We start from the raw sequence: 57,671 nt of genomic DNA, 5'->3' as shown, positions 1-57,671 counted from the left end.
CTTATATTCTCCTTGTATAAAGCTTGGTAATCTTGGCAATTCACCGACAGCTGTTTCCACCTGCACATCAGAAATCTTTACCAAGTAACTATTGTACAATTGAGATTGCGTGAGTGGGAACTCTGGTAGATTGTCCTCGACCTTATTCGCACGATTTTGATCTTGACCTACACCTTTTACGACATTATTGTATATGCCAGCAATTTGTCTTTTGCTCAATGGTACACGATATATTCTAAAATCATGCAATAGTGCTTGAAGTGGAGCATCCTTTTTCAGCACGGAATTACCTATCAACAATGTTGAACCTTCAACAGAACCAGATCCCAACAGTTTTAGAAAATCAATATTTACACCTTTTTTTTGTGCTGAAAGCTTATTATCTACATATAAACTTACGGTCTTTGCGGATGCATCCAATACCACAACCAAATGACTCCATTTATTAGTAGGAAGCGAAGTGCCTTCAAGATTTATATCTGCGAAATTTACGTTCAACTTTCCTTCTTGCTGAGAGGCATAGAATAAAGACTTTTTATCCTTTACAAAATCAAAAACAGTTTGTGTCTTAGTCGCTGATTTAGAAAATAACCATGTCGAAATACTTAAAGATTCAATATTCAATAAAGCATCACTGGGCAGTGAAAGGAATGTTGAATTGTTATTTTCAAAAGATAAGACCGTGTTGAATTTAGGATCCGATACAAATTTTGGCTGTCCACCTTGATATATGCCATGCAAATTATTACGTGACCAATCTTTAAAATCACCATTGAAAATATAACGAGAAACCATTCCCGTTTCTCCAATACCATCTAAAATTTGATCCCCATTTTGTGCTTTGACCAAACTAGAGAAGCAGACGATAACAAGTATAGGAATAATAGTAGAAAACACTTTAATAGGCTTCATCATGACCTTAGTATATGTAATAAGGATTAGAAAGTTAAAATTAAGGATTATCTCAAATCACAATTGGGTTGATATTAGCTAAAAGCAATTGAATTTTAACCAAGTAATTATTCAACACAACAAAAAATGGTTGTAAAATTAATTACAACCAATCTTCAATTTGATAACTATACTATAAACATGATATACTAATTAAAAGTGACTTTTATCTCTTTAGATTTAAGCCAATCGGATTTTAAAACTATTTTTCCTTCTTGCTCACCCCTATTATTAGCATTAAAATAAATAATCATACGCCCTCTAAAAACACGATGTCTATTATCCGTATAGCTCGTCATATCTGAGTTATTTCCGCCTTCCATTCCCAATAATCTAATATTGCGTGAAGATTCAAATGTAATCTCATCCTCTGACAACAATACAGGCACACCATGCTCGTCCACAATTTGAACCTCTATTTGTCCGACTTCTCCATGCTGAGAAATAGTGATTTGCTCTTCTTTAACGGTAATTGCGTGTGGACGGTTACTTGTTTGAATAAAATGACGAGTAATTTCCTTGCCATTTGCATCCAAACCTACTGCTTCTAATTTGCCATCTGCATAGGGTATATCCCAAAAGAAAACACCAAACTTACCCTTATCCGATTTTTTTTCTCCGACTTGCTTTCCGTTCAACTCCAAATAAGCTTGACCTGCATTAGTATATGCTACTACACGGATCAATTGATTCGCTTGATAATTCCAAATCGGCCAAGCATCAGTAGATGGTTGTTCATTTCTTCTGCGCTCGTTGACTTCTAATACAGAAGTATTGTTGTCCCAATTTCCACCTGATAATGGATATGTTCCGATATAAACCATGGGCTTGTCCGACCATAACGATTGTCTGAAATATCCTCGAGGCTTGATATATCCGCCTAAATCCATCAATCCCGAATAAAAACCGCGCGAAGGCCAACGTCCTGATTCGCCCAAGTAATCAATACCCGTCCACAGAAACTGTCCGAAAATAAATTCATTATCTGCTACAGCTTTCCAAGCTTCTAGATCGTGTCTGTTTTCGCTACCGTAAATAATACGATTAGGGTATTTTTTGTGATCTTCGTGATATTTGCTTTCTGTGTAATTGTATCCTGCAATATCCAATGCACCTGGATATTCTGTTTCATTTGACATGGCTACACCTGCCAAACCTGCTGTCACAGGTCTACTCAAATCATATTTTTTAACTACCGCAACTAATTTTTTGGCAATCACACCAAGTCGCATTGCGTCTGGCGCATCCTTTTTATAACCGCCATAAATGGCTTGTGTAAAGCCTTGATTTTTATCACCATTCAAAATTGGATGCGAATAAGGATCGTTTGGATAATCCACTTCATTGCCAATACTCCATGCAAAAATCGACAAATGATTACGATCTCTACGAACAATGCTTGCTAAATCCTCTTCACCCCATTTTTCGAAGAAGTCATACATCCCTTGAAAACCAGGTGTCCCAACATTCCAACCTTCAAGCCATTTACGTTTCGGAAATTCCCATTCGTCATATGCTTCATTTAAAACTAACAACCCTAATTCATCACATAGTTCATAAACGATACTAGCTTGAGGATTATGACTTGTTCTGACTGCATTAACGCCAATTTCTTTTAGATTTAGCAATCTTCTTTTCCAAACTTCACGGTATACTTCTGCACCCAACACACCTGAATCGTGGTGGAAACAGATGCCTTTCATTTTCATCCATTTGTCATTCAAGGCAAAGCCTTTGTTTGGATCAAAAGTAAATTTGCGAAATCCTGTTTTAACTGTGGAAGTGCCTATCAGCTTGTCTTTGTCAAATATTTTAGTTTTCAACTTATACAAAACAGGAGATTCCAAAGACCAGAGTTGTGGTTTATTAACTTTCAATTGCGATTTGAATGCTAATTTGTCGTTTGCCTTCAGAGAATAAGAGTTATTATTTTTAGCTACAACTTTGCCTTGAGCGTCGATCAATTCATACTGAACTTTTACGCTTTTAGTTTGGTTCAGATCATTCACCAAATTCAATTCAATTTGTAGAGTACCTGCATCTTTATTGATTTCAGGATAACAATACACGCCCCACAAATCAATATGCAAAGGTTCGGACTTCACCAAATACACATCACGATATATTCCAGAACCGGTATACCATCTGGAATCTGCGTCCTGACTATGATCTACACGTACTGCAATTACATTGTCCTCTCCATAGTTGATATGTGGTGTCAGATCATACATGAACGAAACATAGCCATTTGGTCTGTGTCCTAGAGGTTGTCCATTGATATACACATCACTGCGATTGTATACACCCTCGAAATACACAAACATTTTTTTACCCGAATCTTCCTTTGGAATACTCACAACTTTATAATACCATCCGATTCCGCCAGGTAAATATCCCGTAGCAGAGGCTAATGAAGGATTCAACGTTTGCTTCACTGTCCAGTCATGTGGTAGATCTAATCGTTGGAATGACCTATCAAACTGTTTGATTTGTTGACCATCCTTGATATCGGATAATTTGAAATACCAGTCTTGATTTATATTCACAGGAATGCCAAAACCTGGCTTTGCAATTGAAATATTTACAAAGCCGCAAAACAAAAACAGTGTATATAATAAATTGACAATCAGCTTCATTACAAACTAGGTTTTATTGGTAAAATATTCCCCTCTGCATCGAATTGCAATGGATCAATACAAACTTCTCTGTGGAATCCTGCTGCATCACCCATTTTGATACCGTTGGGAATGCTAAAACGGTGGTAAACAATATACCATTCGTCTTTTCCTGACACTTGAATAACTGAATTATGACCTGTGCCGTAAATACCACGAGAAGGGTCTTTTTGAAGGATTTTATTATTCGGTGGAATAGTTATTGGTCCAGTAGGCGAATTTGAATAACCATATCGCACACTGTAGTTTTCACTACGTGTATCATCTTCAGACCAGAAATAATAGTATTTATTATTACGATAAATCACAAATACACCTTCGCGGAAAGTTCCATTTGGCGTGATAATTTTCATCGTATTTTTCTTGATATTTAGCATATCCTTTTCCAACTCTGCAACTGCTAAATACCCATTACCCCAATACAGATAGCTTTTCCCTGATTTTGGATCATTGAACACCGCAGGATCAATTTCTTGACCTCTATTGACACCTTCTGGTTTGAAGTCTATTAGTGGTTTCCCTGAATCTTTGAAAGGTCCAGTTGGTTCATCCGACACCGCTACACCGATTTTCTGCGCAGCTGTGAAATAGTAGAAATACTTATAATTTTTTCCAACTTTTTTCTCCGTAATCGTAGGTGCCCAAGCATGACGATCTGCCCAAGAAACATCTTTCTTTAAATCCAAAATTACACCTTCATCTTTCCAATCTCTCAAATTTTCTGACGAAAAAGTCTTGAAATAATAACCGCCCCAACCATCAAATCCATCACTCGTTGGGTACATAAAGTACTTTTTGTGCTTTTGTGAATAGATAATATCTGGATCAGCATAATAGCCTTCAAGCACTGGATTTTTAGCCGCTGGAATTTCTATTCCTTCTGGTTTACCCCATTTATTGGTCAAGGCAATTAATTCTGATCTCGAGAGTGGAATAATAGACCCATGTCTTGGATGGAAATCCATAGAAATCTTTTGATCAATCAATTGAAATCTATCTAAATCAGTACTTTCACAAAAATCATAACGTCCTTTGTGGTAGACATCATACATCAAAATATATTTGTCTGAATGATTTAACTTGAAAATACTTGAGCCTTCCACCGCATCACGCGTTTGTTGTTTGTATCCTGGTTGTTCAATCCATTTTCCAGAAGTCAAAGAATCTGTAATTGCAAGACGCAGACCATTTCCATGTCCTTCAGTTTTGTAAAACATGTAGAATAGTCCATTCTTATTAATGATATCTCCATCGATACATGATTTGCCATTTTTCGGAAGGAATAACGGTTTTGGCTCTGTTTCTAGATCTGTGAAATCAGCATTGGCATAAGAATAATAGATAATATCTGGACCGTTGCCGTGCTTCATAGACCAATAAACCATGTATTTACCCACGGACTCATCGTAAATAGTTTGTGGCGCCCATACACGTTTAAGATCTTCTTGTCCTTTAAATCTCTTTTGGATATGAATGTTGGAATGCGACCAAGTAAGTAAATCTTTTGATTTCAATAATACCATCGCACGATTAGAATCCCAACCTTTGGAAGAGGTCATATCCGTCAATACCATATAGAACGTTTTGTCATCGTGCCCACGAAGAATATGTGGATCACGTACACCTCCTGTTAAACTAATGTCAGAAGAATTGATAACAGGCTGGTTGCTATTTAGCGTTTTAAAATTATAGCCATCCGTGCTTATAGCATAACACACAACTTCATTTTCTACGGCATTACCTTTGAAATATGTGAATAAATAACCGACATAATCTTTGTCTGTCGGACCAGACTTATACCCTTGTGCAAACGTCCACACCCCTATGAACTGTATAAGCAGGATAAGTCCTATAACTTTTTGGTTTAGTTTTAAGTTGATTAACATCATAATATTAGTTCTAGCTTTTAATAAATATTCTCTTATTGAAGACCTTCGGTGGTCATAACTATCTTTTTGATTGTACCATCTTCATTATATTCCATCCGATCGATACATACCGATCTGCTGTAACTGCCCCCATCTGTATTAATGCCCCCATTGTGGTAAATAAAGTACCATTGGCCTTTGAATTCAACAATGGATTGGTGGTTTGTGTTACTATTACCTGCGATTTCATTCAAAATACCTTTGTACTCATAAGGTCCTTGGATATTGTCCGACATCGCATAAGCAATCTTTTCTGGAAATTCAGTTGCATATGTCAAGTAATATTTTCCTTTATATTTGTGAATCCAAGGTGCCTCTGTGAAAGAAAACCCATCAAAATTAACTTGCTTAATCTCTCCGTCGATTTCAATCATGTTGTCTTTGAGCTTCGCATAATAGCATTCTCTATTTCCCCAAAAAATCCAAGCTGTGCCATCATCATCAATATAGACCGCTGGATCAATACACGCCCAAGAATGCGTCGAAGCAAAACAATCCATATTCGTTAATAATGGTTTTCCCAATGCATCTTTAAATGGACCTTCAGGACGATCCGCTACGGCAACACCAATACCTGTATGATTAGTACTCACATACCAATAGTATTTGCCATTGCGCTCTGTGACATGACCCGCAAATGCAGCTTTACTTGTTGCCCATTTAAATTCATCGACATGCAAGGGAACAGGATATTCTGTAAAGGTCTTCATATCGGTCGTCGAATAAACTAACCAATCTTTCATCACGTAACCGCGCTGACCTCCTTCGAAATCATGTCCAGTGTATAACCATAATGTATCATCTTTCACTAATGCTGCAGGATCTGCCGTGAAATGATGCTGGATAATTGGATTTCCTTTGGGTTGAAATACATATCGATCTCCTTTTTGTGTAGGTTGAATCAGCTCTGGTAATACCCCCCCCCATTTACGATCCAACGCACGTGCTTCATCTTTTGTGATTGAAATAATACTGCCGTGACGTGGATCAAAATTTTTAGTGAAAGATTCTGGTTTTTCGGTAAATGTTGCTAAATCTTTGCTGCGTTGAAACTCATATCTTCCATCAGAATACACATCGTACATCAATAAATATTCATCCGAATTATTTAGTTTAAAAATACTTGAACCCTCCACTTTCGTATTAGTGCCTGCATAACTATCTAAATAACCCTCATTTTCTTTCCAAGGCCCCCATAATGATTTTGATGTAGCGACTTTAATACCGTTTTTAAACTCTTTTCCATTTTCGTCTTTCGTATTTCCTTTATAGAAGAAATGGTACGTTCCTTTGTCAAAAATTATATCGCCATCTATTCCACCAAATTTAGGGCTAAAAAGTAATTTTGGTTCTGACTCAAATCCTGTAAAATCTTTATTTGCATAAGCAGCGTAAAAATCCAATTTTTCATTGTGGTGGTAGCGAACGGTAAAATACACCAAATACTTGCCTTTTTTAGTGTCGTAAAAAGTTTGCGGTGCCCACACCCATTTTACGTTTTTGAATTTCTTAGGATACGATTGCTCTAAGTTGATGATTTTATGTTTCCATTTTGCCAAGTCATCAGAATACATCAAGATGATACCGGGATTCGTGTCCCAGCCATCTTTGAATGTTTTCATATCTGTAGCTACCATATAAAATCCTTTATCGTGTCCGCGTAGCAAATGTGGATCACGAATACCTCCAGTACTAGAAATCGTATCTGATGCTATAACAGGGAAATTATTATGCATTGCTTTCCACTTAATACCATCGGAGCTAGTCGCAAATCTTAAATATTCGCGTTTCATGGGATCCGATTTACCTTCGAAATACGCAAAAAGATAGCCTGCATATTGCGTATCCTTATTCTGGTCTTGACCAAATAAACATGTGCTGCAAAGCATTAAAAGTGGTATAATTATTTCATTAAGTCTCATATTGGTAATTGTATCGTGTTTAGGTTATTCTAGTATTTCAGCTAATAATCTAATTTCTCTAATCTTAGGTACAGTAAGATTGTCTTTTCCTTGCAGTGTCACCTTCATTTTATCGTTTGTCTGCGGAAGTAAATAGTATCGTCCATTTTCTCTTTTGTCAGCAACTTTTAAAGGTTGACCATCCAAAAGCACAGCAAAATCTTTAGTATTCCCTTCCAAGTCCGAAATCCACAAATATTTTGCACGATTATTTTTATTTGTCATTTGGTATGAAAACCAACCTGATGCATTACGCCACTGTACGCCATTATCAGATCCAATAGTCGACTGATCGTATTGGATACCGTGATCTGATTCAGATTGCTGTTGTCCACATTGAATTTGATCAACGGTAATTGCGTTCAGACGTCTCTGGTAATTATCACGTTCATATTTCACGAGTCTCTCCGCAAGTTCATTGCTAGAATCTACCTTCGGCCAATAAATAATATATCGGCTGTCATGCAGTTTGTAAAACGGCATAAGCTCCATTTGTGTCTCGGTATTCTTTACTTGCAGACTATTTAATTTGAAACGTAAATCGCGAGGCGAAACCATTTCTACTTTTTCTTCTAAGGCTGCGGAATTAGACACCAAATGCGGAATTTCCGTTAGGGAAACCTGATCTCCTTTAGCAATATGTCCTCCACGGCTATCATCAGCCAATAATCCAGTCATATTATCTGCATTTGTTTTTGCGGCTAGCACAACTGGTCCATAGCGGTAAGCATAATACGGCGACTGATCAGGAATTTGTTCTACATTTATTTCAATTGGGAATTCAATTACGATTTTATCGTTATTCTTCCACTTACGATCGATAGAAATATACCCAAACTCATCCGTCGTAGACTTAAATGTCTTGCCATTAACTTTTACAACTAATCCATCTTTCTTTACCCAGCTTGGATAACGTACTTTTAAAGCTAATTTTTGCGATTTCTTTGTTTTAAGAGACAAAGTTGTTTTACCTTCTTGAGGAAAAATAGTTTGCTGAATTAATTGTATACCTTTTTCTTTCCAATCTAATTCTGAACCAACAAAAAGATTCACAAACAATTCATTATCGCGGTGGGCATAAATTAACTCCCCGTATTTGGAATGGTTTTCTATACCTGAGCCTACACAACACCAAAAACTTGTGTGCGGCTGCGAATACACACGATAATGTGAAGGACGCATCGATGTGAAATAAACCAAACCGCCATGTTCCGGATGTTGCGATGATAAAATATGATTATACATCGCACGTTCGTAATAATCTACAAACTTACTTTGTCCATCCGATTGGAAAAACTGCGTGCTCAACTTCATCATATTGTAGGTATTGCAGGTCTCAGGCCCCTCAATGTTGGTCATCATGTTGGAAAAGTCCGTTGAGGGGTGAAAATGTTCACTAGCACTATTACCACCAATCGCAACAGAACGTTTGTTTACAACAGTTTCCCAGAAGAATCGTGCACCTTCATCCCAATCTTTTCTGCCTTCAAGATCAGCAATACGTTTAGCACCTATTATTTTGGGAATTTGGGTGTTAGCATGTTTTCCTGTTAACTCATCTTTTTGCGCGATAAGTGGATTTAAAATCTGAAGATGGGTAAATTTCTCCGCTAATTTCATGAAGCGCGGATCGTTAGCAATTACTGCAGCATCTGCAAAAACCTCATTCAAACCACCATGCTCACTACGTAGCATATCCTGAATCTCCGCGTCTGTCAGCCCACTGATTAAATCAACTCCCCAATTTGTAAGTTTAATCAGCATATCCTTGGCATCTTCACGTCCTGCTAGTGTGTACGCGTCACGAAGTCCAGCGTATATTTTGTGAATATTGTATAAAGGAACCCAACGACCATTGAGGTCAAAGCCTCCCGCTCTAATTTTCCCTTGCTTCACATCTGTCCAGAATTCTTGACTTCTTGGCACACCACCAATATATCCAGTACCCAAGTTATCTTGACATCTCTTAAGCTCTTTGAGTACATAATCTAATTTGTCGTAAGCTGCCTGATCGCCTGAAGCTGCATACAATAACGCCAACGCGGAAACATAATGACCTCCTATATGACCATCAAGCCCAGAATTTTCCCAGTTTGTATAGTTCGGTTTTTTGGGCGTTAGACCTGCCTCTTTTAAATACGGAGCCAATAGTCGGTCCGCATCCAATTCAAGAACATAACGCTTATTTAGATTCTGCGCGTGCAGAAATAAGTCATCCTTGAGTCTTACATCTGATAAGCTAAACAAAGAAATTCCTTGGTTATTATCCTGCGCTTTACTATTTGAAGAAATCAATACAGCAATCGCAACAGCAATGATTTTATTTCTGCACACAAATCTTTTCATACTTATAATTTTATTTTGATTAGGTTGACTGATTTACTTTTCAAAGTATAGGCTAACTTTTTGCCTTTGAAATTCACTTCTGATGTTACAGGAGAAACAGAAGGTGCTTTTCCTACTTCATTATGCGCTAAAGGATCGTCATGTTGTAAAACAGTAACTTCCGCTTTGCCTTGTGATTTTTTAATTCCTTTCAAATCAATATTTAGCTGCTGTGTAGATTCACCCACATTTATGATTTTTAGAACTAGCTCATTTGTATTTTTATCGACCACAGCAGAACCATATATATTATCCTGACCAGTTATATTATTTCCATCGCGTAAGAATGGTACTACATCAGTTCCTTTGTTGGTGCTATACATTTTCTGCACGTGGTAGCTAGGCGTCACAAACACATTAAGATTATCCACCCAAATTAAATCTGGTGTCCATTGCCAACCGTCAATATGAGCAAACAATGGTGCATAAGATGCTAATTGAACGACATCTGCATTACGCTCTACACCAGTCAAAAATGCGGCTTCGGATAATGCGGCTTCCCAGTTATTACGATACTCTGGTTTTTTATTGTTTTTACTATGTGAAGCGTATTCGCCAGCGAAAATTTTCGGTCCGTTGCTGTCATAGTTATCATATCGTGTCACATTCGACAAGAACCACTCTGGACTTCTGTAAAAATGCTCATCGATGATATCGATTTTCATCGCACGCAATTCTTTGTCCAAATATTCAAAACGTTCGCCTTCTGGATCTGTACCAGAGCTTGCTATGATTTCAATTTCTGGATGATACTTTTTCAATGCATCTTGAAATACTTTTAACCTTTCTACATATTGCGGACCCCAGTTTTCATTACCTACACCTAACATCTTCAAATTAAATGGTGCAGGATGTCCCATGTCGGCACGTAACTTACCCCATTGTGTATTCACTGAACCATTTGCAAATTCTATAAGATCTAATGCATCTTGTACATATTCATCCAACTGATCCAAAGGAACTACCTCACCCGTATTGAATTGACAAGCCATACCACAATTCAAAATTGGTAAAGGCTCTGCGCCCAAGTCTTCAGCTAACAAGAAATACTCATAAAAACCAAGTCCGAAAGTTTGGAAATAATCTGGTGTCAAACGATGCGCAAATTCAGTATTCCAACGATTTACGATTAGTTGTCTGCTCTCGATAGGACCTACAGTTTTTTTCCATTGAAAGCGTTGCGAAAGATCAAACCCTTCTACGATACATCCTCCAGGAAAACGAATAAATCCAGGCTTCAAGTCAGCTAATGTTTGAACCATATCGGCACGAAGACCTTTTTTACGACCTTTCCACGTATCTGTTGGGAACAATGAAATCATATCCACATCGATTGTTCCTTCGCCATCAAACCAAATTTGAAGGTTGGCTTTTGGATCTGTTTTACTAGACGTAAAGCTAACTTCCTGATATTGCCATTGATTATTTGCTTGAGAAGGCTTCAATGAAGTTTTACCAATTACTTCCCCATTGCTATCGACTAATTCTACTCGAATTGAAATCCCTGGAGCCGGTTGACGATACCACAAAGAAAATTCATATGTGTTATTTTGTTTCACGCCCATTCCGCGAAAACCTTCATTTCGCAAGCCAATAGGACTATTATTTGAACTATTTTTTGCTACGCGTAAATAACGTGGATTCGCTTCGCTATTCATTTGGCGATTCAGAATAAGGTAGTTACCCTCTTTTACAGTACCCAAATTTTTCCAGCCCATCATCGGTCTGAAGAATTCAAATGATCTATTTTTAATTAATTCAGCATAGATCCCGCCATCGGCGCCCATATTGATATCTTCAAAAAATACACCCCACATATTTGGGTTGATTTTAGCTGTCGATTTATTGATATCTACAACTAACGATTTCTGTTGCGCATTACTAAATTCCAAACTCTGGATTGCCAGAGCTGCTAATACTATATATTGTTTAAGTTTCATTTGTTTACTAATTGGTAGAAAAGCTTTTTATAACTTTCCCTTTTAAATACATATTATTTCAAATTAAGAACCAATACAGAATAGGCTGGTAATTCGACTTTTAATTGATTATTTGACACTTTAGCACCATTGAAAACCGTAGGTTTAATTTTATCTGGCACTTGGAAAGTATTGTGGTCTGTCAACGATTTGGAAGTCAATATTCTTCCTTTCACATCCTTATAATTTTTATCTAAGTCAATGACAATTTCATGTTTTGTTGTTGGATCAATATTTACTAATGAAATATGTGTCTCCCCGTCTTTAGTCGATGCAGAAGCATGAATTGCTGGAATTTTTTCGTTTCCAAAAGTGTAGTCTTTGCTTTGCAGTGAAAGTGGAATCAGAGTTGCATCTTGATGAACTTTGTACATTTCCATTACGTGGTACGTAGGTGTCAAAATCATTTTGTCACCTTCGGTCAAGATAACAGCTTGCAACACATTCACTGTTTGTGCTAAGTTTGCCATACGAACACGCTCAGCATGATTGTTAAATACATTTAATGTTACGCCTGCAATCATCGCATCACGCATCGTATTTTGTTGATACAAGAAGCCTGGATTCGTACCGGGTTCTACTTCATACCAACCACCCCATTCGTCAACGACTAATGCCACTCTTTTTCTCGGATCGTACTTGTCCATGATAGCTGAGTGTTTTGTAACCAACTCTTCCATTTGCCAAGCAGACTTCATTGTTTTGAAATATTGCTCGTCTGTAAAACCCGTTGCAGGACCTTTTTTATTCCATTCTACATTTGAATAATGGTGCAAAGCCAATCCATCAACCATATTATGCGGGATTTTTTTCATCAGCACTTCCGTCCAATTATAATCCCCACCATTTGCGCCCGAAGCGATGCGGTACAATCCGCCTGTATTCGTCCAGTCCGACATAAATGTGGAATACTTGCGGTATATATCCGAATAATATTCAGGTGTCATATTACCGCCGCATCCCCATGCTTCGTTACCTACACCCCAATATTTTACTTTCCAAGGATTCTCTCTTCCATTTTTACGGCGTAGATCAGCCATTGGGCTTGTACCACTGTGATTGACATATTGCACCCAATCGGCTAATTCTTGTACTTCACCGCTACCTACATTGCCTGCTAGATATGGCTCTGTTTCCAACAGCTCACACATATTTAAGAAATCATGTGTGCCAAAACTGTTATTTTCGGTTACTCCTCCCCACCATGTATTGACGATTGTAGGTCGCTTATCTTTAGGACCAATCCCATCTTTCCAGTGGTAAGTATCCGCAAAACATCCTCCCGGCCAACGTAAATTTGGAATTTTTAATTTCTTTAGTGCTTCAACAATATCGTTACGAACACCAGCTGTATGTGGAATAGTTTTGTTTTCTTCGCCAACATAAAACCCGCCATAAATACAGCGACCTAAATGCTCGGCAAAATGTCCGTAAATGTGTTTGTTAATGGTTATCTTTTTGTCCGATGTATTTAATTTTACAGTATTCGAAGCAACCTGGGCTTGACTGGTCTGTAACATAAATAGCATGCTGAGCACTGCACCCGATTGCAGTGCTTTGCTTAAAAAGTTCTTTTTCATAATAGATGTTTATAATTAGGCTATTGTATCATTAGCACAAAACCACCATTAGGTTGAAGTGGAATTGTTAATTTTTTATTTGATAGATTATCCTCTATAAGGAATGAATCCTGTTCCTTTCCATCCGCTATTTTCAATATTTTCTTTCCTGAAAACGGAGTCAAATCCAATTGAATATTTTTTGCTGTATTTTCCCCATTAATTCCTGCAACATACCATGTGTCTTTTGCTTTCCGTGCAATCACAACATCCTTTCCAGGATAGCCGCTAATAAATCTGCTATCTTCCCATTGATCAGGTAAATTTCTCAAAAGATTTTTAACGATTTCAGGCACAGCTTTCATTCCTTCAGGTGACTCTGCATAATGCTGTATTCCTGACAAAAACAAAATGCTAGTTGCCAATTCAAATGAAGCTGTTGTTCTTCTCTGTACTTGGCTATTAATTTTGGAAAGATTCATAGGTGTGAAATCCATTGGATCATACACATTACGTGTAAATGGCAATATGCTCGAAATTTCAGCTTGTCTGTCTGCATCCTCTTGCATGAAAGTAACCATTTCAAAGCCACGAACAGCTTCTACTGTCATCAAATGAGGATAAATCGAGGACCAACTACGTGGTAATGTCGCCCCATGAAAATTTACCAGCAACTCAAAGTCTGCCGCGTCTTCTAATATATCAATATAATATGCAATGACTGATTGTCCATCCCCACCAAAGAAGTCAATTTTTACGCCTTTGACACCCATGTCTTGAAGTCTTTTGAACTCTGCACGGCGTGATTCTCTTGTTAGCAGTTGATTTTTGGGAGTATACCCAACTGTATTCCAATCGCCAGCCGAATTATACCACAACAGTAAGTTTACATTTTTACTTTGTGCATATTTACTCAGCTCTGTCATTTTTTCATAACCAATCTTAGTATCCCAATTGACATCAATCAAGCAATACTGCCACTTCATGTCGGCAGCAAAATCGATATATTTCTTTTGCTCATCGTAAACGATGAAATCATCCTTCGTATTTATCCAACTCCAAGATGATTTACCTTGCTTTACCCAAGATGGAATGGTCGTATTTGGCTTCTGTACCACAGCATTTGCTATGTCAGAATCCACTATATTATTAAGGTCACCCACAGCGATTACTCGCCATGGCGATTCAAAATTATTTTCAATTTTGCTGTAGAGATTATTGTCTTTGATAGTCTCTCTCGGATCAGGCATCGCAATGCGATATTCTCCATTAGGCGATTCGAAATGCAATCTGCTGGCAGAATGATTACGTTCTAAACCAGATTCGGTAATTAACACCCAATTATTCTCAGATTCAAATAATGCAGGATATACCCACCCCGTCTTTGTACTTTCTGGCGTACCAACAGGAATTTCCTTTTGGTAATGTTCTTCGTAGGATGGATTTGTTTGTTCCCAACCTGTCTTGGCTATAGCCATAGGCTGTAACCAACCTTTAGCGGATGCTAAAAAATTAAAACTTGTTTTTTCTTCTACGATGTAATCTGTCTGGCTGGAATAATTTGGTAAAACATACCTAAACACTAATCCTTCATCTGATAATTGAAAACAGATCTGAATTGTTTTATTTTCAGCATTCTGCCATGTTAACACCTGCTCATTGGCTTTGTATGTATTATTCTTTCTTTTGCCCTGTATGGCAGTATATGATTTAGAAATTACTTTATTAGCCGATGCATTTTTATACGACAATAATTTATAAAAATCTTGTTGTGTCGTTCTCAATCCCAATTGAGAATTCTCCAATACAAGCTTTCCTTTACGCATAATTTTGTATTTGATCTCGCCTTCAGGAGTTGTCCATACAGAAACTTCAATATCCTTATTTGGACTTAAAATCTGAATAGGTTTACTGTTAGCGCGCGCACAAATTGGTTGCGAAACTATCAACAATAAAAGAACACAGCTAATAAAGTATTTCATAATCAAACTATAAATTATATGAAATGTTATCTAACTGAGAATCTATACTCCGTTTTGGAAGTATACTTTTCGCCAGGTCGAAGGGTTGTAGATGGAAAATTATCATGATTCGGCGCATCTGGAAAATGTTGTGTTTCCAAACATAATGCTGCACGGAATGGATACGCTTTTCCACCTTTGCCTTTAGGGTCCTCATCTGACATGAAATTTCCACTATAAAATTGCAATCCTGGCTCCGTAGTCAAAATCTTCATTTCAATGCCTGTATTTGGCGCATACAAACTTGCAACCTCAGCGAAGCCCTCTTTTTTATTTAATTCAAAATTGTGATCATATCCTTGGCCGTATTTAAGTTGATCTGTTGACCTATTGATGTCTTTGCCAATTAATTTTGGTTTTGTGAAATCAAAGGCAGTTCCCAAAATATTAATGCTTTTACCTGTTGGAATTAATGATTTATTCACCTCTGTGATTTTATTAGCATCAATCCAAAGCTCATGATCCAAGATAGTAGTATCACCTTCGCCATTCAAGTTGAAATAACCATGACTGGTTAAATTCAAAATAGTTTCTTTATCCGTCACACCAGAATAGTCTATTTCTAAACCTCCATTAGCGTTTACTTTATAAGTAACTTGCATAGTCACATTTCCTGGATAACCAGCTTCGCCATCTGGAGATAGATACTCTAGAGTAATGGATTCACCTGAATGGGACTTAACATCCCAAACTTTGTTGTATACACCATTTGTCCCCCCATGCAACGAGTTATCACCATCATTTTTTTCCAACTCATATTTCTGACCATTAATGGTAAAAGTCGCATTACCTATACGATTACCAAAACGACCAACAACTGCACCATAGAAATTATCAGTATTCTTAATAAATTCATCAGCAGTATCATATCCCAACAAGACATCCACCGGATTACCTGCTTTATCGTTAACGATAAGCGATACTATTCGTGCGCCAAAATTTGTCACACTTACCTTCACCTTATCATTCCCAATCACATATTGCAATACATCCTTATTATCGAAATTCGTATAAAAGACTGTACTATCAATTTTACCCTGCTCTGATGTTGCCTGATTAGTTTTGCCATTCTGACAAGAGCTTGCTAATAATATTCCTGCAAATAGGAAACTTAAATATTTTGATTTCATAAGATTGGTTTTTTATATAATTAAAATTACCAGAATTTCACATATAATGCACCAACAATCAATATTGTCAATACGATCATAATCATTACAGAAGGCTCAACTTTAAACATTTTTGAATCCAACTCTAATCCTTTTGGATTGTCTTTTGGTCCAAATAAACTTACTATTATCATGGCAATCATTGTAAACATAAATGCAAGTCCCATACAGATTTGGAATGGAATTTCGTATTCACCAAACTTATTAATGTAAGCTGTGTAAAGGAATGTTTCTGGACCAAACCATGCTGGCGCGAAGTTGTTAAACACGATTGATAATAAGAATCCTGTGATTAAACCTACAATAGCAGCTGTACCTGTTGTCCTTTTCCAGAACATACCCAACAAGAACATTGCAAATACACCTGGAGATATAAACCCTGTGTATTTCTGGATGAATGTAAATCCACCAGCTCCACCGATTCCTAATAAGTCATCCCAAGTAAAGAATACAGAAATAATGATGGAAACAATAATTGTGATTTTTCCAACATTAATAAGTCTTGTTTCTGAAGCTTCCTTATTGATATATTTATTGTAAATATCCATGGTAAAGATGGTAGCAATACTATTTGCTTTACCCGCTAAAGATGCGACAATCGCAGCAGTCAAAGCTGCTAGTGAAAGGCCTTTCATTCCATTAGGTAAGAAACCTAAAATAGCTGAATATGCATTGTCCGCTTGAAAATTACCACCTGGAGCCATTTCTTCCTGCAAAGCGCCGTTTTTGTATAATACATATGCTGCAATACCTGGCAACATAACGATAATAGGCATCAATAATTTTAAGAAACCAGCAAATAAAATACCTGTACGTGCAGTTTTTAAATCTGCACCCAAAGCGCGCTGTGTGATATATTGATTACATCCCCAATAGTTTAAGTTTACAATCCAAATACCGGCTAAATACATTCCAATACCCGGAAGCATCAAGTATTTATTAACTTCTTCTTGTGTGCTGTCTGCGGTAGGTTTATCGACTATCAGATTAAAATGCTTCGGAGAATCGACCATCAATTGCTTGAATCCAGCAATGAAATCTTTACCCATACCAAAATGCTCAGATACCAAGATAAGGGCAACATAGGTTGTAGCAAATCCACCTACGATCAACACCACTACTTGAATCACGTCCGTGTATCCAATTACTTTCATTCCACCCAGTGTAATGATGATAGAGAATACAGCGAGTGCAAGCATGATAATGTGAAAATAATCACCACCACCCAAATTGCTGATAGCTAATGCACCTAAATAAAGGATTGAAGTTAGGTTTACGAAAACGTATAAAAACAACCAAAATATCGCCATGATAAGACTGGTTGTTTCATTATAACGTTGCTTCAGAAATTGAGGCATCGTAAATATCTTATTCTTAAGATATACAGGAATAAACCATACTGCAACAATAATAAGGGCGATAGCGGCAATCCATTCGTAGGCAGCTACTGCGATACCTACTTCGAATCCATTACCACTCATCCCGATAAACTGCTCAGCAGAAATATTCGATGCGATAAGACTGGCTCCAATAGCCCACCACGTTAATGAGCCTTCAGCCAAAAAATAATCTTTACTACTTGCCGATTCTTTCTTTTGCTTCACGTATACCCAAAAGCCATATCCGGCGACTACGATGAAATAAATTAAAAAAATGACGTAGTCAATTGTTGCAAACTTTTCCATAGGTTTATTATTGCAGATTTAGTTGGTTAGTTTATAATACAATTCGCTATTTCTCAACTCTTTCTCAAATTGGTCAAGTTGGGTAGATTGGTCAATAACGATTAATTCTAATTTAGCGATTCGCGCGAAATCTTCCATATACTCTTTTGTAAGATTTTGGCTATAAACCGTATGGTGAGCACCTCCTGCATATATCCAAGCCGAACATCCTGTCTTCATATCTGGCTCTGGCTTCCAAAGTACACGTGCAACAGGCAATTTTGGTAATTCATTAGTCACGTCTAAACCCTGAACAGTATTTACGACCAAACGGAAACGATCGCCCATGTCGACCAATGAAGCATTGAATGCTGGTCCTCCTTTAGCATCAAATACCAGACGTGCTGGATCTGCTTTACCACCAATACCCAATGGATGAACCTCTAATTTTGGTTTGCTAGCCGCTAATGAAGCATCTACTTCTAACATATGCGACCCCAATACCATCGCATTTGCAGGATCAAAATGATAGGTATAATCTTCCATGAATGCATTCGCACCTTCGTATCCAGTTGCCATTACCTTACATGCACGCACCATAGCTGGAGTTTTCCAGTCACCTTCCCCAGCAAAAGCATAGCCATCAGCCATTAAGCGTTGTACTGCCAACCCTGGTAATTGCGGTAAACCATATAAATCCTCGAACGTATCGGTAAAACCTTTATAATTTCCTTTCTCTAAGAAAGAACGCAATCCTAATTCAATTTTTGCGGCATCATATACATTGGATCGAAATTTACCGCCTTCGAGTACATCTTCCGACATGATATATTCTTGCTCATACTCCTTCAATAAAGCTTGAACCGCATCATCAGAAATAGTATCAATTTCTTTTGCTAAATCCCCAATTCCATGTGTATTTACCGAAAATCCAAATTTTAATTCTGCTTCTACTTTATCACCTTCTGTCACTGCAACGTAGCGCATATTATCACCAAATCGTACAAACTTAGCGCCTTGCCAATCCGCCCAAGCGGCTGCAGCACGCGCCCATACGTTAATACGATCTATGACTTCTGGATCTTGCCAATGTCCTGTCACAACTTTACGCGCAAGACGCATTCTAGAAACTATAAAACCAAATTCGCGATCTCCATGTGCACTCTGATTAAGATTCATAAAATCCATATCAATTGAATCCCAAGGAATATCACGATTATATTGAGTATGTAAATGCAATAACGGTTTATTCAAAATTTGTAAACCACGAATCCACATTTTCGCAGGTGAAAACGTATGCATCCAAGTAATCAAACCAATACAATTTTGTGTATTATTTGCTTCTAATATTGTTTTATAAATTTCTTCTGTATTTCTTACGATAGGTTTAAATACGATACTTACAGGAATTCCTTCGTGCTGATCAAAATATGTTGCTATTTCTTTGGAATGATCTGCAGCTTGACGTAATGTTTCCTCTCCGTATAGATCTTGACTCCCTGTGATGAACCAAACTTCTAAAGTTTTTAATGATATCATGTTTTTATTTAGGTTTTTGATAGTTTATTATTGTCCGTAGTAAGCGTTATTCCCATGCTTACGTTCGTAATGTTTCTTAATCAAGGAAGCTTTAAGACGCTGAATTTTCGGATTAATTCCCTCTGACAAATAGGCTAATTCAGCAGCGTATTCTAATACAGCAGCATTATAAACAGCTTGTTGCCCATCTTTTCCCCATGTAAATGGAGCATGATTACCGACTAAAATCATTTGTATTTCTTCATGGTTTAGTCCAGCTTCTCTAAAATGATTGACGATCTGATACCCTGTTTGGTATTCGTAGTTGCCTTCAATCATTTCGTCTGCCATTGGCGGCGCACATGGAATATCCTTTGTTAAATGATCTGCATGTGTAGTACCATAAATTGGGATATTTCTATTTGCTTGTGCCCAAGCTGTACCATAGACAGAGTGTGTGTGAACGACAGCCCCCAATTCTGGCCATTCTTTATACAATACTGCATGGGTCTTCGTATCGGATGATGGGCGTAATTTACCTTCCACTACTTGTGCATCCAAGTCCACAATGACTATATCTTCTGCTTTTAAAATTTCATAAGGAACACCGCTTGGTTTGATCGCAAATACACCTTTCTCACGATCAAAAACACTGACATTCCCAAACGTAAACTTCACCAAACCTAATTTGGTTAAGTTCATGTTTGCTTCGTATGCTTCCTCTTTAATATTATTGTACATCGTATAAATTATTTTCTAAAACATTTCCTGCCGCTAAATACCTTTCATATCGCTCTTGGTAAATAGATACCACTTCTTTGTTTGGCACATACGTTTTTTCAAATCCATGTCCCATATTTTGCATAGCATCTTCTACATTTGAATACACATTGCCTACAACTGCAGCAAACATTGCTGCGCCTAAAGCACAAGTTTGATCTGACTTATGTACTTTAATCGGCATTTTCAAAATATCAGCCATCATCTGCATAATAAATGGAGATTTTTTTGGTATACCTCCCATCGCAATGACACCTTTTACAGGCACGCCTTGTTCGATAAAACATTCCGCGATTTTGCGCGCTCCAAAACATGTAGATTCTACAATGGCACGAAATACTAAAACTGTATCCGAAGCAAGATTAAGATCCAATAGAGAAGCTTTCAAATTTTGGTTGGCAAATGGCGTACGACGACCATTGAGCCAATCAACAGACAAAGGATGTTTTACATCCGGTTTGATTACAGCAGCTTGCTCACTTAATTTTGAAAGAAGAGTCGATTCTATCTCTTGCAGTTTCGACTCTTCTATTTCATAGATGTTTTGTAAGGGCCACATTAAGATGTTTTTAAACCAAGCATATGCATCCCCAAATGCAGATTGCCCAGCTTCTAATCCTACCATATTAGGTATTACGGAACCATTTACTTGTCCACAAATACCTTTTAAAGTAAAGTCTAATTTTTCTGGTGTCACTAAGATATCGCAAGTCGAAGTCCCTACTATTTTACTCAAATAATAAGGTTCAATTTCTCCTCCTACTGCACCCATATGACAGTCAAATGCACCAACACCAATTACCACATTTGTACTTAACCCTAATTTTTCTGCCCATTCAGCAGAAAGATTACCTACTGCTTGATCCGAAGTATAAGTTTGCGCACCCAATCGTTGTACCTGATCTTTTAATAATGGATCTAATGCAGTAAAAAATTCATTTGGCGGATAGCCATTAAACTCTTCTGCCCATAATCCTTTATGACCAGCAGCACAAACGCCTCTTTTCAGCAATGTAACGTCTTTACCGCCTACCAACTCAAATGGAATCCAATCGCAATGTTCCACCCAAGTATAAGCTGCACGTTGCACCTTTTGGTCTTCACGCAGCACATGTAATATTTTCGCCCAAAACCATTCTGATGAATATACTCCACCTACATACTTGAGGTAATCGGTTTTATAATTTTTAGCGTGTTGATTTATTTCACTTGCCTCTCGTATAGCGGTATGATCTTTCCAAAGCACAAACATTGCATTTGGATTGTCCGCAAACTCTTCCGTCAAGGCTAATGGTGTACCTTCTCTATTCACAGCAACAGGTGTAGAACCTGTCGTGTCCACTGAAATTCCTGCCACACGACTTGCAATCTCTTCACCTACAGCAGCCACACAGCCTGTAATAACTTGTGTTAATGTTTCTAAATAATCGAGTGGATGTTGTCTAAACTGATTGATGGACGGATTACTGTATAGTCCTTTTTTCCATCTGGGATAATAACTAACTCTAGACGCCAACTCTTTGCCATTAGTCGCATCTACTAAGATTGCACGAACGGAATCACTCCCGAAATCTACTCCTATAACACAAGGATTACTCATTTTTAACTTGATTTTTCAGTTTATAATTGTCATCAATAAGACAGCTGTCTTAATAATTAGTGTCAAATTAACACTTATTTTTGAAGTTTAAAATTTTTTTTTAATTTTTATAGAAATATTTATCTTAAACACATGACTTTAGACTTCTACAAAAAGAATAAAAAAATACTTCTAGCCGTCGATTGTATTATTTTCGGATTCAATAAAGAGGAATTAGAAATATTACTTATCCAGCGTGATTTTGAACCTGAAAAAGGAAAATGGAGCTTGATGGGCGGTTTCGTAGAAGAAAACGAGTCGCCCGGTGACGCAGCCCAACGTGTCTTAAAATCGCTGACCGGACTAGACCATATCTATATGGAACAATTTGGGGTGTTTGGTAATCCCAATCGCGAACCGATGGAGCATGTCGTGAGTTTGTGCTATTTTGCTTTAATAAATACAGAAATCCTTAGTACGGATTACAAAGCAAGATGGTTTAAGTTGGACAAGTGCCCGCCATTAATTTTTGATCATAATGAAATGGTGCAAGAAGCACACAATAAACTGAAGAAAAAAGCTGCTTTATATCCGATTCTTTTCGAACTTCTATCAGACAAATTCACTATTCCACAAATTACATTATTGTACGAAGCGGTCTATCAAAATCAATTAGATAAAAGAAACTTTACAAGGAAACTATTGGGATCAAAACTACTAATAAAATTAGATGAGAAGGACAAAGAAAATTCTAAGAAAGGAGCGTACTATTATAAGGTTGATAAATCTGTGTATAAAGAAAAGATTATTACCTTCCTAAATTTCTTACCAGGTTGGTATGAAGAATAACAAAAAATCGGGCTACAGATGCAGCCCGATTTTTTGTTAGCTTTTCACCTCTTTTTCTATCACACCTCCTTTTTCACTATCTACAGTGATTTTCGCTTTATTCGGATTTCCTTTTACAATCCATTTGACTTTGACTTCGGACATCCCATCTATAGCAGGGACTTCTATTCGTTCGGGTTTGAATTTTTGGTCTTCTGTGACATTAAAATCATTGTTGATAATACGCATGCCTGCAATTACCTCCACACCACTTATACTGATATAGTTAGGTCTATTGATTTTATTGCGCACATCATGATCTGAATGGGTCGGAATAATACGACTATTCCACACAGAAGCTTTGACTTCATAAAGATTATTCCCCAAAGATTTAACTTCTATATCATTAAATTCCAACTTAGGTGTATGATATCCATGATAAATGGTAAATGCAGCATTGCGATGCGCATCTTCTAGCAATAAGAAACCTGGATGATTGCGGGTGTAATTTTTCTTCGCACCTCCAATTTCTATTTTGCCAAATTGTGGGTGATCAAATTCTTTCCAAGGCACATAAGCGTCACCAAACAAAAGTAATTTATCAAATTCATAATATTCTGAATTTTGACGGTTAGAAACCTCATCCTTGTTATTAAACAATTTGAATGTTGTCATCAACTCATTTGAGAATGTATAAATACCTCTACCTAAAGCAAAAAAGTCTATTTCTCCACCAAAAACAGTGTACAAGTCTTTATGAATCACAATATAATTGTAACCAGGCAGCATTTTCTCACCAGTTTTTCCCAACGCATCATAGACCTGCACATCCTTACGTGAGTAGAATCGTTCGTCCTCTGCTGCACCGGGACCGCGTAAGATCATTCCACCATAATTGTGATAGGATTGCGCTCCCGCAATATTAGTATGCTTAAAAAAGAAATTCTTCACCGCCATCGTTTCTGGCAATGTACCTGGGTAATATAAAGCCCCATTCTGCACATAGTTCGGTTGCCAATTCCAGCCCCAATCGCGGTTAGGGTCATACGTACCCGTTATATCTTCGTTGACCATCCCATCTCCATCATTATCTATGCCTTCAAAACCCAACATTTCATATTCGCCCACTTCTCCTGCTTTTGCCAACACCATGCGATTCGGATTATCGGGATCTACTTTATAACGTCCCGTTTTTGATTTGCGACGCATCATGACGATGTGACCATCACCATCCAAATCATCATACAAATCTTCGGCAACAAGACCATCTCCATCATTATCAAAAGGACGACGACCAGTACGTGAGGAATGCATCGTATTTGGTTCATAAATAAAATAATCGCGCGAATCTGGATTAATTGTCGGCGCGATATAAAACACTTTATCACGAAGCAATTCTTTTATAAAAGGAACTTGATGGTAATTCTCTGCAAGATACCAAGCCGTATACATCGCTATTTCAGACCCTTGCAATTCATTCGCATGAATATTACCATCAATCCAAAGCCCCGGCTTGCGATCCTTTATCCCCTCTTTTAAAGCAGAAATCGTTAATACATATATATCACGACCTTCAAACGATTTACCAATAGATTCGTATTTCACCAAATCAGGATACGCCTTTTGCAAATCTTTACAGAATTGCTCGATTTGCTTATTGTCGTGATAACGATTCCAATTCATCGGCACTTTAGGATTTGCAGGCGAACCAACCGCGCGAAGTCCTGGCACATCTATTTCTGGAGATTTATTCTGTGCAGAAGCATAATGACCTACTAGGCTAAAACACAGAGATAGAATAATATATTTTAATTTCATTGGGCAACACCTTAAAGTTTTACTTCGATTAATTCTTCGCCAGACGTTGGACATCCTGCTTGTATTTTCACTGTACCTTTACCTTTTATCAACCATGTAAATGTTTGAGCGCCTCCGACAGGTAGTGATGGATAAAGTTGCAGTCGCTTTCCACTCAAAAATTGTTGACCATTTTGTAAATCACAAACAGTCTTAAACCTAGACACAAAACGAATACGATCTCCTATTTCTGGATAGGTAGGCATATCACCTACATTCATCACAGACAATTCAACTCTGAAAACATCATTTCCTAAAGAAGTGACCTTTGGAGCAGCGAATGTTAACTTAGCCATATTCTCCAAAAGCTTCACAACAAAACTTGTATGTGCTTTAACGGATGACTCCAGAAGCTCTACAGGAGGATTGTTGCGAAAAATATCGACCACACCTCCAACTTCGACTTGCTGATTCGGGAAATCTGGATGATTAACTTTTGTCCACGGAAGTATAGCTCCTTGTACATTATATTGATTTACCCATTTATAAAAGGTTTCGTTGGCATCTGTAGATTTGATTACATTTTTCGCCGAATCTGTAACAGATGGCCACCACATTGGTGTTGCAAAACTAAATTTTCCCAAATGATAATATGCCGTATTAGAAAAATTACCTGGGCTATTCGCAAATTTAGTCGCTTCGCCCAATGACTTTGTTTCTTCCTTATATATAGATGATATGTATTTAGAAACTTCGACATCATTTGAACTCCAAGATTTCACAATACGTTCATACGCTTGGCGCGCATCAAATTTTTCAGGTTCAGATAAATTATTTGACAAACCTATATGTAGCACACTTGCTATTTGTGGGTTTGCAAATATAAAATCCACTAAAGCCCTCGTCTCTGGCTCTGATGCCGCGTAATCACCACCTTCAGGTAAAAATGCTTGATAATTGAACGTGAAATTGCGATCTATATTCACGCCGCCTTCTCCATCTTCGCCATATCGACCATCAAAGTCTTGATCTGCACCTTCTGGAAATAAATTATATTTTCCTTTCTCCGCTTTGGATTTATCTGCAGCTGCGAGAACATTAGAATATTCTTTATGAACTACAAAATTCCCGATTGGAGATTCCACGCGCATCTGCGCAATTACACCATCGCCATTCAAATCCTTAGCTGGGTCTTCATCAATACGACCGTCTCTATCATTATCCACTTTACGACTGTTCCCCGAATACCAATTGGATGTTTCAGAATTTCGCTTGTACGCATCTGGATTTACTAATGGCACAATCCAGACAGATTTATCCTTCAATAAGGTTTGTAAGGAATCTTTTGGTAAAGCCAAAAGGTTTCTAGATAATTGCAAAGTTCCTACCGTTCCTGCTGGATGCTTGCCATCTATTCCTGCCACAACTAATAAGGTAGGACGGGGCTTTTCATCCAACTGTAACTTGATGACCGCGATATTTTCATTCCCATAACTTTTCCCAATCACAGTTTGCGAAACCAAACCTTTGGTTTGAAATGACTTAACTGTAGACTGAATGTCAGTGTAAGAAGGATATTTCAATTGACTGAATCCAATAATCGGACAGAGCAACAGGAATCCAAAGATGGTTCTCTTCATAAATAAAGGCTAATGTTGTAGATGAATAATTTAACAAACTAATTTAGATGTTTGAGGCAACATATTACACAATATTAAGTAACTTGTTTGCTATAAAATAGCAGCTAAATATTATTTAATTGAGCCACCAAATTTTAAATATATCAAACGTATTTATAAATTTTAAATTATTCTTAACAATCCCTTTGCTTTTAATAAGATATACATTATTTTTGCATTCCAAAATACAGTCTGATAAATCAGATTGTTAATAAATTGATTAATAAATTTTTAGTCCCTATAATATGCCCAATATTGGTAAAATAGCGCAGATTATCGGCCCAGTGGTTGACGTCAACTTTGCCGACAATGAAAATCTTCCTAAGATTTACGATGCATTGTACATTGAAAAAGAAAATGGACAACGTGTCGTTTTAGAAGTTCAACAACACTTAGGTGAGGAACGTGTTCGTACGATTGCGATGGATGCAACAGAAGGTTTAGTTCGTGGTATGAAAGTGGTTGACACTGGCGCTCCTATCAAAATGCCTGTTGGCGAAGAGATCAAAGGTCGTGTATTCAACGTAGTTGGAGATCCTATCGATGGTATTCGCGAATTGGACAAAACTAATGGACGCCCTATTCACAATACTCCTCCGAAATTCGAAGATTTGTCTACTGAAACTGAAGTACTTTTCACAGGTATCAAAGTTATTGACTTATTAGAGCCATATGCTAAAGGTGGTAAAATCGGTTTATTCGGTGGTGCTGGTGTAGGTAAAACAGTATTAATCCAAGAGTTAATCAACAATATCGCTAAAGGTCACGGTGGTCTTTCGGTATTTGCTGGTGTGGGTGAGCGTACACGTGAAGGTAATGACTTATTACGTGAGATGTTGGAGTCTGGCATTATCAAATACGGTGAACACTTCATGGAAGGCATGGAAAAAGGCGAATGGCCTTTGGACACTGTTGACCAAGAATTAATGAAAGAATCTAAATGTACTTTCGTATTCGGTCAGATGAATGAGCCTCCAGGTGCACGTGCACGTGTAGCGTTATCAGGTTTGACAGTTGCAGAATATTTCCGTGATGGTGAAGGTGATGGACAAGGTAAAGACGTATTATTCTTCATCGATAACATCTTCCGTTTCACACAAGCGGGTTCCGAGGTATCAGCGTTATTAGGTCGTATGCCATCAGCGGTAGGTTACCAACCGACACTTGCTACAGAGATGGGTTTGATGCAAGAGCGTATTACTTCAACTAAAAACGGATCTATTACTTCAGTACAAGCGGTATATGTACCTGCCGATGACTTAACTGACCCTGCTCCAGCGACTACTTTCGCTCACTTGGATGCAACTACAGTATTGTCACGAAAAATTGCTGAGTTAGGTATTTACCCTGCGGTGGATCCTTTGGATTCTACTTCACGTATCTTATCTCCAGCAGTATTAGGTGCTGAGCACTACGATACAGCGCAACGTGTGAAAGAAATCTTACAACGTTACAAAGAATTGCAAGATATCATCGCTATCTTAGGTATGGACGAGTTATCTGAAGAAGATAAATTAACAGTACACCGTGCACGTCGTGTACAACGTTTCTTATCTCAACCATTCCACGTAGCGGAGCAATTTACAGGTTTGAAAGGTGTATTAGTAGACATCAAAGATACAATCAAAGGTTTCAACATGATCATCGATGGTGAAGTGGATGAATACCCAGAAGCAGCTTTCAACTTGGTAGGTTCGATTGACGAAGCTATCGAAAAAGGTAAGAAATTATTAGCAGAAGCAGTTTAATTATAAGTATTGAGTACTGAGTATAGGGTAATGAGATTTTCTCTACTCCATACTCAATACTCCATACTCAATACTATATAGCAAAATGAAATTACAAGTAATAACTCCAGACAAAATAGCCTACGAAGGTGATGTAACAGCAGTTACAGTACCTGGGTCTGCTGGTTCTTTCCAAATTTTGAAAGATCACGCTGCTATTGTCTCTACGTTAGAAGATGGCAAAGTCATTATCAAAGGTAATGCTGGCGAAGAAGTCATTATTATTAAAGGCGGTGTAGTCGAAGTAAAGGACAACAATATCATCGTTTTGGCAGAAGGAATTGTGCAAGGATAACGATTTACAATATTGCTTAAATAGCCCTTAAGACTTCAAGTTTTAAGGGCTATTTTTTTATACTTTTTATGCACAAAAACCAATTTCAGGAAGAATATTGAAGAAATTCTAAAGTTCTAGCCAAACAACAAAATGAACCAATTTTAATTTGGGTTCACCTATTGGAAAATTTTATTTTGTATAAAACAAAATTTATAGAACATATCTAACAAATAAACCAGAAATCGAAATAAAAAACTTTTTCAAAATAATATATTTGGCTATTGTAAAGAATTTTATTTCGTCTTAACTTGACAAAGCATCTTATTCGAGAAGTGCACCATTGCTTGGGGAGGGTAAGGACACTTTATAATTAACATTATGCAATACTATAATCATAACACTAAAATATTTCTAAATGGTCAATTCGTACTTGCAAATTCTGCAGGTATAGATTTATTTGCACAGTCATTGCATTATGGTTATGCTGCTTTTGAAGGTCTTAGAGCTTACAGTACGCATAATGGTACACGCATTTTTAAAGCTGAAGCACACTTAGAAAGATTGCGTAAATCTTGTGAAGCAATAGGATTACCCTATAAGTGGAATAATAGAACGTTAATTGAAAAGTGTTATGAATTGTTGGAGATCAACAATCTACGCTCTGCCTATATAAGACCTTTGGTATTCACAGGATCTAATATGCATCTAACATCTTCAGAAGATGCAAATATTATGTTGGCAGCTTGGGAATGGGGACCTTATTTGGGACAACATTTGTTGCGCGTGAACATCTCAAGCTACGAGCGCCCAAATCCGAAATCTTTTCATATTGACGCAAAGATTTCTGGACAATATATCAATTCTATCTTAGCCTCTACAGATGCTATTCGACAAGGGTATGATGAGGCCTTATTATTAGATCAAGATGGATATGTCGCACAAGCTTCAAGTGAGAATTTATTTATAGAAAAAGATTATAAGATATATACCCCACCACTAGACAATATATTCCCAGGGATCACCAGACAAACAGTGATTGGAATTTGTAAGGAGTTGGGATTCGATATCATCGAAAAGAAACTAACCATCCAGGATATATACACAGCAGACAGTGCCTTCTTAAGTGGCACTGCCGCTGAAATTATCGGGATAAAACAAGTAGATCATATTATTTATAAAGAAGAATGGGAGCATAGTATTGGTGCTACTATCCAACGAAAATATAAAAACTTAGTATTAGAGCAAGAGAATTATGAAGTCATCATCTGATAACGAAAAGGGATTAAATAAGTACAGCCGCATATTCACACAAGACGAGACACAACCAGCTGCCAAAGCTATGCTTTATGGTATTGGTTTGACGGATGCGGATATGGACAAAGCACAAGTCGGAATTGCCAGTATGGGCTACGATGGTAATACATGTAATATGCACTTGAATGACTTAGCTCAGGTCGTCAAAAAAGGAACATGGGATAATGGCTTGGTCGGACTTACTTTTGGTACTATTGGTGTGAGTGATGGTATGAGTAATGGTACAGATGGTATGCGTTATTCCTTAGTATCACGCGACGTCATCGCAGACAGTATCGAAACTATTTGCGGTGGTCAATACTATGATGGATTAATCGCTATCCCAGGATGTGACAAAAATATGCCGGGTGCTATTATAGCGATGGCACGTCTAGACCGACCTGCAATTATGGTGTATGGTGGTACAATCGCTCCAGGTCATTATAAAGGTGAAGAATTAAATATCGTTTCTGCTTTCGAAGCGTTAGGACAAAAGATTTGTGGTAACATGTCGGAAGAAGATTTCCAAGGTGTCATCAAACATACTTGTCCAGGTGCTGGTGCTTGTGGTGGTATGTATACCGCTAACACTATGGCATCAGCTATTGAAGCTTTGGGAATGAGTTTACCTTATTCTTCATCCAATCCTGCTATTTCGGCTGAGAAACAAGCTGAATGTTTAGATGCAGGTAAATACATTCGTATATTATTAGAAAAAGATATTAAGCCTTCGGATATCATGACACGCAAAGCATTTGAGAATGCATTACGTTCTATCATTATCTTGGGCGGAAGTACCAATGCAGTCTTACACTTTATCGCTATTGGTAAAGCTGTTGGCGTAGATATCACACAAGATGATTTCCAACGCATGTCGGATGAAACGCCAGTATTGGCAGATTTCAAACCATCAGGAAAATATTTGATGCAAGATTTGCAACAATATGGTGGTACACCAGCAGTATTGCGTTATTTATTAGATAACGGTTTATTACATGGTGATTGTATCACAGTGACAGGTAAAACTGTTGCAGAAAACTTGGCTGATGTAAAATCTATTATTGATTACAACCAACCTATCATCAAACCATTGAGTGAACCTATAAAAGCAACAGGTCACTTGCAAATTCTTTATGGAAACTTAGCAGAAAAAGGTTCTGTAGCAAAGATTTCAGGTAAAGAAGGTGAGAAATTTGTTGGCCCTGCTCGTGTATTCGATGGCGAGCATGATTTGGTTGCAGGTATTGCGTCTGGACGAATTCAAAAAGGTGATGTTGTGGTAATTAAAAATGAAGGTCCTATCGGTGCTCCAGGTATGCCTGAAATGTTGAAGCCTACTTCATTAATCATTGGTGCTGGTTTAGGAAAATCTGTAGCCTTGATTACTGATGGTCGTTTCTCTGGTGGTACACACGGTTTTGTAGTTGGTCACATTACACCAGAAGCCTATAAAGGTGGATTGATTGGTTTAGTAGAAGATAACGATATTATCGAAATCGACGCCGTGAACAACACTATAACCTTAAAAGTGGAAGATAGCGTAATCGCTGAACGTCGTACTAAATGGACACAACCAGCATTGAAAGTGACGAAAGGTGTATTGTACAAATATGCGAAAACAGTAGCTGATGCTTCACAAGGTTGTGTGACGGATTTATAAAATAAGTAAAAATTCAAAAATCAAAATTAAAAATTTGGTCTTTGGATATTGAATTTGACTAATGAACTTTTAAGGGTATTGAGGAATAAAAAAGTCTTTTGCCTTTTTAATTATAACTTTTGACTTAATAAAATGAGTACACTGGAGAAAACAGAAACAAAGAACATCCAAACCATTGCAGCCAACACACAGATATCTGGTTCGCAAGCGGTATTGGAAGCTTTGATTCATGAAGGAGTAGATACGGTATTCGGCTATCCTGGCGGTGCGATTATGCCAATTTATGATGCATTATATGATTATAATGATAAATTAAAGCATATTCTAGTCCGTCACGAGCAAGGCGGTATTCACGCTGCTCAAGGGTTTGCACGTACTTCAGGTCGTGTTGGTGTCGCTTTCGCAACATCTGGTCCTGGCGCAACAAACTTGGTAACAGGTCTAGCAGATGCTATGATTGATAGCAATCCCATAGTCTGTATTACAGGTCAAGTATTTGCATCCTTATTAGGTACTGATGCATTCCAAGAAACTGATGTAATTAATATTACTAGTCCAGTGACAAAATGGAATTATCAGGTTACTGATGCGACAGAAATTCCTTCAGTTTTAGCTAAAGCATTTTATATCGCGCGTACTGGCCGTCCAGGACCTGTATTGATTGATATAACGAAGAATGCGCAAATGCAGTTATTCGATTATTTGGGTTATGAAGTTTGTAATCACATACGTAGTTACCGTCCAAAACCAATCATTCGTCACGAATACGTAGAAGAGGCTGCTGCATTAATTAACTCCGCAAAAAAACCATTTGTAATCTTTGGTCAAGGTGTAATCTTAGGTAAAGCAGAACAAGAATTCAAAGAATTCATCGAAAAAGGTGGTTTTCCTGCTGCTACAACTGTAATGGGATTGAGCGCTTTAGAAACTGACCATCTACAACACGTAGGTATGTTGGGTATGCACGGTAACTATGCACCGAACGTAATGACCAACGAATGTGATGTGCTTATTGCTGTAGGTATGCGTTTTGATGACCGTGTAACAGGTCGTTTGGATAAATATGCTAAACAAGCGAAAGTAGTACATTTAGATATTGACCCTGCTGAAATCGATAAAAATGTAAAAGCAACAGTTCCTGTTTGGGGTGATTGTAAAGAAACATTGCCATTATTGACGGCTTTGCTTTCGGGAAATGATCATTCCGCTTGGTTACAACAATTCAGAGATTTAGAAAAAGAAGAAATCAAAGAAGTTATATACAACGAATTGAACCCAACGAGTGATATTATGACGATGGGCGAAGTAATTCGTGTGTTGAATGAATTGACTAATGGTGATGCTGTGATCGTAACAGATGTAGGTCAGCACCAAATGGTTGCTTGTCGCTATGCGAAGTTCAATTCTTCAAAATCAAATGTTACTTCTGGTGGCCTTGGTACTATGGGATTTGGCTTACCAGCCGCTATTGGTGCTTGGTATGGTGCACCTGAGCGTGATGTTATTGCTATTATAGGTGACGGTGGTTTCCAAATGACTTTACAAGAGTTGGGTACTATTATGCAATTCGGTGCCAAAGTAAAAATCTTGATTTTGAATAATGAGTTCTTAGGGATGGTACGTCAATGGCAACAGTTGTTCCACGACAAACGCTATTCTTTCGTGAACATCACAAGTCCTGACTTTGTCGCATTAGCGAAGTCATACTATTTGGATGGCAATAAAATTTCGAAACGTAAGGACTTAGAATCAGCATTGAAAACAATGCTTGACCACGATGGAGGGTATTTATTAGAAGTAATGGTTGGTAAAGAAAACAACGTATTCCCAATGGTAGCGCAAGGCACAAGTGTATCAGAGATTAGATTAAAATAAAAATGGAAAAGCAAGAATTTACCATTACACTATATACAGAAAACGCTATCGGTATGATAGGTCGTATTTCTAATATTTTTTCAAGACGTAAAATCAACATCGAAAGTTTGAATACTTCTCCTTCTGAGGTTGATGGTATTCACCGTTTCACGATTTTGATTACCGAATCAGAAGATGTGGTTCGCAAACTTTGTCGTCAAATTGAAAAACAAGTTGAAGTTTTGAAAGCATATTTCAACACAAATGATGAATTGATCTGGCAAGAACAAGCCTTGTACAAAGTACCAACAGAAGTAGTGAACGAAAAAGTTTACGTAGAGCGTTTATTGCGTGAATATGGTGCTACAGTAGTTGTAATTCGTCCAGATTACATCGTATTCGAAACAGCAGGTCATCGCGAAGAAATTGACCGATTGACAGCAGAATTGACTAAATACGGCTTAATCGAATTCGTACGTGGTGCGCGTATTGCCATCATTAAAGCTAGTGCGGGTTTCCACTCAAAATTAAAACAATTCGAAAGAGAAGAGCCATCTCCAGAAATCGTAGAAAACGAATTCTTAGACCAACAAGACCAAGTCTTCACGATGTAATAAGATGAAAGAAGTATTCAAATTTATTATAGATGCGCGCAAAGCTTTCATTAAGGATATTGAAAGTCTTTCATTAGAGGAGTTAAACGAAATTCCGGCAGGATTCAACAATAACATTATTTGGAATTTTGGGCATATTGTGGTCACTACGCCCGTATTGTGTTATGTACGTACAGGAATTTTGACTGATGCTTCGAGTGTGAAATATGTTTCTGCATACGCTAAAGGCACAAAGCCGACTTACTTTGTTACACAAGAAGAGGTAGAAGAGTTGAAGGCTTTAGCTATTTCAACGATTGAAACACTTGAAAAGGACTACAATGAAGGTAAACTAAAAAATATTGTTCCTTTCGAAACAAGCACATATGGTGCACTTCTGGAAAGTATTGAAGATGTTATCATTACCACAGCTGGTCACGACAATACACATTTGGGTTATGTGACAGCACAAAAAAGAATAATCAACAACAATAAATAAAACTTAAGAAAAGACTAATTAAAATAGTACGACAATGGCAAATTATTTTAACACATTACCTCTTAGAGAGCAATTAAACCAATTAGGTGTAGCTGAATTTATGGACTCATCAGAATTCGCTGATGGCGTAAATGCTTTAAAAGGTAAAAAAATCGTAATCGTAGGTGCGGGTGCACAAGGTTTGAACCAAGGTTTAAATTTAAGAGATTCTGGTTTGGACGTTTCTTACGCGTTACGTAAAGAAGCTATTGAGCAAAAAAGAGATTCTTGGAAAAATGCAACTGACAACAATTTCACAGTAGGTACGTATGATGAGTTAATTCCTACAGCTGATTTAGTTATCAACTTGACTCCAGATAAACAACATACAGCAGTAATCAATGCCGTAATGCCATTGATGAAACAAGGTGCTACATTATCTTATTCGCACGGTTTCAACATCGTGGAAGAAGGTATGCAAATCCGTAAAGATATCACTGTTATCATGGTTGCACCTAAATGTCCAGGTTCTGAAGTACGTGCGGAGTACTTGAGAGGCTTTGGTGTACCTACATTAATCGCTGTTCACCCAGAAAATGACCCTCAAGGTAAAGGATGGGCTGAAGCAAAAGCGTACTGTGTAGGTACAGGTGGTCACCGTGCAGGTGTATTGAAATCGTCATTCGTAGCAGAGGTTAAATCTGACTTAATGGGTGAGCAAACTATCCTTTGTGGTTTGTTACAAACTGGTTCTATCCTTTCTTTCGACAAAATGGTTGAAAAAGGTATCGATGCTGGTTACGCTTCTAAACTTGTTCAATACGGTGTTGAGGTTATCACTGAAGCCTTAAAACACGGTGGTGTATCAGGTATGCTTGACCGTTTGAGTAACCCTGCTAAAATCAAAGCTTTTGAATTGTCAGAAGAATTGAAAGATATCATGCGTCCATTGTTCCAAAAACACCAAGACGATATCATGTCTGGTGAATTCTCTAAAACAATGATGGAAGACTGGGCTAATGGTGATGCAAACTTATTGAAATGGAGAGCTGAAACTGGTGAAACTGCTTTCGAAAAAACACCTGCTGGCGATGTTAAAATCAATGAGCAAGAATATTTCGACAACTACTTATTAATGGTTGCTTTCGTAAGAGCTGGTGTGGAATTGGCTTTCGAAACTATGGTTGAGGCAGGTATCAAACCTGAGTCTGCGTACTACGAGTCATTACACGAAACTCCACTTATTGCGAATACAATCGCGCGTAAAAAATTGTTTGAAATGAACCGTGTTATTTCGGATACTGCTGAGTACGGATGCTATTTGTTCGACCAAGCTTGTAAGCCATTATTAGCTGATTTCATGAAAACAGTTGATACAGATATCGTTGGAAAAAACTTCAATGAAGGTAAAGATGGTTCTGTAGATAATACGAAATTGGTTCAAATCAATGAAGTATTGCGAAATCATCCAGTAGAGATCGTAGGACGTAAATTACGTAAAGCGATGACTGCAATGAAGACGATTAAAACAGTTTAATATTTCGTAATTTTGATAATTACAACAAAGGGATAAAGCGCATAAAAGGCCTTTATCCCTTTCGAAATTACTTATACTATCATAAGAGAAATGGGAAAAACATTAGTAGAAAAAATTTGGGATGCTCACGTCGTCAAGCGAGCGGAGGGTTTTCCAGATATATTGTATATCGATACGCATTTGATTCATGAGGTTACTTCTCCTCAAGCATTCGATGGTTTGCGCAAAAGAGGTCTTCCTGTATTCCGTCCTAATCAAACTGTTGCGACAGCCGATCACAACGTTCCTACTTTAGACCAACACCTTCCGATTAAAGAAGAATTATCGCGCTACCAAGTGGATATGTTGACAAAAAACACGTCAGAATTTGGCATCGAGTTATATGGTTTAGGTCATCCTTATCAAGGTATAGTACACGTTATCGGCCCAGAATTGGGTATCACATTACCAGGTAAAACTATGGTTTGTGGTGATAGCCATACATCGACACATGGTGCTTTTGGTGCTATTGCGTTCGGTATCGGTACATCTCAAGTAGAACAAGTTTTCGCGACTCAATGTTTATTGCAATCAAAACCAAAAACGATGAAAATCGAAGTGAATGGTGAATTGCAAAAAGGTGTCGGTGCAAAAGATATTATCCTTTACGTGATCTCTAAAACTACCGCAGCAGGTGGTACAGGATATTTCGTAGAGTTCGCTGGTTCAGCGATCCGCTCTTTGAGCATGGAAGGTCGTATGACAGTATGTAACATGAGTATCGAAATGGGCGCGCGAGGTGGACTTATTGCTCCTGACGAAACGACTTTTGAATACATCAAAGGCAGAGAATTTGCACCTAAAGGTGAGAAATGGGATGAGGCATTAGCGTACTGGAAAACTTTGTACACGGATGAAGATGCGGAGTTTGATGCAGTATTAACTTTTGATGCGGCAGATATTCAACCAATGATTACTTACGGTACGAATCCAGGAATGGGTATCGGTGTAAAACAATCTATTCCCACAACAGCAGCACAACCAGAAAGTGAGCAACCTTCTTACCAAAAGGCATTAGACTACATGGGTTTTGCAGATGGTGAACAAGTGTTGGGTAAACCGGTTGATTACGTTTTTATCGGCTCATGTACAAATTCTCGTATCGAAGATTTACGTCAAGTAGCTGAATTTGTTTCTGGTAAACAAAAAGCTGAAGGTGTAGAAGTTTGGATTGTACCGGGCTCAAAACAAGTAGAAGCACAAGCAATAGCGGAAGGCATCGACAAAGTATTCGAAGCAGCAGGTTTCCAATTGCGTGAACCAGGATGTTCGGCGTGTTTGGGTATGAACGAAGATAAAATCCCAGCTGGTAAATACTGTGTTTCTACATCAAACCGTAACTTCGAAGGTCGACAAGGTCCTAATGCCCGTACAATGTTGGTAAGTCCTTTGACAGCAGCAGCAGCAGCTATCACTGGTAAAGTTACAGATGTAAGAGAATTAATTTAATAGCATTGATTCAAGGCATATGATATTAGAAGTAGCTATTCTTAATGTTAAAAGTGATCTTACTGATGAATTCGAGAAATCGTTTTCAAAAGCACAGAAAATCATCAGCAATATGAAAGGCTACATATCACATGAATTAAAAAAGTGTTTAGAAACACCAAATAAATATATTTTATTGGTCAACTGGGAAACTTTAGAAGATCATACAATTGGATTCCGTGAGTCCAAGGAATATCAAGAATGGAAAGAGTTACTGCACCATTTTTACGATCCTTTCCCAACAGTTGAACATTACATTTAATTCCTTTTGAATTTTAACTTTTTACTTTAACAAAATGTGTCAAATTTGTCAAGCAGTCACTGTTACCGAAAACAAGGTGATAGATAGAACAGGCCAAAATGCCTCTTCTATCTTCAACCAACGTATATTGGAACAGGATTACAGAACACTTAAATCAGCATTGAAGCCTGGTTTGAAAGTTTTGGATATTGGCTGTGGTACAGGTTCGATTACCAAGGATATTGCGAAGTTGGTTGGCCCAACCGGCTATGTCATTGGAGTAGACAATACCGAATCTTTCGTTGCTGAAGGCAAAAAGCTTTTTGCTGATGTAGAGAATCTTGAACTTATCCACATGGATATTTTAGATTTCGAATCGGAAGAAAAATTTGACTTGATTGTATCTGCGCGCACGTTTCAATGGATTTCGACTTTGGACAAAGCTATTGATAAAGTAAAATCATTGTTGAAGCCAAATGGTCAAGTATCCATTTTGGATTACAACCACGAAGCCATCAATTGGACACCAAAAATTCCTGCAAGCATGCAGAATTTTTACAATATGTTTTTGATGTGGCGCAAAGATGCCGGCATGAATAACCGCATTGGTTTTGACTTGATTGATATCTTTGAAGAACATGGATTTGATCAAATTGAGATTTTCAATGCAGATGAACATTACGAAAGAATGTTTCCTGGCCACGTAGAAAAGATCAAAGTTTGGTCAAAAGTAGCGAGTTCTAAACAAATGGTTGAAGAAGGTTATATTTCCGACGAAGACCGTTTGCAAGCTATTGCAGATTACAACAATTGGGCTGATAAAGAAGCCACAAGTATGACCATGAAGCTAAGAGAAGTAAGGGCGCGTTTAAATTAAAAAGTAAAAATTAGAATTTAAAAAACACAGGATTAACAATTCAATTAAACACAAATTAGATAGGTTTTGACCTTTTAATTTTAAATTTTCACTTTGAAAGATGAAAAAATTTGAAAAATTAACTTCAACAGTAGTTCCACTACCGATTGAAAATATCGATACAGATCAAATCATTCCGGCTCGTTTTTTAAAAGCGACGACTCGTGAAGGTTTTGGTGAAAACTTATTCCGCGATTGGCGTTTTGACAACAACAATCAGCCAAAAGCTGACTTCGTATTGAACAATCCTCAGTATTCGGGTCAAGTGTTGGTTGCTGGCAAGAACTTCGGCTGTGGCTCATCTCGTGAGCATGCTGCTTGGGCGATTGACGATTATGGCTTCAAAGTCGTGGTAAGTTCATTCTTTGCTGACATTTTCAAAGGAAATGCGTTGAACAATGGTGTATTGCCAATCACAGTATCGGAAGAATTTTTGGAAAAAATCTTCGCGCAAGTTTTCATTGATGCAAATGCACAACTAGTGGTAGATTTGGAAGCACAAACATTGACTATTGCAGCTACAGGTGAATCATTCGAATTCGAAATCAATCCATATAAAAAATCATGTTTGATTAACGGATACGATGACATCGACTTTATCTTGAGTCACACCGCTGAAATTGAAAACTTCGAGCAAACAAGACCTTTTTCTTTTTATAGAGATTAAGAATTATAACTTCACTTCGAACGGAACGAAGTGAAGAGAGAAATCTGCACTTAATTGAGAATTATTAATCTACAATTGTCAATTGTTTAGATTCCTCCAATCGTCGGAATGACAAATAAAAATAAAAATGACAGAACCAGTCGTCCATATTGCTAATTTAACGATTCAATACCCAAATAATGTGGTATTGAGTTCCCTTTCTTGGTCTATCCAGCAAGGGGAAAATTATGTTATTGGAGGCACGTCTGGTTCTGGCAAAACTACTTTAGCAAAAGCTATCGCAGGTTTAATTCCTGCAGATAATTCTATAAAATTGAACTTCGATTCATCGAAATCACTGCCTGCTAAAGTAGTCTATATATCCAATTGGTATCAGTTTACCAATTTAGAAGGCGACCGCAATTTCTACTACCAACAACGCTATAACCACCATCAAGGTCACGATACTTTGACGGTGAAAGCCGAGTTAGAACACTTCGCTAAGAAAGAAAATTTAGACCTTTCGTCTATTCAACAACGCATTCAGGATTTTGGATTTGAAGATGTACAATCTTCTCAACTGATTGAATTGTCAAGTGGCGAACACAAGAAATTACAATTGGTTCGCGGATTGTGGGCGAAACCGCAACTTTTAATTATTGACGAACCTTATACAGGTTTGGACAAAAAATCAAGGTTCGTTTTGAATACGTGGTTGGATGAATTGGTACAAGAGGGTGTCCAACTTATTCTGATTACCAACGATACCTTATTACCACAATCTATCAATCGTTTTGCACATATTGTGAATGGCAAAATCGAAATTGTGGATTCTCCAGCAGAATTTGCTAAAGATAAAAAACGTCAGAGAAAGGAATTACCTGCTTTTTTACAAGATATTCCAGAAACCGACTACGAGACAATAGCTGAGCTGAACAATATTTTTATTCGCTACGGCGAAAAGGTTGTATTGAAAGATGTATCATGGAAAGTGAATGTTGGCGAAAAATGGTTGTTACAAGGGCCAAATGGTTCGGGCAAATCGACTCTATTAAGCCTTATCAATGGCGACCATCCTCAGGCTTATGGTCACGATCTTTCTTTGTTTGGAAACAAAAGAGGTACGGGTGAAAGCATTTGGGATATAAAACAAAAAATCGGGATTATTTCTCCCGAAATGCACTGGTATTTTGACCAAAACGCTACCGTTTGGCATACCATTGCTTCTGGATTTTACGACAGTATCGGATGGTTTATTGACGTAAAATTTCAAGAGAAAAAACAAATAGAAGAATTATTGGAGTTTTTTGATTTAACGGAATACAAAAATCAAAATCTGCACACTTTACCGCTAGGAAAACAAAGGCTAGCATTATTGGCAAGAACAATTATCAAAAATCCGCCATTACTGGTATTGGATGAGCCTTGTCAAGGTTTGGATAATGACCAAGCCAAATATTTTAACGATGTAGTAGATGAGTTAGCGCAATACGGCAAAACATTAATTTATGTGGGGCATTATGAGTCGCAATTGCCATCCTGCATCGAACATAGAATTGTATTAGAGAAGGGCGAAGTAAAAGCCATAGAAAATATAAGTGTAAAAGATAAACATTTAGAAAGCGTTATTTTGTAAGATTTGAAAATCAATAAGCCAAATGCTTTTTTGACTTTTCATTTTTTACTTTTTACTTTGAAAAGAAAATGAAGAAAAATATTCTAATCATTCCAGGTGATGGAATCGGACAAGAAGTTACAACTTGGGGTAAACAAGTATTGGAGGCTATTGCAGCAAAGTATAACCATGATTTCGTATTTGACGAAGCGATTATGGGACATACTGCAATCGAGGCTACAGGTAACCCATTACCAGATGAAACTTTAGAAAAAGCAAAAGCTTCGGATGCAATCCTATTTGGTGCAATAGGTCATGCCAAATATGACAATGACCCTTCTGCAAAGGTTCGTCCTGAGCAAGGTTTATTGAAAATCCGCAAAGAGTTAGGTTTATATGCAAACTTACGTCCTATTTTATTATTTGATGAATTATTAGATGCCTCAAGTTTAAAACCTGAAGTGTTACGTGGAACAGATATTTTATTCTTCCGCGAATTGACAGGTGATGTTTATTTTGGTGAGAAAAAACGCAATGAGGACAACACATTTGCTTCGGATTTGATGAACTACCACCGTTACGAAGTAGAGCGTATTGCACGCAAAGCTTACGAAGCAGCGCGCACACGTGGCAAAAAATTATGTTCGGTAGATAAAGCTAACGTATTGGAAACTTCACGTCTTTGGAGAGAAGTGGTTCAAGAGCTGGCAAAAGAATATTCGGATGTAGAAACAGAGCACATGTTTATCGATAATGCAGCAATGCAATTGGTAAAAAATCCGAAAAAATTTGATGTCGTATTGACTGCTAATTTATTTGGTGATATCTTGACGGATGAAGCATCGCAAATCGCAGGTTCGATGGGTATGTTGGCGTCAGCATCTATCGGCGACAGTACAGGATTCTTCGAGCCAATACACGGTTCTGCACACGATATCGCTGGACAAAACAAAGCTAACCCATTAGCTTCTATACTATCGGCAGCCTTATTATTGGATATTGCATTTGGTCTTCAAGAAGAAGCTAAAACTGTTACAACTGCTGTAGCCGATACGTTGAAAGCGGGCTGGAGAACTGGTGATATTGCAAATGCAGAAACACCTGCAGATAAAATTTTGGGCACAAATGAAATGGGTGCTAAAGTTTTAGAATTTATTAAGTAGAAATAACCAAGGTATAATCATATAAAGGAAAAGACTATGTTACACGATCCGAATCACTTATACATTTTCGACACGACATTACGTGATGGTGAACAAGTACCGGGATGTCAATTGACAACAATTGAAAAAGTTGAAATTGCAAAAGATCTTGAACGTCTAGGCGTGGATATCATCGAAGCAGGTTTTCCTGTGTCAAGCCCTGGTGATTTTCAATCTGTAGTTGAATTATCAAAAGCTGTAAATGATGTAATCATTTGTGCATTGACACGTGCAAATGAAAATGATATCAAAGTTGCTGCTGAAGCACTTAAATATGCAAAAAGACCTCGTATTCATACTGGTATAGGTGTATCTGACGTACATATTCAGTATAAATTTAATAGTACACACGATGCAATTTTAGAGCGTGGTATTGCAGCGGTAAAATATGCAAAACAATTCGTTGAAGATATAGAGTTTTATGCAGAAGACGCTGGTCGTTCAAATCCAGAATACTTAGCACGTATGATCGAAGGTGTTATTGCTGCTGGGGCTACAGTTGTCAATATCCCGGATACAAATGGCTATTGCTTGCCCCATCAATATGGTAATATTATCAAATATTTGAAGGAAAATGTAAGCAACATTGACCAAGCGATCATTTCTGCCCATTGCCACAACGATTTAGGACTAGCAACAGCTAATTCTATCGCTGCTGTACAAAATGGAGCTCGTCAAGTAGAATGTACAATAAATGGTATCGGCGAACGTGCTGGTAACACTTCACTAGAAGAAGTTGCTATGATCTTGAAAGTGCATAATAAGGAATTTGGCAATTTGACTTCAAATATCGACAGCAAAATGTTCACTTATTTATCACGTAAAGTAAGTGAGATGATGAATATGCCTGTACAGCCAAATAAAGCTATCGTGGGTAGAAATGCTTTCGCACACAGCTCAGGTATTCACCAAGATGGTTTCTTAAAACACCGTGAGACTTACGAAATTATGCGTCCAGAAGATGTTGGTTTAGCAGAAGCGGATATAATCTTGACTGCACGTTCGGGTCGTCATGCATTAAAACATCACTTAGAACGCCTTGGCCATCACTTAGACAAAGAAGTCTTAGCAAGCACTTACGAACGATTCTTGGTTTTAGCTGACGCTAAAAAAGAAATCACCGACGAAGATTTATTGACGTTGGTAAAATAATATTATATTCAGCAAGACGTCATTCAATCAATGGCGTCTTGTTAGTTTTATAGCGATGAACATAACATTAGTCTTATATCTTTCTGTGTCTCTGATATGTTTGAGCAACATCGTCTCTGCCCAGAATAGAAAAACTTTAGCTGATTTTGAAAAAGAATATACCGAAAAGGAATACATAGACCTAAAACAAAGGCTCAATACTTATCCTTTTAAAGAGACACATATTATTAAAATCTATTCTTGTAATCCTAATCCTAATTTAACAAATGACACTATTGAGAATAACTTCTCCTATGATAATCTTATAAAAGATTGGATTGAAAATGCAGAGGATTCCACACTATTAAATCAAAAAGATATTGAAGTTATTTCTGATATCATCTTAAATAGTAATAATGTAGAAACAGCCTATAAAATGGCTGAGAAAGCGTATAAACACTATAACTTATATCCAAATGATATATTTGGTTGGGCCAAAGGAGTAAGTGGTACGACCATATATGAACGTATTAAAATCATCCAGCCAACGAAACTCTTAGCTTTCTATAATAACAAATTTGAACTCATATACTACATTGGATTAGATTTTAGCAAAGCGCAGTCGGAATCATTTTCAAAGGACGATTCTATCAAACTTCATGGTTTTAGTGATAATTTGCTCAAAATGTATTTCAATAAAATATCACTAAAGACATTATAAATCACTTAAAAAATACTAAATATGAGTGTAGATTTAAAAACTTTACCAATCGATTCTATACAAGCAAAGGCAAGAATTAAGGATGTAGTGACAAGGACTCCTTTGCAATACAATATACATTTGTCCGAGAGATATGGTGCGGATATTTATCTAAAAAGAGAAGATCTACAAGTTGTACGTTCGTACAAATTACGCGGTGCTTTCAACAAAATTTCATCTTTATCCGCAGAACAACGTGCTGCAGGTGTAGTCTGTGCTAGTGCTGGAAATCACGCCCAAGGTGTAGCGTTATCGTGCAAAAGATTAGATATCAAAGGGGTCATCTTTATGCCTGGCCCTACTCCTCGTCAAAAAATTACCCAAACAGAAATGTGGGGCAATGGCAACATTGAAATCATTTTGACAGGAGATACTTTTGACGATTGTCAAAAGGCCGCCTTAGATTATTGTGCACAAAACAATATGACCTTCATCCCTCCTTTTGATGATTTAGAAATCATTGAAGGACAAGGAACAGTCGCTGTTGAAATTTTGGAAGATCTTGCAGATGTGGATGCTATCATCTTGCCGATTGGTGGCGGTGGTTTATCTTCTGGCGTGAGTTATCACATGCGCAAATACTCACCTTCCACCAAATTATATGGCGTAGAGCCCGAAGGTGCGCCTTCGATGCAAGCTGCCTTAGCAAATGGCGGCCCAATTGAACTAGAACAAATCAACAAATTTGTGGATGGTGCTGCAGTAAAGAAAATCGGTCAATTGACTTATGATATCAGTTCTCAATTGCTGGATTCTGTCAAATCTATTCCCGAAGGAAAAATCTGTACGACAATATTAGAATTGTACAATAAAGATGCTATCGTTGCAGAGCCGGCTGGCGCTTTGGCAATTGCGGCATTGGAATTTCACAAAGAAGAGATTAAAGGAAAGAAAGTAGTTTGTGTAGTGTCTGGAGGTAATAATGACATCGATCGTATGAGCGAGATAAAAGAAATGTCTTTGCTTTACGAAGGTTTCAAACACTACTTTATTGTACGCTTTCCGCAAAGACCAGGTGCTTTACGTTTGTTAGTGACTGAGGTTTTAGGTCCAAAAGATGATATTACGCGTTTTGAATATATCAAGAAAACTGAACGTGAACGTGGCCCTGCATTAATCGGAATTGAGTTAAACAGTCCAAAAGATTATATTCCATTTATCGAACGCTTAAAAGCTTACAAATTCGATTTCATAGAAATTAATAAAGACCAAACATTATTTGAATATTTGGTGTAAAAAACTATAATACAAATGTTTAAAGCTCCGGAAATCCTGAGCTTTTTTTGTTATATTCATACACCATTAATCTATGAATGAACAATTTAGTTTTTCAGACGTTATAAATAGGTAGAAGCTTATAAACTAAACTATTTAGCTATGAAAAATAAAATTACGACAGCCCAAGACAAGAGTAGAAATAAAGAAATGGGGAATCCGACTTCCGACAAACAATTTATGGATACTAAAACGATGAAGAGACATCAAGGATTACCGAATCTGGGTGCAAGAAGAAATGGTTCGCAAAGAGATAACAATTCCACAGATAACGAATAAATCAACTTTTATGAAATCAAAATTAAGCATATTGGCAATTATCATTGCCTTTATTTCGACGAGTTTCGTCTTTGCACAACAAGACAAAACCAAGCGACCTAGCCCTGCAGATTCAGTGCATGTCACTACGGCAGATGGTGTCCATATTGCCATTCACTACAGCAAACCTTCATTGAAAGGACGTCAATTTGGCGTTGACCTCGCAAAATTCGGGGAAGTATGGCGCACAGGTGCCAATGAAATTACTTCAATTGCATTTGATAAGGATGTATTGGTTGAAGGTCAAGCATTGCCAAAAGGCAAGTACGGTCTTTGGACTATTCCAGGGCAAACCGAAACAACAGTGATTTTCAGTAAAAAGTCAGAAGGTTGGGGAGTAAGATATACAGATCAAGACGATCAGTTGCGTGTGAAAGTTAAAAATTCGAAAGGTAAATCTTCGGTAGAACAGTTTACCATTTCGGTTGATCCTGCTGGAAAAATAAATTTAGCGTGGGGAGAAATGATAATCCCTATAACAGTAAAAATTGCAAAATAGCCTTTGCAGTAATTAAAGAGAGAATGGCTGGAAAATTTCCAGCCATTCTTAATTTTATGTTACTTCCCTTTCAAATATTTCTCTAAGAACTGGTCTTGCTCCCACAACAAATGGAATATATTTTCTTTTGCGGCGTAACCGTGCGATTCGCGTGGTAAAATTACCATACGAACAGGCGCACCAAGATTTTTCAAAGCTTGGAAATATCGTTCTGTCTGCATGGTAAAAGTTCCTGGATTATTATCTGCCGCACCATGTGTCAACAACATTGGTGTTTTCATTTTATTTGCACTCATAAAAGGAGACATTGTCATATACAATTGCGGATCATCCCAAAAGTTGCGTTGCTCCGATTGGAAACCAAAAGGCGTCAATGTACGATTGTACGCACCTGAACGCGCAATACCCGCTGCAAATAAATTAGAATTTGATAACAAATGAGCTGTCATAAAAGCACCATAAGAATGGCCTCCAACAGCAACTTTTTTACGATCAATATAACCTAACTCATCCACTGCATTAATCGCAGCCTCTGCATTCGCTACCAACTGTGGAATAAATGTATCGTTTGGTTCAGCTTTTCCCTCTCCTACTATCGGGAACGCAGCATTATCCAAAACAGCATAACCTTTGGTCACCCAATAAATAAATGAACCATAACTCGGAAAAGTAAATTCCTTTGGATTAGCTGTACTCTGTCCCGCGGTTGTCTTATCTTTATATTCACGTGGATAAGCCCAAATCAAGAGTGGTAATTTTTCCTTTTTCGTAAAATCATATCCAGCTGGCAAATACAACGTACCTGACAATTCCACACCGTCATTGCGCTTGTAGTTCAACACTTCCTTGTGAACCGTCTCTAAACTTTTAAAAGGATTTTCGATCGCTGTAACAGCTTTTTGTTTACCTGATTTAATGTTCTTTGTATAATAATTCGGGTATTGCTTTGCTGATTGCAAAGAAATTAAAATATCTCCTTTTGTAATATCACTCACTTCGGCGATGCGTTCTTGCAAATCTGAAGAGGGTGCTGTATAAATGCGCTTTTTCTTTAAGGTTTTTAAATCCAATTCATCAATAAAAGGAAACTCACCCTCTTTTGTATGACCCGCTCCTACCCAATACGTTTTATCCTTATTAATGAACATACTAAAAGTTCCGAATTGGTTTCTTTCACGGTGTACAGCTCCTGGATGTGAATATACATCTTGACTGTTGCGGTCAATTAATAACCTAGCATCTCCTGTTGTTGGATTCAACACGAAAGATTTAGAATTACGTGTATCATACCAACTCGAAGACACTAACGCATACGTATCGTTACCCCAAATAATTCCAGCAAAACGATCTTTAACTTTTGTCAATGATTTTGGCTCAGCAGAGAATGGATACTCCCAAGTAAATAGCTCATCTCGGAATTCTGCAGGTTTATTGGCATCTCCCCCATCCAAAGCTTGCACGAAAAATAAAGTATTTGGCTTGTCTACACGCCATGTTAACATACGCTTGCCTGGTCGCGTTGAAGAAAATCCTTTAGGCATGATTTCCATGAGTGGTGTCTCATTTACTTTTTGTACCAACGAACCATCTATAGCATACACATTCGCTTCCTGCGGAAATGAATTGTAAGCAACAACGTATGAAAAAGGCTTTTTGAGTTTCGAAACTAAAACATACTTTCCATCTGGAGAGACATTAGCCTGGGTGTATAAGTCAGCAGACAAAAATTTGGTTTGCTGTCCCTGCAAATCAATCCAATACAATTCCGCTGTCGCTAAAGAAACAAAATCTTGCTCATCTTGCGGATTTTTCAACAAATCTTGATATGTTCTCAATTGTGAAACTTTACCTTCACTCGTAGATACAACAGGGCCAGTAGGCAGATCTTTGCTGTGATCGATTAGAGCTGGTCTATTAGTGGGAGATTTACTAATGAGCAAACCTTGTGAATTACGTAACCATTGGTAAGGATCATTCAATACAGCATTCAGATCATAATCTGTTAGTTGCTTCGCACTTTTAGCATCAATGTCTAATACCCAAAGTGAAACCCCTGAATCATTGGTATGCGTGAAAGCAATGTATTTGCTATCTGAAGAAAATGAAATATTTGAAATCAAGGCATTCGCTGGTAAGCCTGCTATATCAAATTCTTTACCGTCATGTGCTGAACGTAAACGAAGATTTTGGAAATAGTTTTCAGTACTTGAAATTCTAGTTTTTGCATTGATACGCAATCCAGCCAATCGGATTTCCTCTTGACCCAATTCTTCCAAAGTCTTGTAAGTAGGTCTATAACTTAATAACACCCAAGATTTATCTGGACTTAGACTCACGGATGGAGGACGTTGAAAATCCGCCAAAGCAAGAATTTCAGAAGAAGGTTTTTGAAAAGTAATGCTTTCTTGTGCGAATACATTTGTACCGAGGAATAGCAAAAAATAAATAGATAGTTTTTTCATAATTTTATAAAAATGGAACCGTTGAAATGATAACCGTTGAAATGATATTTAATGAATAAGTACATTTGAATTATCATTTTCAAAATCTTGGTAGATTATGGTGTAAAAATATAGTAAATAAAGGGCAGACTAGCTAATAAAATTTATTTTTTTACAATGAAATTTTATTCGAAAAGCGTTGCTAAATTTTGTTAATAATTCCAATTTTTAAAGTTATCCACACCCAATTAATGCTGGTTAACAGGGTTTTGCAAATAAAACAACTCTACTAACGCAGTTTTAGATTCCGAGATGTGGATAATGTGGAAAAGTATAACTACCGCTTGGAACCAAAATATATGATATTTGTTAAAGAATCGCAGAAACTCATCTGCTATCGCAGCGTTTATTTACAAACTTCAGTAATATTTTATCCAAGTCAGTAAAATTTGGATACGAATTACTATCAAACTTAATATACAACATGGCAAGAATCATTAAATTCGAAAAAAACGATTGTGCACCATGCGCACAAGTGTCGGCGTACTTAGATAACAAAGGTATTTCGTATGAAACGATCAATCCATTTGATGAGCCAGAGTTGGCAGTTAAGTTTAAAGTACGTACGGTGCCTACAGTAATTGTATTGGATGGTGAGGAAGTGAAGCACCGTATCATCGGATTCAAACCTGAAGAATTAGAGACGGCTGTATCAGAATAGAATATTTATCATTAGAACTACCTATCTATGGTATTATATTACGACACAAAAACAGGAAATGTACAACGCTTTATCGATAAAGTCGTACAGATTACTGGATGGACAGCGATTCGCATACAAAAAGATATGCACATCGAGGAGGAAGGTCACTTAGTCACCTTTACGACTAATTTTGGTCAGATTCCTGCGATAACAGAAGATTTTGCATCGAAAAATAGCACAAAACTATTTTCTGTAACTTCCAGCGGCAACCGCAATTGGGGCAGAAATTTTGGTGTGGCGGGCGATAAAGTAGCTGCATTATTCGAAATTCCGTTGGCTTTTAAATTTGAGCTTTCGGGAACAATGGAAGACATTAATCAATTTATAGACATAATTAAGAATCAATATTATGATAGCAAACGAGGTAGCAAAAAACTGGATATTGCTTAATAACGAAATCATGATCAAACATGAGGACGAGTACAGCTTGCACAAAGACAAGGAAGCTGTTCGTGCTTATTTCTTAGAGTATGTGAATAAGAATACAGTATTCTTTTACACGCTTAAAGAAAAAGTTGATTATCTTATTGAGCACAATTATTACATCAATTTCTACGAATGGTTTACATTTGAAGAAATGGAACAAGTTTACAAATATGTAGGCGCAAAAAAATTCCGTTTTGCATCTTTTATGGCTGCTTTCAAGTTCTTCCAAAGTTATGCACTCCGTGATGACTCAGGTGAGAAATTTTTAGAGCGCTATGAAGATCGCGTTGTTGCTGTTTCGCTATTTTTAGCTAGAGAAGAAGGTGTACAGAAAGCTATCGAGTATGCCGAAATTATGATCAATCAAGAATATCAGCCTGCTACCCCGACATTCTTGAATGCTGGTAAAAAACGTTCTGGTGAATTGGTTTCCTGTTTCTTAGATGAAATCGGTGACAACTTGAATGGTATTGGTTATGCAGTAGATTCTGCAATGAAATTATCATCTATCGGTGGCGGTGTTTCATTCAATATTTCTAAAATTCGTGCACGTGGCGAAGCTATCAAAGGCGTAGACGGTCGCGCAGGAGGTGTTCTTCCAATCATGAAAATCATGGAAGATACATTCTCATATGCCAACCAATTGGGTCAACGTCCTGGTGCTGGAGCAGTGTACTTAAATATTTTCCACTCTGACATCGAAGAATTCTTAGACTGTAAGAAAATCAACGTGGACGAGAAGGTACGTATCAAATCACTTTCTATCGGTATCATCGTTCCAGACAAATTCATGGAATTAGCTGAAAAAGATGAACCTTGCTACTTGATCTATCCACATACAGTATACCAAGAATACGGTCAGTATTTGGATGAAATGGACATGGATCAATGGTATGATGAATTGATTACCAATGCAAATGTGAAGAAAAAGAAAGTCAATGCACGTCACTTGTTAGTGAAAATAGCACAGACTCAAAAAGAATCTGGCTATCCATATATTTTCTTCAAAGAGAATACCAACCGTGCGCATGCGTTGAATGGAATTGGTAAAGTAAAATTCTCTAACCTGTGTACAGAGATCATGCAAGTATCTGAAGTTTCAGATATTGAAATCTACGGAAAAGAAGATCAAATCCGTTATGGTATCTCATGTAACTTAGGATCACTGAACATTGCTACAGTAATGGATAATAAGCGTATCAAAGAATCTGTGAAAACAGCGATGCGCGCACTTACTGTTGTTTCTGACGTGACCGATATTGCTATGGTACCTTCTATCGCTAAAGCGAACAGAGAACTACATTCTGTAGGTTTAGGAGCAATGAATTTACACGGTTACTTAGCGAAAAGCTTTATCATGTACGAATCTCGTGAAGCCTTGGATTTTGCGAATACATTCTTCATGATGATGAACTATTACTCTTTAGAAGCTTCAATGGAGATTGCTAAAGAGCGCGGACGTACTTTCGTAGGATTCGAAAAATCAGATTATGCTTCAGGCGCATATTTTGACAAATACTTAGAAAGAGATTATTTGCCACAGACAGACAAAGTAAAAGAATTGTTTGAGGGCATTCACGTACCTACTATCGAAGATTGGAACAACTTAAAAGCACAAGTACAAGAACATGGTATATACCACGCGTACCGCTTGGCTATTGCTCCTAATCAATCGACATCATACATTATGAATGCTACAGCATCTGTAATGCCTATCGTAGACATCATCGAAGTACGTGAATACGGAGATAGTACGACCTACTACCCTATGCCTTACTTGACAAATGATAATTATTTCTACTTCAAGTCGGCATACGATATGGATCAAATGAAAGTGTTGAAACTGATTTCTGTAATCCAACGTCACATCGACCAAGGGGTTTCGACTATTCTTCACACGAATTCAAAAGATTCAACACGTGACTTGGCGAAATATTATATCTATGCGCACAAATTGGGTTTGAAATCATTGTACTACACACGCACACGCAAGTCTTCGATCGACGAGTGTATCTCATGCTCGGCATAACCTAAAATTTTATACATCATATGAATAAGCTAAATCTTTAGCTTATTCATATTTTTGACTTTTTACTTTTAATTTTTTGACTTCAAATAATGAGTAAGCAATATACAGCAGTAAACTGGAATACACCTGATAATGATTACGCTTTAATGTTTTGGGAACAAAATATTAAGCAATTCTGGATTGATACCGAATACATTCCTTCCAAAGATATTGACAGTTGGAAAGGTTTAAGCTGGGACATGAAAGAATGTTACAAGAAAGCTTTAGGCGGATTGACTTTATTGGATACACTTCAAAGTCACACAGGTATGCCAAAGATCATTGATCATATCTCTTCTTTACAAAATAAAGCGGTATTGTCTTACATGTGTATGATGGAAGCAATTCACGCAAAGTCATATTCTACTATCTTCTCTACAGTATCGACTACAAATGAGATCAATGATGTATTTGGTTGGGTATCGCAAAATAAATTCTTACAATTCAAAGCCTCAACAATAGACCAATATTATCGCGCTATTGATAAAGAAAATCCTTCGGATGAAGAATTATTCATGGCATTAGGTGCTTCTGTATTGTTAGAATCTTTCTTGTTTTACTCAGGCTTCTTCTTGCCATTATGGTTATGTGGTCAAGGACAAATGGTAGCATCTGCGGATATTATCAAAAAAATCGTAGCTGACGAATCTATCCACGGTGTTTTCGTGGGTTTAATTGCTCAAGAAGTTTTTGCTAAATTGCCAAACAAAGAGGAAGTAAAAGCGAAGTTCTTGAAATTGTTAAATGACCTTTACGAAAACGAAGTAAAATATACAGAAGAATTATATACTGTAGTTGGCTTGACAGCTGAAGTGAAAGAATACGTGCGTTACAATGGTAACAAAGCGTTGATGAACTTAGGTTTTGAACCAATCTTCGAAGTGAAGCAAGTCAATCCAATCGTATTGAATGGATTAAATACAGAAACAACACAACATGATTTCTTCTCTAAGAAATCTACCAACTACGAAAAAGCAACTGAAATTGTCCACTTAATGCACGATGATTTCGAGATGGATGCTTCCGTAGATATTTAAGAAAATATATATAATAAAGCGATTTTTAACTCCCTTTCAGAAATTCTGGAAGGGAGTTTTTTTTACTTGAAAATTAAAATTTTATAAAAAAATAGCTAACTTACATTTCAATACATAAACTAAAGTCCACTAATTTACATTCCTAATGAAAGGTCTACTATTTACATTATCTCTTATTGCATTCATAACTTTAAATAGTTGCGAAAAAACAAGTACCCCAACTCCAGAACCCGAGCCCGAACCAGTTGGTCCATCAAATAATTGGGATAAATCTGCAGAGGCTTATTTAAAAGATTCGACTCTATATTTCACAAAATTATTCTCTTTGTGGCAAAATAACATTGTCCCTGCTAATATTAATGATCTACTGGATTCCGTAAAAGTTAGAAACATCACAAAAAATTATGAGAAAGCTGAGAATGTTTTAGATTATCTAATCGGCATGACACCTAAGGATGCTTTAGGAAAACCTATCGACAGATTTAGTTTCCTGGATAGACAAGGCGTAGTAAGTGAAGAAATACAAAATGCGAGATCGACGAGTTATGGATTGTATGTAATGTATTTACAAACTCAAGAATCTGCAAGAGATAACAATAATGCACACTTATATTTACGCATGGTTGACCTCAATTCCAATGCCTATTTAGCAGGTCTACGCAGAGGAGATCGTATCTTAAGTATTAATGGAAATACTAAATATGATTACAACACTCAAAGAGCCCAAAATTTTAAAGGCATCAATGATGCATTAAATTCAGAGACCATGACTGTAAAATGGAAAACTCCTAACGGTCAAGAATTCGAAAAAACCTTAAATAGTGTACAATATTCAATTGATCCTATATTATCAAATTGGGTAAAAGACATTGATGGCAATAAAGTCGGCTATTTTGCTTTTAGCTCTTTCGTCAGTATACTAAATAATAGAAACGAACCTACTTCACTGTACACTAGCTTCAACAACTTGTTTTCAACATTTGAATCTCAAGAAGTAAAAAATCTTATCATAGACCTCAGATATAATGGCGGCGGGTCTACTGCCACAGCGGAATATTTGGCAAACAGAATCGCTCCTGCTACAGCAACGGACAAAAGAATGTATTACTATAAACTAAATTCATTTCTTATGGAAGACGAAGATTTTAAGTCAAGTTTCGCGCCAGTCAATTTCAAAAAAATCGGAAATCTTGCGCTTACAAATGTCTATTTTTTGGTTACGAGTTCTTCTGCTTCTGCGAGTGAGTTATTGATCAATTCTTTAAAACCATATATGAACGTTCAGGTAATTGGTTCAGAAAATACGTACGGTAAGCCTGTAGGTTTTTGGGGGTATCCAATTGGCAAAAAAGAAGCTGCAGCAGATCTATATGCTACCTCTTTCCAAATGTATAATGCCGACAATTTTGGTGATTATTTCAGTGGTCTAGTACCCAACAAATTGACAAGAGAAGACTTTCTTAAAGATTTTGGAGACGTAGAAGAAGGATTTATTGCAGAAGCAATTTATCACATAAAAAATGGCACTTATTCCGCTGGTACTCGTTCTGCGATGACCGCAAAAGATTTGCAACGTGTGAATAACACACATCTCATAAAATCTATCGAGAGCAATAGAGCAAGTGATCTGGGAATGTTTAAATTCAAAAGTGAATCCTTAAAACTTAAATAATCAAAAGGAAATTAATCAAAGCGCGGACTTAAAAATTTAAGTCCGCGCTTTATTATTATAAAACTATTATTTCCGAATCTTTTACTTCAACCTTCGTCCAATATTTATTGTATTTTTCAATGGCATCCAAGTGAATAGGATGTACTTCATAAACATTGATTGCGTCCAAATCATCATACGTTACCGTAATGCTGTAAGAGAATGAATTGTCAACGACTGGTCGTGGATTTGTAGGTGCCGGCTTTCCAACAATGAAAGTTTTAATGCCAGGAATAGTTTTTAATGCGCTGAAAAAGTTTAAAAAATCTTTTTCTTCATCTGCTGTAATATCTTCTTTAAGCCAAAAATAGACTTGATGAATAATATTACCAGCTGCATTGCTGTTCGCTACATCCAATTTTTCGTCTTTTGAATTGGTAGCTGTGCAAGAGGCCAACAGACTTGTAGACAACCCTGCGATTCCAGCACCAAGAAAGAATCTTCTTTTCATAATAATTTAAGAATTTTGTTAGGTAGTTCGTTTTCAGCAAGATACTAAAAAAATATTTTAACGCAGTAAACCTGGAAGTTTTGATAAATCTTTTATAAGAAATTTGGCATGCGACAAACGATTAATTTCTGTTTCATGCTTCGTTACCGCAACACAATTTAATCCTGCTGCCGTTGCCGCAGTATATCCCGTGATCGTATCTTCAATCGCAACAATTTCAGGTTTGCTAAAGCCTAATTTTTCTATCGCCAAAAGATAGGGTTCCGGATTGGGCTTAGGATTTTCAACAACTTCACGTGTGATAAAAAATTCGAAGTAATCTAAGAGATTGTGATGACCTAACACCGTTTGCACTGTAGTACTATAGCTGGATGTCACTAAAGCAATTCGTAGTCCTTTATTTTTTAATAAATCTAGTATTTCCTTAGCATGAGGCATCAATCGTATCGTCGTCATATCCGCCTTCGCATAATTGGCTCGGGTCGATGTCCACATGAATTCCTGCGTGGTATCAATACCGAATTTCTCTTTTAGAAAGGCAACATTCCGAACAAGTGTATGGCCAGCAAAATCACGAATCCAATCTTCGTAAGTAATATCTAAATTAAATTGTTCGAACAATATTGGAGACCAATTGCTAAAATAAAAGTGTTCGGAATCGATTAATGTGCCATCCAAATCAAATAATACAGCTTTTACTGGAGATAATTTCATAGCACAAAGGTCGGAATTTATGTCGTGGAACACTAAAGCTTCATCGTTATATTGTTGTAAAAAAGCCTTTCCGATTCGGAAAGGCTGTAAAATGATTAATAATAACCTTCGTTTTGTTTAAGTGTTCCTCCACTACGATCGATTTCGGTCTGTGGTATCGGGAAATAATCATTGTGTGGATTGTATACTAATCCTCTAAAGAAAGGAATATATGTCCCCTCAAAGTTAGAATAGGTTTCAAGTACACTCTTTGCTATACCCCAACGCACTAAGTCAAAAAAGCGGTGACCTTCCATTGCCAGTTCCAGTCTACGTTCCATTCTAACTGCTTTACGTGCATAATCTTGACTTGAGAAATTAGGATAGGGCTTCACTTGGTAATTTGCCACAGGTTTACCATTAAACATTTTTGCAGGAAGTTTGGCTGCACGGTTACGTACGGCATTCACATAGGTTAGCGCTGTTTGTAAATCATTTAATTCTATTGCACATTCAGCTGCCATTAAATAAACATCAGCTAAACGCATTATGTTGACATCCAAACCCGTAATATAACTTTCTCCTGCTACAGCATTGTTCCCAAATTGACTTTCCTTAATCATAGTTTTTATACCTACGAAAGGGCCTGCATCAGGTTGTAAATACCCCTCAGATTTACGTATCCAAGCATAACCAGGCATTATTCCGTAATCTAAAAATGGAACGCCACGTCTACCTACCGTATAGTCCAAGCGAGGATCCACTCGCAGCGTCACATCCAACTTATAACTTTCTTTTTGAGCTGCCGTAAGGCCATAATCAGAAACATAAGGACTTGTTCTGTATTCACCATCCAAATAAGGTAAGCCATTTGCATCTACTCGATAAGCATTCACTAAATCTATTGTAGGTTGATAAAAACCACAACAACTTACGGGAGCAGCATAAATACCACTCAACATATCACCTACATTCGCATTATCCGCTGATCCATTAGGGTTTATAGCATGTTTAGATACCAATAATGCCTCTGGACCATGCCCTGTGGTGTGCCCTTGGTTCGCCTTTGTTCAAGACCATGATCCATAATCCCACAACGAAGGTATTTCCCGATCAGGGCTAGGACTCCACGATCCGTAATCTTCTTGCTCAAAAGATGCATCAGTTTGTCGTGGTTCACTTGATCGAAGAATTGCTCCAAATCAAGTTCAACGACCCACGTGTAGTCCAAGTTCAGATAATATTGCGCTTTAAGGACGGCCTGATGAGCACATTACGATTCGGACGGAAGCCGTAGCTGTTGTCGCGAAAATCACCCTCATACTTTAACCCAAGTCATTGGGAAATGCTTTGCTGAATCACACGGTCGATGACCGTGGGGATACCCAGCATACGCTTGCCCCCACTTGCTTTGGGAATCTCTACTTTCCGAACAGCTTGTGGGCGGTAAGTGCCAGAGAGAATATCCGATCGCAGGGATTGCCAGTGCGTGTTAAGGTAGTCACGAAGATTATCGATCTGCATACCATCAACTCCGCTAGCACCTCCATTAGAGATGACACGATCAACTGCGTGTTTGACATTTAGGATGTGTAATATCTCTTCCAGCATAGTATTACTAAAAAAAACCTCAGGCATTGTGTCCACTTCGTTGCACGACTCAGCTAAGCTCCTCTTGCATTTTACTATCAGTTTCCGACCTACCCTCATTTAAGCAGTTCTCTTAAGTGGTTCGGCTTTTAGCGCTTCGTCATAAACTTATTGGTTCCTTTGCCATTCTAACATTCAGACCTTCCCCTGTAGAAAATAGAGAAACAGGGTACTAGTCGAGTAGATAAGGACATTTCAGTCCAAACCTCTCACAGAACCGTGCGTAAAGATCTCCCTTTACACGGCTCTTATTATCCAACCGACAACTTTATCCCTATATACCAGTGTTCAAACAGATGCGGACTTCTTTCGGAAATCTCTGACATCCATTTTATGGCTCTGTCTTTTC

General features: G+C 37.4%; 46 protein-coding genes (1 of these 46 running past the window's edge). 25 read left to right on the top strand and 21 right to left on the bottom strand.

Features of this window, described 5'->3' with window-relative positions; genetic code table 11:
- The 13 genes from FLS47_RS07855 to FLS47_RS07795 form a co-directional block, all read right to left on the bottom strand.
- Positions 1-915: the start of a beta-L-arabinofuranosidase domain-containing protein gene (locus tag FLS47_RS07855; RefSeq protein WP_223225183.1), read on the bottom strand. The gene continues 2,121 nt to the left of window position 1, outside the view; 915 of the gene's 3,036 nt are visible here — the first part of the coding sequence; it begins with the start codon at positions 913-915; the stop codon falls past the left edge of the window.
- A 185-nt stretch (positions 916-1,100) separates the two neighbouring features.
- Complete coding sequence (locus tag FLS47_RS07850; RefSeq protein ID WP_149913821.1) at positions 1,101-3,587, bottom strand: sugar-binding domain-containing protein; 2,487 nt, start codon at positions 3,585-3,587, stop codon at positions 1,101-1,103.
- Complete coding sequence (locus tag FLS47_RS07845) at positions 3,587-5,515, bottom strand: family 43 glycosylhydrolase (RefSeq protein WP_223225182.1); 1,929 nt, start codon at positions 5,513-5,515, stop codon at positions 3,587-3,589. Before FLS47_RS07845 ends, FLS47_RS07850 begins: the two co-directional genes overlap by 1 nt.
- 32 nt (positions 5,516-5,547) lie before the next feature.
- Entirely contained in the window at positions 5,548-7,476 is a 1,929-nt protein-coding gene (locus FLS47_RS07840; protein ID WP_149913820.1) for a family 43 glycosylhydrolase, read from the bottom strand.
- A gap of 24 nt (positions 7,477-7,500) precedes the next feature.
- Entirely contained in the window at positions 7,501-9,861 is a 2,361-nt protein-coding gene (locus FLS47_RS07835; RefSeq protein WP_149913819.1) for a glycoside hydrolase family 127 protein, read from the bottom strand.
- Between the two features lie 2 nt (positions 9,862-9,863).
- Positions 9,864-11,840 carry an alpha-L-arabinofuranosidase C-terminal domain-containing protein gene (locus tag FLS47_RS07830; protein ID WP_149913818.1) on the bottom strand — a complete coding sequence of 659 codons (1,977 nt, stop codon included), beginning with the start codon at positions 11,838-11,840 and terminating at the stop codon, positions 9,864-9,866.
- Positions 11,841-11,893: 53 nt separating this feature from the next.
- Positions 11,894-13,459: an alpha-N-arabinofuranosidase gene (locus tag FLS47_RS07825; protein WP_223225181.1), complete on the bottom strand. Its 1,566-nt coding sequence runs from the start codon at positions 13,457-13,459 to the stop codon at positions 11,894-11,896.
- A 20-nt stretch (positions 13,460-13,479) separates the two neighbouring features.
- Positions 13,480-15,420: a glycoside hydrolase family 97 protein gene (locus FLS47_RS07820; protein ID WP_149913817.1), complete on the bottom strand. Its 1,941-nt coding sequence runs from the start codon at positions 15,418-15,420 to the stop codon at positions 13,480-13,482.
- 26 nt (positions 15,421-15,446) lie between these two features.
- The gene (locus FLS47_RS07815) at positions 15,447-16,589 is read right to left on the bottom strand and encodes an aldose epimerase family protein (RefSeq protein WP_149913816.1); all 1,143 of its coding nucleotides are present in this window, start codon (positions 16,587-16,589) and stop codon (positions 15,447-15,449) included.
- 26 nt (positions 16,590-16,615) lie between these two features.
- Entirely contained in the window at positions 16,616-18,313 is a 1,698-nt protein-coding gene (locus tag FLS47_RS07810) for a sodium:solute symporter family transporter (RefSeq protein ID WP_149913815.1), read from the bottom strand.
- 18 nt (positions 18,314-18,331) lie between these two features.
- Entirely contained in the window at positions 18,332-19,831 is a 1,500-nt protein-coding gene (gene araA / locus FLS47_RS07805) for an L-arabinose isomerase (RefSeq protein ID WP_149913814.1), read from the bottom strand.
- A 27-nt stretch (positions 19,832-19,858) separates the two neighbouring features.
- Positions 19,859-20,551, bottom strand: a complete 693-nt coding sequence (gene araD, locus FLS47_RS07800; protein WP_149913813.1) for an L-ribulose-5-phosphate 4-epimerase AraD — start codon at positions 20,549-20,551, stop codon at positions 19,859-19,861.
- Positions 20,541-22,190, bottom strand: coding sequence for a ribulokinase (locus FLS47_RS07795; protein ID WP_149913812.1), 1,650 nt, complete (start codon positions 22,188-22,190; stop codon positions 20,541-20,543). The genes araD and FLS47_RS07795 overlap by 11 nt, the downstream gene beginning before the upstream one ends.
- 132 nt (positions 22,191-22,322) lie before the next feature.
- Between FLS47_RS07795 and FLS47_RS07790 the strand changes: the two genes are divergently transcribed.
- Entirely contained in the window at positions 22,323-23,018 is a 696-nt protein-coding gene (locus FLS47_RS07790; RefSeq protein WP_149913811.1) for an NUDIX hydrolase, read from the top strand.
- A 36-nt stretch (positions 23,019-23,054) separates the two neighbouring features.
- Here FLS47_RS07790 and FLS47_RS07785 read toward each other — a convergent pair whose 3' ends face one another.
- Together FLS47_RS07785 and FLS47_RS07780 are read right to left on the bottom strand one after the other, a co-directional pair.
- Entirely contained in the window at positions 23,055-24,815 is a 1,761-nt protein-coding gene (locus tag FLS47_RS07785; protein ID WP_149913810.1) for a M14 family metallopeptidase, read from the bottom strand.
- A gap of 11 nt (positions 24,816-24,826) precedes the next feature.
- A complete protein-coding gene (locus tag FLS47_RS07780; protein WP_149913809.1) occupies positions 24,827-26,434 on the bottom strand; it encodes a M14 family metallopeptidase in 1,608 nt (535 codons plus the stop codon).
- Between the two features lie 284 nt (positions 26,435-26,718).
- Here FLS47_RS07780 and atpD point away from each other — a divergent pair, with 284 nt between their 5' ends.
- The 19 genes from atpD to FLS47_RS07690 all read left to right on the top strand — a co-directional run bounded on the left by atpD (position 26,719) and on the right by FLS47_RS07690 (position 46,082).
- On the top strand, positions 26,719-28,221 hold the full coding sequence (gene atpD / locus FLS47_RS07775; protein WP_149913808.1) for a F0F1 ATP synthase subunit beta: 1,503 nt from the start codon (positions 26,719-26,721) through the stop codon (positions 28,219-28,221).
- A gap of 85 nt (positions 28,222-28,306) precedes the next feature.
- Positions 28,307-28,555 carry an ATP synthase F1 subunit epsilon gene (gene atpC / locus FLS47_RS07770; protein ID WP_149913807.1) on the top strand — a complete coding sequence of 83 codons (249 nt, stop codon included), beginning with the start codon at positions 28,307-28,309 and terminating at the stop codon, positions 28,553-28,555.
- 360 nt (positions 28,556-28,915) lie between these two features.
- Entirely contained in the window at positions 28,916-29,806 is an 891-nt protein-coding gene (locus tag FLS47_RS07765; protein WP_149913806.1) for a branched-chain amino acid transaminase, read from the top strand.
- Entirely contained in the window at positions 29,790-31,490 is a 1,701-nt protein-coding gene (gene ilvD / locus FLS47_RS07760) for a dihydroxy-acid dehydratase (RefSeq protein ID WP_149913805.1), read from the top strand. Before FLS47_RS07765 ends, ilvD begins: the two co-directional genes overlap by 17 nt.
- Before the next feature lie 132 nt (positions 31,491-31,622).
- The gene (gene ilvB, locus FLS47_RS07755; RefSeq protein WP_149913804.1) at positions 31,623-33,365 is read left to right on the top strand and encodes a biosynthetic-type acetolactate synthase large subunit; all 1,743 of its coding nucleotides are present in this window, start codon (positions 31,623-31,625) and stop codon (positions 33,363-33,365) included.
- A 2-nt stretch (positions 33,366-33,367) separates the two neighbouring features.
- Entirely contained in the window at positions 33,368-33,958 is a 591-nt protein-coding gene (gene ilvN, locus FLS47_RS07750) for an acetolactate synthase small subunit (RefSeq protein WP_149913803.1), read from the top strand.
- Between the two features lie 4 nt (positions 33,959-33,962).
- Positions 33,963-34,436 (top strand): DinB family protein, encoded by a 474-nt coding sequence (locus tag FLS47_RS07745; protein WP_149913802.1) that lies wholly within the window; start codon positions 33,963-33,965, stop codon positions 34,434-34,436.
- A 34-nt stretch (positions 34,437-34,470) separates the two neighbouring features.
- On the top strand, positions 34,471-35,952 hold the full coding sequence (gene ilvC / locus FLS47_RS07740; RefSeq protein ID WP_149913801.1) for a ketol-acid reductoisomerase: 1,482 nt from the start codon (positions 34,471-34,473) through the stop codon (positions 35,950-35,952).
- 90 nt (positions 35,953-36,042) lie between these two features.
- Entirely contained in the window at positions 36,043-37,440 is a 1,398-nt protein-coding gene (leuC, locus tag FLS47_RS07735; protein ID WP_149913800.1) for a 3-isopropylmalate dehydratase large subunit, read from the top strand.
- Positions 37,441-37,459: 19 nt separating this feature from the next.
- A complete protein-coding gene (locus tag FLS47_RS07730; RefSeq protein WP_149913799.1) occupies positions 37,460-37,741 on the top strand; it encodes an antibiotic biosynthesis monooxygenase family protein in 282 nt (93 codons plus the stop codon).
- Positions 37,742-37,775: 34 nt separating this feature from the next.
- Positions 37,776-38,597 (top strand): methyltransferase domain-containing protein, encoded by an 822-nt coding sequence (locus FLS47_RS07725; RefSeq protein ID WP_149913798.1) that lies wholly within the window; start codon positions 37,776-37,778, stop codon positions 38,595-38,597.
- 100 nt (positions 38,598-38,697) lie between these two features.
- Positions 38,698-39,303, top strand: coding sequence for a 3-isopropylmalate dehydratase small subunit (gene leuD, locus FLS47_RS07720; RefSeq protein ID WP_149913797.1), 606 nt, complete (start codon positions 38,698-38,700; stop codon positions 39,301-39,303).
- Between the two features lie 127 nt (positions 39,304-39,430).
- Entirely contained in the window at positions 39,431-40,918 is a 1,488-nt protein-coding gene (locus FLS47_RS07715; RefSeq protein ID WP_149913796.1) for an ATP-binding cassette domain-containing protein, read from the top strand.
- 68 nt (positions 40,919-40,986) lie between these two features.
- The gene (gene leuB, locus FLS47_RS07710; RefSeq protein ID WP_149913795.1) at positions 40,987-42,060 is read left to right on the top strand and encodes a 3-isopropylmalate dehydrogenase; all 1,074 of its coding nucleotides are present in this window, start codon (positions 40,987-40,989) and stop codon (positions 42,058-42,060) included.
- A gap of 36 nt (positions 42,061-42,096) precedes the next feature.
- Positions 42,097-43,251, top strand: a complete 1,155-nt coding sequence (locus FLS47_RS07705; RefSeq protein WP_149913794.1) for a 2-isopropylmalate synthase — start codon at positions 42,097-42,099, stop codon at positions 43,249-43,251.
- Positions 43,252-43,306: 55 nt separating this feature from the next.
- Entirely contained in the window at positions 43,307-43,951 is a 645-nt protein-coding gene (locus tag FLS47_RS07700; protein WP_149913793.1) for a hypothetical protein, read from the top strand.
- Positions 43,952-43,972: 21 nt separating this feature from the next.
- Complete coding sequence (gene ilvA, locus FLS47_RS07695) at positions 43,973-45,226, top strand: threonine ammonia-lyase IlvA (protein ID WP_149913792.1); 1,254 nt, start codon at positions 43,973-43,975, stop codon at positions 45,224-45,226.
- A gap of 141 nt (positions 45,227-45,367) precedes the next feature.
- Positions 45,368-45,544: a hypothetical protein gene (locus tag FLS47_RS18255; RefSeq protein ID WP_188347386.1), complete on the top strand. Its 177-nt coding sequence runs from the start codon at positions 45,368-45,370 to the stop codon at positions 45,542-45,544.
- Between the two features lie 10 nt (positions 45,545-45,554).
- A complete protein-coding gene (locus FLS47_RS07690) occupies positions 45,555-46,082 on the top strand; it encodes a DUF2911 domain-containing protein (RefSeq protein ID WP_149913791.1) in 528 nt (175 codons plus the stop codon).
- A 59-nt stretch (positions 46,083-46,141) separates the two neighbouring features.
- Here FLS47_RS07690 and FLS47_RS07685 read toward each other — a convergent pair whose 3' ends face one another.
- A complete protein-coding gene (locus tag FLS47_RS07685; protein WP_149913790.1) occupies positions 46,142-48,544 on the bottom strand; it encodes a S9 family peptidase in 2,403 nt (800 codons plus the stop codon).
- Positions 48,545-49,007: 463 nt separating this feature from the next.
- On the opposite strand from FLS47_RS07685, the gene FLS47_RS07680 reads away from it, so the two are divergent.
- From FLS47_RS07680 to FLS47_RS07660, 5 genes are all read left to right on the top strand, one after another.
- Complete coding sequence (locus FLS47_RS07680; protein WP_149913789.1) at positions 49,008-49,244, top strand: glutaredoxin family protein; 237 nt, start codon at positions 49,008-49,010, stop codon at positions 49,242-49,244.
- 27 nt (positions 49,245-49,271) lie between these two features.
- Positions 49,272-49,676, top strand: a complete 405-nt coding sequence (gene nrdI / locus FLS47_RS07675) for a class Ib ribonucleoside-diphosphate reductase assembly flavoprotein NrdI (protein ID WP_149913788.1) — start codon at positions 49,272-49,274, stop codon at positions 49,674-49,676.
- Positions 49,636-51,741: a class 1b ribonucleoside-diphosphate reductase subunit alpha gene (nrdE, locus tag FLS47_RS07670; RefSeq protein WP_149913787.1), complete on the top strand. Its 2,106-nt coding sequence runs from the start codon at positions 49,636-49,638 to the stop codon at positions 51,739-51,741. Before nrdI ends, nrdE begins: the two co-directional genes overlap by 41 nt.
- 89 nt (positions 51,742-51,830) lie before the next feature.
- Positions 51,831-52,817, top strand: coding sequence for a class 1b ribonucleoside-diphosphate reductase subunit beta (gene nrdF / locus FLS47_RS07665; protein WP_149913786.1), 987 nt, complete (start codon positions 51,831-51,833; stop codon positions 52,815-52,817).
- A gap of 145 nt (positions 52,818-52,962) precedes the next feature.
- The gene (locus tag FLS47_RS07660; RefSeq protein ID WP_149913785.1) at positions 52,963-54,489 is read left to right on the top strand and encodes a S41 family peptidase; all 1,527 of its coding nucleotides are present in this window, start codon (positions 52,963-52,965) and stop codon (positions 54,487-54,489) included.
- A 55-nt stretch (positions 54,490-54,544) separates the two neighbouring features.
- Here FLS47_RS07660 and FLS47_RS07655 read toward each other — a convergent pair whose 3' ends face one another.
- From FLS47_RS07655 to FLS47_RS18475, 5 genes are all read right to left on the bottom strand, one after another.
- Positions 54,545-54,979, bottom strand: coding sequence for a Dabb family protein (locus FLS47_RS07655; RefSeq protein ID WP_149913784.1), 435 nt, complete (start codon positions 54,977-54,979; stop codon positions 54,545-54,547).
- A gap of 57 nt (positions 54,980-55,036) precedes the next feature.
- Positions 55,037-55,693 carry an HAD family hydrolase gene (locus FLS47_RS07650; protein ID WP_149913783.1) on the bottom strand — a complete coding sequence of 219 codons (657 nt, stop codon included), beginning with the start codon at positions 55,691-55,693 and terminating at the stop codon, positions 55,037-55,039.
- 95 nt (positions 55,694-55,788) lie between these two features.
- On the bottom strand, positions 55,789-56,694 hold the full coding sequence (locus tag FLS47_RS07645) for a RagB/SusD family nutrient uptake outer membrane protein (RefSeq protein WP_223225180.1): 906 nt from the start codon (positions 56,692-56,694) through the stop codon (positions 55,789-55,791).
- Positions 56,673-56,852, bottom strand: a complete 180-nt coding sequence (locus FLS47_RS18990; protein ID WP_394349521.1) for a hypothetical protein — start codon at positions 56,850-56,852, stop codon at positions 56,673-56,675. Before FLS47_RS18990 ends, FLS47_RS07645 begins: the two co-directional genes overlap by 22 nt.
- Before the next feature lie 155 nt (positions 56,853-57,007).
- The gene (locus tag FLS47_RS18475; protein WP_223225178.1) at positions 57,008-57,382 is read right to left on the bottom strand and encodes a reverse transcriptase family protein; all 375 of its coding nucleotides are present in this window, start codon (positions 57,380-57,382) and stop codon (positions 57,008-57,010) included.
- Positions 57,383-57,671: the final 289 nt, after the last annotated feature.

It is taken from the genome of Sphingobacterium cavernae (assembly GCF_008520265.1).
GTDB lineage: Bacteria > Bacteroidota > Bacteroidia > Sphingobacteriales > Sphingobacteriaceae > Sphingobacterium > Sphingobacterium cavernae.
Note: the sequence above shows the minus strand (reverse complement) of the source record. Positions and strands in the feature narration are given on the sequence as shown.

Bases quoted from the DNA above. Each gene is read 5' to 3' on its own strand.
- FLS47_RS07850 (WP_149913821.1), bottom strand. From the start codon at position 3,587: ATGAAGCTGATTGTCAATTTATTATATACACTGTTTTTGTTTTGCGGC.
- FLS47_RS07845 (WP_223225182.1), bottom strand. From the start codon at position 5,515: ATGATGTTAATCAACTTAAAACTAAACCAAAAAGTTATAGGACTTATC.
- FLS47_RS07840 (WP_149913820.1), bottom strand. From the start codon at position 7,476: ATGAGACTTAATGAAATAATTATACCACTTTTAATGCTTTGCAGCACA.
- FLS47_RS07835 (WP_149913819.1), bottom strand. From the start codon at position 9,861: ATGAAAAGATTTGTGTGCAGAAATAAAATCATTGCTGTTGCGATTGCT.
- FLS47_RS07830 (WP_149913818.1), bottom strand. From the start codon at position 11,840: ATGAAACTTAAACAATATATAGTATTAGCAGCTCTGGCAATCCAGAGT.
- FLS47_RS07825 (WP_223225181.1), bottom strand. From the start codon at position 13,459: ATGAAAAAGAACTTTTTAAGCAAAGCACTGCAATCGGGTGCAGTGCTC.
- FLS47_RS07820 (WP_149913817.1), bottom strand. From the start codon at position 15,420: ATGAAATACTTTATTAGCTGTGTTCTTTTATTGTTGATAGTTTCGCAA.
- FLS47_RS07815 (WP_149913816.1), bottom strand. From the start codon at position 16,589: ATGAAATCAAAATATTTAAGTTTCCTATTTGCAGGAATATTATTAGCA.
- FLS47_RS07810 (WP_149913815.1), bottom strand. From the start codon at position 18,313: ATGGAAAAGTTTGCAACAATTGACTACGTCATTTTTTTAATTTATTTC.
- araA (WP_149913814.1), bottom strand. From the start codon at position 19,831: ATGATATCATTAAAAACTTTAGAAGTTTGGTTCATCACAGGGAGTCAA.
- araD (WP_149913813.1), bottom strand. From the start codon at position 20,551: ATGTACAATAATATTAAAGAGGAAGCATACGAAGCAAACATGAACTTA.
- FLS47_RS07795 (WP_149913812.1), bottom strand. From the start codon at position 22,190: ATGAGTAATCCTTGTGTTATAGGAGTAGATTTCGGGAGTGATTCCGTT.
- FLS47_RS07790 (WP_149913811.1), top strand. From the start codon at position 22,323: ATGACTTTAGACTTCTACAAAAAGAATAAAAAAATACTTCTAGCCGTC.
- FLS47_RS07785 (WP_149913810.1), bottom strand. From the start codon at position 24,815: ATGAAATTAAAATATATTATTCTATCTCTGTGTTTTAGCCTAGTAGGT.
- FLS47_RS07780 (WP_149913809.1), bottom strand. From the start codon at position 26,434: ATGAAGAGAACCATCTTTGGATTCCTGTTGCTCTGTCCGATTATTGGA.
- atpD (WP_149913808.1), top strand. From the start codon at position 26,719: ATGCCCAATATTGGTAAAATAGCGCAGATTATCGGCCCAGTGGTTGAC.
- atpC (WP_149913807.1), top strand. From the start codon at position 28,307: ATGAAATTACAAGTAATAACTCCAGACAAAATAGCCTACGAAGGTGAT.
- FLS47_RS07765 (WP_149913806.1), top strand. From the start codon at position 28,916: ATGCAATACTATAATCATAACACTAAAATATTTCTAAATGGTCAATTC.
- ilvD (WP_149913805.1), top strand. From the start codon at position 29,790: ATGAAGTCATCATCTGATAACGAAAAGGGATTAAATAAGTACAGCCGC.
- ilvB (WP_149913804.1), top strand. From the start codon at position 31,623: ATGAGTACACTGGAGAAAACAGAAACAAAGAACATCCAAACCATTGCA.
- ilvN (WP_149913803.1), top strand. From the start codon at position 33,368: ATGGAAAAGCAAGAATTTACCATTACACTATATACAGAAAACGCTATC.
- FLS47_RS07745 (WP_149913802.1), top strand. From the start codon at position 33,963: ATGAAAGAAGTATTCAAATTTATTATAGATGCGCGCAAAGCTTTCATT.
- ilvC (WP_149913801.1), top strand. From the start codon at position 34,471: ATGGCAAATTATTTTAACACATTACCTCTTAGAGAGCAATTAAACCAA.
- leuC (WP_149913800.1), top strand. From the start codon at position 36,043: ATGGGAAAAACATTAGTAGAAAAAATTTGGGATGCTCACGTCGTCAAG.
- FLS47_RS07730 (WP_149913799.1), top strand. From the start codon at position 37,460: ATGATATTAGAAGTAGCTATTCTTAATGTTAAAAGTGATCTTACTGAT.
- FLS47_RS07725 (WP_149913798.1), top strand. From the start codon at position 37,776: ATGTGTCAAATTTGTCAAGCAGTCACTGTTACCGAAAACAAGGTGATA.
- leuD (WP_149913797.1), top strand. From the start codon at position 38,698: ATGAAAAAATTTGAAAAATTAACTTCAACAGTAGTTCCACTACCGATT.
- FLS47_RS07715 (WP_149913796.1), top strand. From the start codon at position 39,431: ATGACAGAACCAGTCGTCCATATTGCTAATTTAACGATTCAATACCCA.
- leuB (WP_149913795.1), top strand. From the start codon at position 40,987: ATGAAGAAAAATATTCTAATCATTCCAGGTGATGGAATCGGACAAGAA.
- FLS47_RS07705 (WP_149913794.1), top strand. From the start codon at position 42,097: ATGTTACACGATCCGAATCACTTATACATTTTCGACACGACATTACGT.
- FLS47_RS07700 (WP_149913793.1), top strand. From the start codon at position 43,307: ATGAACATAACATTAGTCTTATATCTTTCTGTGTCTCTGATATGTTTG.
- ilvA (WP_149913792.1), top strand. From the start codon at position 43,973: ATGAGTGTAGATTTAAAAACTTTACCAATCGATTCTATACAAGCAAAG.
- FLS47_RS18255 (WP_188347386.1), top strand. From the start codon at position 45,368: ATGAAAAATAAAATTACGACAGCCCAAGACAAGAGTAGAAATAAAGAA.
- FLS47_RS07690 (WP_149913791.1), top strand. From the start codon at position 45,555: ATGAAATCAAAATTAAGCATATTGGCAATTATCATTGCCTTTATTTCG.
- FLS47_RS07685 (WP_149913790.1), bottom strand. From the start codon at position 48,544: ATGAAAAAACTATCTATTTATTTTTTGCTATTCCTCGGTACAAATGTA.
- FLS47_RS07680 (WP_149913789.1), top strand. From the start codon at position 49,008: ATGGCAAGAATCATTAAATTCGAAAAAAACGATTGTGCACCATGCGCA.
- nrdI (WP_149913788.1), top strand. From the start codon at position 49,272: ATGGTATTATATTACGACACAAAAACAGGAAATGTACAACGCTTTATC.
- nrdE (WP_149913787.1), top strand. From the start codon at position 49,636: ATGATAGCAAACGAGGTAGCAAAAAACTGGATATTGCTTAATAACGAA.
- nrdF (WP_149913786.1), top strand. From the start codon at position 51,831: ATGAGTAAGCAATATACAGCAGTAAACTGGAATACACCTGATAATGAT.
- FLS47_RS07660 (WP_149913785.1), top strand. From the start codon at position 52,963: ATGAAAGGTCTACTATTTACATTATCTCTTATTGCATTCATAACTTTA.
- FLS47_RS07655 (WP_149913784.1), bottom strand. From the start codon at position 54,979: ATGAAAAGAAGATTCTTTCTTGGTGCTGGAATCGCAGGGTTGTCTACA.
- FLS47_RS07650 (WP_149913783.1), bottom strand. From the start codon at position 55,693: ATGAAATTATCTCCAGTAAAAGCTGTATTATTTGATTTGGATGGCACA.
- FLS47_RS18475 (WP_223225178.1), bottom strand. From the start codon at position 57,382: ATGAGGGTAGGTCGGAAACTGATAGTAAAATGCAAGAGGAGCTTAGCT.